Origin of the sequence: Pseudomonas sp. PB101 (assembly GCF_009764265.1) — a bacterium.
Taxonomy (GTDB): Bacteria; Pseudomonadota; Gammaproteobacteria; order Pseudomonadales; family Pseudomonadaceae; genus Aquipseudomonas.
Genome location: NZ_RWIR01000035.1, coordinates 57672 through 114302, shown reverse-complemented (window position 1 = coordinate 114302; position 56631 = coordinate 57672). Strand labels below are relative to the sequence as shown.

The following is a 56631-nucleotide window of genomic DNA, read 5'->3' as shown; positions in this document are numbered from 1 at the left end:
TGATGCCCAGGGCAATCACGTTAGCCAAGGCCTGGGCCGGGTAGGGGCGGCCGTTGGGCACTTCATCGGTGGCGACCACATGGTCGGCGACATAGCCATTGTGCCGCGCCAGCTCGACCACTTTTTCCATGACCACCGCCGGGTAACCGGAGCAGGAGCCGATCTTCAGGCCCTTGTCGCGCAAGGCGTCGATGGTGTTCAGCGCGCCCGGAATCAGCGCCGAGTGCAGGGCGATTTTCTCGATCTGCAGGGGCATGAAGCGCTCGTAGAGGGCGGTGACATCGTCGTCGGTCGGCAGTCGATCGAACACTGCCCGATAGCGTTCGGCGATCTGCGGTTGGTTGCACAGGGTGCGGATGTGATCCCACTTGCCCATGCCCATCGGGCCCCGCGCTTCTTCCAGCGAAACGGCGACGCCGAACTCGGCAAACGCCTCGACGAAAATCTGCGTGGGGGCGAAGGAACCGAAGTCGACGACGGTGCCGGCCCAGTCCAGGACCACGGCTTGCAGTTGGGTCGGTTGTTGGTAGTTCATGGTGGTGCTCCATTTTTTGTTGTGGGCAGGCCGTCCCTCCTGTCGCCAGGAAGTAGGCCCATGGATTGCTAAAGCTAAAGGTCAGGCGAAATCAGGTGGCCGGAATCGGGCTCGAGTCAAACAGCTCCGCGATCATCGGCCGGTTGCGGCGAATACCCAGGCAGCACAGGTGGTAGTCGATGGAAAACGGGTGATTGACGAAGGTGATCGGTTTGGTGCCTGGGGTTTCGGCGTATTCGACCGCCGAGACGAAACCGATGCCGATGCCCTTGGCGATGGCATGGACGATGGCTTCGCGGCTGTTCAACTGCATGACGCAGTTCAGGGCCACGCCGAGCTGTTTGCAGCGTTCCTCCACCAGTTGGCGGGTGCGCGAGCTTTTCTCGCGCATGACCCATTTTTCTTCGCTGATCTGTTCGACGTGCACTTCTTTTTGGCTGGCCCAGGGATGGTCATCCCGAACCACGGCGATGATCGGGTAGCGCCGGTACAGCTGGGTGTCGAAGCGTTGGTCGAACTCGGAGAGAGCGAGGATCGCCACGTCGATGTCGAAATTGAACAGGCGATCCAGGGTCTCTTTTTCCGGTGAAAACGAAGTTTCCAGTTCGATGTCCGGGTGGCGCTGCATCAGTTCGTAGGTCAGGTTCATCGCAATCGGCGGCGACACTGCGCCCAGGCGCAGCATGCCGGTCTTGCGTTGCTTGAAACTCTGCAGCAGTTGCACGGCTTCATCCTCCTGGCCGAACAGGCCTTGGGTGATCGAATACAGTTGGTGGCCCGCCGCGCTCATTTCGATGAAGCGGCCACGGCGGTGGAACAGCTCCACGGAAAACTTCTTCTCCAGCGCATTGACCTGCTCACTGACAGTGGGCTGGCCGACGCTCAGGTACTCGGCGGCGAGGGTGAAGCTGCCGGTCTTGGCCACCGCATGAAATGAACGTAGCCACTTGTGGTACTGGTACATAGGCGATCCTGTTCCTCAGCCGTTGTCTCGATTCAACCTGCCTGGCCGGGCGCTCAACGCCTGATGAACAACGCGACCACCGCACTGCACAGGCAGGCGCTGGTGACCACGATGAAGATCAGCGAGGTGTTGCCGGTACTGTCGAGCATACTGCCGATCAGCGGTTCCGCCAGGCCGGCGAACAGGTAGGACGAGAAGTTCATCACGCCAGTCGCCGTGCCCGCACGCTTGGCACCCACCAGGTCCGGGCACAACGCCCAGAAGCTGGAAGCCGGGCCGTAGACGAAGAAGCCGCAGAGAAACAGGGCAATCAGGCCGGTCGCGCTGTGGGGGGCAAGGGTCCACATCCACAAACTGGTCGCCGCGCCGAGGAACATGTAGAGCATGATCGCCAGGTAGCGTTTGGAGCCGAACAGCTTGTCGGAGATCCAGCCGTTGCTCAGGGCGCCGATGGCCATGCCGACGGGAAGGGCCACGGTGATCCATTTCGGATCGATCATGCTGTCGCCGCTTTTCCAGTTGGCTCCCAGGAAGTGCACCGGCACCCAGACGATCAAACCGTAGCGGGCGGCGTTCTGGAAACCCAGGGACACGGCGGCGATGATCAGGCGGAAGTTTTTCAGGACCGCTTTGTAGCGCTGGGCGGAGGTTTCGACTTCGCCATGGGCCACTTCATGGCTTTTGTCCTCGGCGTTGGCCACGCCGGTATCGGCAAGCGGTTCGAAACCCAGGTCTTGCGGACGTTCGCGGGCCACCAGGTAAAAGATGATGCCGCCCGCCAGCATGAGCAGCACGGGCAGGCGGAAGATCCAGCGCCATTCCAGATGCATCACCTCAAGCACCACGATCGAGGTCACGTAAGAAAGGACCGAGGCGCAACCGGCGGCGAACACGTATAAGCCATACACCTTGCCACGCTCGCCGGCACTCCACCAATTGGAGATCAGCCGACTGCCCGGCGCCCACCCCAAAGCCTGAAAGTAGCCGTTGATGCCCCAGGGCAGGATGAGCGCGGCAAAATTACTGGCGAAGCTGGTCACCCAGTTGGCGGCGCAGGACAGCACGGCACCGGCGGTCATGATGCGGCGGCCACCAAACTTGTCGGCAAGGTTACCGTTGATGGCTTGGCCGATGGCATAAGCCCAAAGCATGGCGGCTGATGCCCACCCAAGGTGTTCCTTGGTAAAGCCGAACTCGGCCTGGATACCCGGGATGGCGAAACCGAACGTTTGTCGCCCGGTATAGAAAAACAGATAGCAAAACATGGCTGCCAGCAGCATGCGCCACTGGGCGACACGAAACGATGCGGTGTGTACGGCGAGACCTGGCATGGTTTGGGCACGATTCATGATCTTTTCCTTATTCTTGTTCGTTCCCTGCGAGTTGCATCGCAGGGTGCACTCTTTTTCAGGTGCTGCAGGAAATCGTCGCGGCTCGTTACGCCGCTGGCAGTGTAGTGTCTTGGGGGCTGGGGAGCCCTAGGCCGCTCGTGCGCCGATGAAGTTCTTGCCGCGTGCGCCTTGCAGGGCGAAATCGATCATGGTTTGGGCCTCTTCGGCCGACACGCCGTAGTCGGCGAACTCGGTTTTCACATCCAGGCTGTGCAGGAAGGCGCGCAAGCGGGCCTGGGCCTTGTCCAGGTCAGGTCCGAAAACCCGCTGCAGGGTCTTGTCGCGTGTCTCGTCGTGGCCCCAGGCAAGGCCCAACACCAGTGGCAGGGTGAAGGAGCAGGCAATGCCGTGGGGCAAGCCGTAGTGCAAGGTCATCTCGTAGGAAATGGAATGGGCCAGTGCGGTCTTGGTGTTGGAGAACGCCATGCCGGCCTTGAGTGCGGCCAGGGCCATCCGTGAACGCAGTTCCTGGCTGGACAGGTCTCGGCGCAGCAACGGCAGGCATTCGAGGATGTCTTCGATGGCAGAGATGGCGAAGGTGTCGGAAAGCGGATTGGCGTTGATGTTCCAGATCGACTCCAGCGCGTGGGACAGGGCGTCCAGCCCGGTGGACACGGTGACGCCGGCCGGCACCGTGAGCATCAGTTGCGGATCGATGATCGCCACTTTTGGCCAGGTGCATTCCAGGTGCAGGGAATACTTCTTGTGGTTGCTCGCGTCCCAGATCGTCGCCCAAGGCGTGACTTCACTGCCGGTGCCCGCCGTGGTCGGCGCCGCGATCAACTGTTTGCTGCGTGCCGGAACAAAGGGTTTGCCGCTTGCCAGCAATGCCAGCAGCTCATCGAAGTGCCCCGACTCGGTACCGACAATCAGCGCCTTGGCGGTGTCGATGGCACTGCCGCCACCGACGGCAATCACCGTATGGCAATCGCCGGCCTCCTGCCAGAAGCGTTCATAGGTCGCGCGAAGTTGCGCCACATCGGGGTTGGGCTGGACATCCTCGATCACGTAGACCAGCCGTTCGCCCAGCAGTGCTTGAAGGCGATCCACCAGCCCCAGGCCACGGGCTTCGGGAAAGGTCACTAGGGCAACGTTCTGGTGTTCGGTGATGGCGGCAAGTTCTTGCAGGCTGCCCCAGCCGAAACGGGTATCAACCGGGTTGTGAAATCGGGCGGTCATGGCGGGTCCTTGGTTTTTGTTGTTGGAAGTGACGCCATGCTCGCGGTACCCGGACTCCTGCACAAATCGATAATTCGCAGGTTTGAATCGGCTGGGCCGATAACGGCCTCACAATGCAAAACACCGGCACGGGGCCGGTGTTCTGTTCAGCTAATAGTTTGGGCACCGCACGTCCCGTGGGAGCGAGCAAGCTCGCTCCCACAGGGTTTGTGTGTTGAGAGCTTCAGACAAACAGGCGCAACAGGATCGTCGCCAGAATCACCGTCGAAGCTCCGCCGATCCGCGTGGAAATCTGCGCGAACGGCATCAGCGACATGCGGTTCGACGCCGAGAGGATCGCCACGTCGCCGGTGCCGCCCAGGCCGCTGTGGCAGCAGGTGACGATGGCCGATTCGATGGGGTACATCTTCATCAGGTTGCCGATGAAGAAACCGGCCACGGTCATCGACACCACCACCGAGACGCAGACCAGCACATAGCCGACCGAGAACACTTTGACCACGCTGTCCAGTGGCACGTAGAGCATGCCCAGGCCGATCATCACCGGCCAGATGAAGGCGGCGGACACCAGTTTGTAGAAGGTGTTGGCGCCTTTCTCGAGTTTTTCCGGCAGCACCCGGGCGTACTTGAACAGCACCGCCGCGAGAATCATCATCACCGGGCCGGGAATGCCCACGACTTTTTCCAGCAGGCCGCCGAGGACGAAAAACGCGCAGATCAGCAGCACGCCGGCGCCCATGACGCGGAAGTCGACAAGGGAGCCGGTGTCTTCCTTGACCTTGAATTTATCGTTCTCGTCCCTGGCGCGGATCAGCGCACCTTCGCCATTGATGCTCGGGCGTTTCAGCGCCAGGCGAGCGAGAAAGCCGGCGCAGATGATCGCCACGATATTGCCGACCACCGCCGCCGGTGCCAGTTGCGCCACGTAGATATCCGGCGTGCCGCCGAGGATCGCCGAGTAAGCCAGCGACAGGGGCAGGATGCCTTCGCCGATCCCGCCGCCAATGATCGGCACGATGATGAAGAAGAACGTGTGGTGGAAGCTGTAGCCGACCAGTTTGCCGACGATCAATCCGCTGGCGACGGCCGCCAGGGTGCCGACCAGCAGGGGGATGAACATCCTGATCATGCCCTGGACCAGAATGAAGCGACTCATGCCCAGAATGCTGCCGACCACCAGGCTGGCGATGACGAAGTACAAGAAGTTGGCGTCCTTCATGAGCATTTTGGTCGCGTCGATCGTCGCCGGTCCGAAGAAGCCGTAGAACACCAGGATCGACGGCAGCATCAGGCACAGGATGGCGCCGCCACCGATTTCCTTGAGGATCGGCAGGCGCGAGCCCATCTGGCCGAAGAACACGCCCATGGTCATGATCACGGCGAGTCCGCCGATCATGTTCTTGGGCAGGAAGCCCAGGTGCGCGGAGAGAAAGACAATCAGGGCGATGCCAAGGAATACCGGCAGCGGGATGACGCCGATTTCGTAGGCGCACAGGTTGCGCAGGCGTTGCACGAAACCGCCGTCGGGGGCGTTAAGGGTTTGCTCATAGGGCTTGTTCATGTTGCGCTTTCCTCATGCTTGTTTTTATCGAGGATGCAGAAACCACGGCTCACCGGGGATGGATTGCCACTCGGTAGATCGATGGTATCCTTCGCAAATAACGCAATAAACAGCGAAAGTATGAGGCTTATGAACACGAATCGTGATCAGTTTCCCTTGCCGGAAGACCTCAAGGTTTTCCTCACCGTGGTGCGCAAAAACGGCTTCGCCAGTGCCGCCGAGGAGCTGGGGTATTCGCCGGCCTACATCAGCAAGCGCATTTCCGTGCTGGAAACCACGCTCTCGACGCGCCTGCTGCACCGCACGACAAGGCGCATCGCGCTGACCGACGACGGTGAGCGGGTACGGGTATGGGCGGAGAAACTGCTCGGCGACTTCGATGACTTCGTCAGCGAAATATCCGAGGCGCGGCAACAGCCGATGGGTTCGTTGCACATCTGCAGCAGCTTCGGCTTTGGCCGCAACCATGTGGCACCGGCGATCTGCGAGCTGTCGCAAACCTACCCCAAGCTCGAGCTGCGCCTGGACGTGTTCGATCGAGTGGTCGACATCGTCGGCGAGGGTTTCGACCTGGAAATTCGCGTGGGGGATGACCTGCCGGGCCAGCACCTGGGGCGCAAACTGGTGAGCAACCGGCGGGTGCTGTGTGCCACGCCCGAGTATCTGCAACGGCGCGGTGTACCGCAATCGCTGGCGGACTTGAAAGACCACGATTGCCTGGTGCTCAAGGAGCGCAACAACGCGTTCGGCGTGTGGAGCCTGACGAAGGGCGGGCAGGAAGAGTCGGTGCGTGTCAGCGGGCCGTTATCGTCCAACAACGGTGAGATCGTGTTGCAGTGGGCTTTGAGTGGCGGCGGGATTCTGTTGCGCTCGATGTGGGACGTGAAGCCGATGCTCGAGCAGGGGCGGCTGGTGCAAGTGCTGCATGAGTACACCCAGAGCGCCAACGTGTGGGCCGTGTACCCGACGCGGCTGAGCCAATCGGCCAAGCTGCGGGTTTGCGTGGAGTTTCTCGAAGAATACTTTCGTCACCTCTCGGTTGAATAAACCACCGACGCCTTGATCCTCTGTAGGAGCGAGCCTGCTCGCGATGGTCGTCAACGAAAACGCGTGCTAACTGGTTAAACGCGGCGCCCTTGAGTCCATCGCGAGCAGGCTCGCTCCTACAAAATCATTGACGCAACAGCCACAGCCAGAGGTTTTTCCGTCAGCCCAACCAGGGGTTATCCGCCAGGTGCCGGGTTTCGAACTGGCGAATCTGCTCGGCCCGTTGCAACGTCGTGCCAATCGCATCCAGCCCCAGCAGCAACGATTGCTTGCGCAGTTGATCGATCTCGAACGGGATTACGTTGCCGTCCGCCAGTTCAATGGTTTGCTCCGGCAGATTGACGCTGATTCGAGCCGTAGCCGGGTTGCTGGTCAACGCGGCAATCTGCTTGAGTTGGTCCTCGGTCAGCTGAATCGCCAACACGCCATTGCGCTGACAGTTATCGTAGAAAATGCCGGCGAAACTGGTGCCGATCAGTGCGCGGATGCCCACTTGCTTCAGGCCCCAGACCGCATGTTCGCGGCTCGAACCACAACCGAAATTCGGCCCCGTCAGCAGAAACGCGGCGTCGCTCCAGGCCGGTTGATTAAGGATGAACCCGGGGTTGGGCTCACCGGACGCCAGGAACCTCAGGTCAAAGAACAGCCCCTTGTCCAGGCCCTTGCGATCAATCCCTTTGAGGAACTGCTTGGGCATGATCACGTCGGTGTCGATGTTGGCGGCCAGAAGCGGGGCGGCACTGCCGCTGACGAGAGTGAAAGGTTGCATGGTTCAAGCCTCCAGCGCGAACGTGCGCACGTCGGTCAGGTGCCCGGTAATCGCCGCGGCGGCGACCATGGCCGGACTCATCAAGTGGGTGCGCGCGCCAGCGCCCTGGCGTCCTTCGAAGTTGCGATTGGTGCTTGAAGCGCAGCGATCGCCGGGGGCGAGCACATCGTCATTCATGGCCAGGCACATCGAGCAACCGGACTGGCGCCATTCAAAACCGGCATCGAGGAAGATCTGCGCCAGCCCTTCGTCTTCGGCCTGGTTTCGCACCAGCGTCGAGCCGGGCACGATCATCGCCCGCACGTGCGCCGCCACCCGTTTGCCGCGCACGACGCGGGCGACATCGCGCAGGTCTTCGATGCGTGCATTGGTGCAGGAACCGATGAAGGCATGGCTGATCTCCACATCGCGCAGAGGCATGCCCGGTTCCAGACCCATGTAGTTCAGGGCGCGTTGCATGCCCTGGCGCAGGATCAGGTCCGGCTGCGCGGCCGGGTCCGGTACCTGTCCGCCCACCGGTGCGGCCTGATCGGGGCTGGTGCCCCAGGTGACCATGGGTTCCAGGGTCCCGACATCCAGGCTGACTTCGCGATCGAACACCGCACCTTCATCGCTGTGCAGGCCGCGCCATTTCGCGACGGCCTGTTCCCACAGTTGGCCCTGAGGGGCCCGGGGCTTGAGTTGCAGATAGGCAAAGACCTTGTCATCGGGCGCCATGAACGCGCCCCGGGCGCCGGCTTCGACGGCCATGTTGCAGATAGTCATGCGCGCTTCGACGCTGAGGGCGTCGATAGCCTGGCCGGCGAACTCGATGGCGTAACCGGTGGCGCCGGAAGCGCCGATGTTTTCGATCAGGGCCATGATGATGTCCTTGGACGTCACACCGGCCCCGAGCACGCCATTGACCGTTACGCGCATGCTCTTCAGGCGCTTGTAGACCAGGGTTTGCGAGGCCAGCAGGTGTTCGATTTCCGAGGTGCCGATGCCGAAACCGAAGGCACCCAGGGCGCCGTAGGTGGTGGTGTGGCTGTCGCCGGCGGCCACGACCATGCCGGGCAGGATAAAGCCTTGCTCGGGGGCCACGACGTGCTCGATGCCCTGGCGCTTGTCCAGCACGTCGAACAGCTCGATGCCGAAGTCGCGGCAGTTTTCTTCGAAGTAGGACACCTGGAGGGCGCCCCCGGCATCCGGCATGGCGGCAATGCGCGTCGGTGCCGTCGGGTTGACGTGGTCGACGACCGCCAGCGTCGCCCCCGGACGCCACGCCTTGCGGCCCGCTTCGCGCAGGCCGCTGAAGGCTTGCGGGCTGGTGTATTCGTTGGCGACCTGGCGGTCGATGTACAGCAGCACATGGCCCTGATCGTCGAGGGCGCAGACCGTGTGACTGTCGATGTGTTTCTGGTAGAGCGTTCTAGGGCTGTGCATGGAGTGGGCTCTTGTTGTCATGCGAGATCACGGAAACATGCTCACAGCATATTCGTCGCGAATCCTGCATCAAGGTCCATTGGGTAAAGGCATTGCTCACGTTTTGTGTGTAATTGCTCAGCCAATGCTGAACACGATCGAGGCCGTCGACCCCACACTGAGTCGTGCCACTTTTTTACACACTTGTGAATTTACTACCCGATTTTCTGAGCAAAAACAGTGCATTTTGCAGATGAAGTATTATTGGATACCAAATTGGCGCCAATATTGATTGGGTTTTTGTGAAATTGGCCTGTTCCTTGCTCCATGTCTTGCTCAAACAATCAGAGGGCGTGGCATGAGCGGTCAATTTCCTTGTATCGAACTGAGTGGCGGGCCATTTGCCCGGGGTGTGCAATACGGCAAAGCATGCCCACAGATCATTGCCCGCAGCATTGAAATCTACGGTCAGCAGTTGTTGGACATGGGTTACGACTGGTCCGGCATCAAGCGCCTGGTCAATCAGTTCATCCCCAACATCGAAGCGTTCGAGCCGCAGTACCTGGAAGAGATGCGCGGTATCGCCGAAGGCTCGGGCCATGATTTCGAGGCCATCGTGCTGATCAACGCGCGCACCGAGATCATTCATCTGGGGCGGCGTTCGATGCAGGACAAACCGGAATTGGACGGCTGCACCGGCGCGATCATCCTGCCGGGGGCCACGGCGAACAACGAAGTGCTGCACGGCCAGAACTGGGACTGGCGCATGGAATGCGCGGAGACGGGCGTGGTCCTGCACATCCGTCGTGACGACGGTCCGGACCTGTTGACGTTTACCGAGGCGGGCGGCCTGGCGCGTGCGGGCATGAACTCCATCGGCACCGCGATTACCGGCAACAACCTGGAATCGGATCGCGATTACCAGGCCCTGGGCGTGCCGTTGCCGTTGATTCGTCGCAAGGCGCTGGAGGCCAACCACTTCGCGCTGTCGATGAAAGCGGTGGCTGTTACACCGAAGTCGGGCTCGAACAACATGATGCTCAGCCACGCGAGCGGGTTTGGCATCAATTACGAATGTGCGCCGGATGAAGTCTTCCCGTTGTACGAAGTCAACGACCTCATTGTGCATGCCAACCATTGGCGCAGCCCGGTGGCGCAGGTCAAGCTGAAGAACACCGGCATCGGTGGCGCACCGGAAAGTTTCTATCGCGATATCCGCGTCGAACAATGCCTCAAGCCGTTTCATGGCAACCTGACGCTGGAACATCTCAAAAACGCGTTCTTCGACGACTTCGGCAAGCCGTTCGCCGTGTGCCGGCCACCCCGTCCAAGTTCGGGGGGCGAGGACAACCTGTCCGCCACGGTGGCAATGATCCTGATGCGACCGGCCAGCGGCTTCATGGAAATTGCCTCGTTGCCCGCGATCAATCGCACCTTTGGGCAGTACCGCCTTGAGATGGAGTCCGACTACGCACGCTATGCAACCTGGTAAGCAGCGAACTGTTGCCCGTTTGTGATCTGCCCGATCCCGGGCTGCGTATCAACATCGAGGAACCCACATGTTTCGTTTGATCGTTCAGCGTCTGGCCATGGCGGTCCCGACGCTATTGCTGATCTCAATTGCGGTCTTCGCAATGATCCGGCTGATACCCGGCGACCCGGCGCTGTTGATGCTGGGTGATATGGCCGATCCAGCCAGCCTGATCAAATTGCGTCAGTCACTGGGGCTGGACCAGCCGTTGATCGCGCAGTACCTGATCTGGCTCAAGGCATTGTTCCAGGGCGATCTGGGCGTTTCGATCACCAGCCATGAAGCGGTTTTGCCGCTGGTGCTCGAGCGATTCAGTGTCAGTGTGACCATCGTCCTCACAGCGGTGGCCCTGGCGGCCCTGATTGCCGTGCCCCTGGGCATGCTCGCCGCGTGGAAGCAGGACACGCTGGTGGATCTGGGACTGGTCACCACCGCGACGCTGTTGCTGTCGATCCCCGGCTTCTGGATGGGCCTGTTGCTGCTGTATGTGTTCGGCCTGGAGCTGGGCTGGTTGCCGGTGGTGGGGTACGTGCCGTTCTCCGCGGATTTCGGCAAGGCACTGGCCTACATCATCCTGCCGGTGACCACGCTGGTGTTGCATGAAAGCGGCGTGATTATCCGCATGCAGCGCGCCAGTTCGATCGAGGTGCTGCGCCTGGACTACATCGCCCATGCACGGGCCAAGGGTTTGTCCGAGCGTGCCGTGCTGTGGCGCCATACCTTGCGCAATGCCTTTGCACCGACCTGGACACTGATCGGCCTGATCCTCGGCAACCTGCTGGGCGGGATCGCCGTCATCGAAACGGTGTTCACCATCCCGGGTATAGGCCGCCTGATGGTCGATTCGATCTACGCCCGTGACTACCCCGTCCTGCAGGGCTGCCTGTTGCTCATCACGTTCGTCTACGTGCTGGTCAACCTGCTTGTCGACTTGATGTATCCGCTATTCGATCCCCGGGTGAAAGCATGAAGACCTTAAGCGAAATGGCTGCGCCTCCCGTGACTGAGCCTTTGGCCCGCGCTCCAAAGCGTCCACTCTCGTTCAACGCGCTGATCGGCGGCGGCCTGGTGTTGCTGCTGGTGATACTCGCGGTGGCGGGCATCGTCTGGACGCCCTACGACCCGTTGCGCCTGGATTTGGCCAACCGCTTCCTGGCGCCATCCTGGTCGCACATCCTGGGCACCGACGAGTTCGGTCGCGATGTGTTCAGCCGGATCATCATCGGTGCGCGCACCAGTCTGTGGATCAGTCTGTTGACCGTGTTGCTGGCCATCAGCATCGGCACCTTGTTCGGCCTGCTCGCCGGTTACCTGCGAGGCTGGACCGATCGCCTGTTGATGATGGTCAACGACGCGCTGCTGGCGTTCCCGGGCATGCTGCTGGCGCTGGGGCTGCTGGCGATTGTCGGGGCCAGTCAGTACGGCATCGTCCTGGCGCTGGGCCTGGCGTACATCCCCACGGTCGTGCGAGTGGTGCGCAGTACCGTGTTGTCGCTGCGCGAGCGGGAGTTCATCGAAGCTTCGCGGGTGATCGGCAACGGTGAGCTCTACACCATGTGGCGGCACATTGCGCCGAACTGCGTCGCACCCCTGATCGTGCTGGCCACGAGCATGTTCGGCTGGGCGATCCTGTCGGAAAGCGCCCTGAGCTTTCTCGGCCTGGGCGTTCCACCGCCGGCCGCCACCTGGGGAAACATGCTGGCTTCCAGCCGTCCGCATCTGGTCACCGCGCCGTGGCTGGGTTTCTTCCCCGGCCTGATGATTTCAATCGCCCTGATCGGCATCAATCTTTTCGGTGACGCCTTGCGTGATCGCCTTGACCCCCGGATGAGTCGCTAATGGATACCGTCAAGCCTATGCTTCGCGTCAGTAATCTTTGCATCCAGGTGGCCAGCGATGGACCGCTGGCGGTCGACCACCTGAGTTTCGACATGGCCCCGGGCGAGATCGTCGCGCTGGTGGGCGAGTCCGGCAGCGGCAAGACCATGGCTGCGCGAGCGGTCATCGGCTTGTTGCCGCCGCCGATGCGCGTCGCCTCCGGTCGTATCGAGTTCGGCGGCAACGATCTTTGCGCCTTGTCGACGGATCAATTGCGCAATGTGCGTGGTTCGAAGATCGGCATGGTGTTCCAGGAGCCGATGGTTTCGCTCAACCCGACCCTGACCATCGGCGAGCAAATGGCTGAAGGGTTGCGCCTGCATACCGATCAGGATGAAAAAACCATCCTCGCCCGGTCGCTGGAGATGTTGCGACGCATCGGCATCGATGACCCCGAGCGTTGCCTGAAAGCCTTTCCCCACGAGTTCTCCGGCGGCATGCGGCAACGCATCATGCTCGCGTCGGTCATGTTGTTGCGCCCGGCGCTGTTGATTGCCGACGAGCCGACCACGGCCCTCGACACCCTGGCCCAGGCGGATGTGATCGAGCTGATGCTCGACCTGACGCGAGAGGAGGGCACGGCGATCCTGTTCATCAGCCATGACTTGTCACTGGTGGTGCGCCATGCCCACAAGGTCGTAGTGATGCGCAGCGGCAAGGCCATCGAAAGCGGCCCGACCGAGCAGATCCTGCTGGGTCCGAAGGCCGAGTACACGCGGCAACTGCTTGAGGCGCTGCCGACCCGGGGCAACCTTGACAGCGCACCCGTGGCCGCGCCGCTGGTCGATATCCGCAATGTCACCATCGAGCATCCGGGCCGCCAGGGTTTCCTGCTGCGCGGCAAGCCCAAGCGCGCGGTGGACGGGGTCAGCCTGCAAATCTCTGCCGGTGAAACGTTGGCGCTGGTCGGCGGCAGCGGCTCGGGTAAGACCACCCTGGGGCGTTCGGTGGTCGGTCTGGTGACGCCTGTTGCCGGCGAGATTTTCTTCGATGGCGTCGACATCCTCAAAAGCGCCAACCGTGAGCACCGCTTGCAATGCCAGATGATCTTCCAGGACCCGGTTTCCTCCCTTGATCCGCGCGCGAGGATCTCGGAAATTCTTGCCGAGCCGTTGCGCCATGTGCCGGGGCTCAGTCGCGAGGAGCGCGCCGAACGGGTACGCACCATCCTGCACGATGTGGGGCTGGCGCCGATCTTTGCCGAGCGCTTCCCGCACCAGCTCTCCGGTGGTCAGCGTCAGCGGGTGGCGATTGGTCGGGCGCTGATTCGGCATCCCAAACTGGTCATCGCCGACGAGCCGATTTCCGCCCTCGACATGACCATCCAGAAGCAAATTCTCGAACTGTTCGAGCGGCTGCAAAAGCAGTACGGCTTTGCCTGCCTGTTCATTTCCCACGACCTGGCGGCGGTGGAGCGCATTGCCCACCGCGTGGCGGTCATGCAGCAAGGCCGGCTGGTGGAGGTCGGCACCACCGCGCAAGTGTTCGATCACCCGCAACACGCCTTTACCCACCGCCTGCTGGCGGCGGCCAACCCGTTGGTGCGCCAGGCCGATGGCAGTTATCAGCTGCGCGGCAGCGTGGCCGTATGAAGCACATCAAGGCCGTCATAGCGGTGACGGCAAGCCCCCGTTTCAGTTCACTCAAGGACTCGTATATGAATCGTTTTCTGCTAAACGCCCTGACCCTGAGCATGATGACCGTGCTCGGCTGCGGTGCCGCCCAGGCGCAGACGCTGCGCCTGGCGATGAACTCCGATATTCGCAGCCTCGACCCCGGGGTCAATCGTGACGACCGTTCCGACGCGGTGGTGCTGCACATGGTCGAAGGGTTGGTCGCGTATGGGGAGAAGGGCGAAGTCAAACCCCTGTTGGCGAGCAAGGTCGATGTGTCCGCCGATGGCCTGACCTACACCTTCACCTTGCGCCAGGGCGTGAAGTTCCATAACGGCGAGCCACTGACGGCCGCCGACGTGCTGTGGAGCTGGAACCGCGACATGGACCCCAAGACCCAGTGGCGTTGCCTGCCGGAATTCGACGGCAGCGGCCTGACCAAGGTGAGCAAAGTCAGTGCACCGGATGCGCAGACGGTGGTAATGGAACTGGAAAAGCCCAGCGGCATGTTCCTGGCCACACTGGCGCGTACCGACTGCGGCGGCACGGGCGTGCTGAACAAGGCCTCGGTCAATGCCCAGGGTGAATTCGTCTCGCCGGTCGGCACTGGCCCCTATCAGTTGGGCGAGTGGAAGCGCGGGCAGTACGTCACGCTGAGCAAATTCGCCGGCTACCAACCGTTGTCCGGGCCGCGCGACGGCTACACCGGCGGCAAGAACGCCCTGGCCGATGAAGTGCGGTTCGTGATCATTCCCGATCAGGCGACGGTCAAGGCGGCGCTGTTTTCCGGGGACCTGGACATGGCCGAGGTGACGGAAACCGATCTGCCGGAAATCAAGGCACACGACAAGCTCAAGGTGTCGACCGCCCCCAGCGCGACCATGAATGTGCTGATGTTCCAGACCCGCGATCCGTTGCTCAAGGACAAGCGCATGCGCCAGGCCATCGCGGCGGCCATCGATGTCAAGCAACTGGTGGCGACCACCAGCAATGGTTTCGGGGTGCCCAACAACTCCATCATCAGCGTCGCCTCCAACTACTACGGCCCCAGCGAACAGAAGGGTTTCACCTACGACCCGCAGAAGGCCGCAACGCTGTTGCAAGAGGCGGGTTATCGCGGCCAGCCGCTGACGATCATCGCCAACCGGCGTTCGATGGTGCCCAGCTATGACCTGGCAATCATCGCCCAGGCCATGCTCCAGGCCGTGGGGATAAACGCCCAGGTCGAAGTGATGGAGTGGGGCACTCAGCTCGAGCGCTACCAGAGCGGGCGTTATCAGTCGATGTCCTTCACCTATTCGGCGCGCTTCGATCCGGCCCTGAGTTTCGAGCAGGCGACCGGCAACAAGGACAAGGAATCGCGCAAGGTCTGGGAAGACCCGGTGGCGATCGAGATGTTGGGGCAGGCCTTGAAGGAAGGGGACGTCGCCAAGCGTCAGTCGATCTTCGACCAGTTGCATGAACGCTTCATTGACCAGGTGCCGATGATCGTCATGTACAACGGCCTGGACATCGTCGCACTGAACGAGAAAGTCGAGGGTTATGACGCCTGGATCGGGCAGAAGCCGCGCCTGTGGGGCGTCAGCGTCAAGCCCTGATCTTCACGGTTGCAGTGGGGTTTGACGAATGTGTGCCGCGATCAGTTGCTTGAGGCGGTCGCGGTCACCGTTACGCAGGGCATCAAGGATCTGGAAGTGTTCGCGGCCCGACTGCTCGGCACGCAGGTGCGTGCGCCAGGTGCCGCCTGGAGACGATGGCGGGCGGCTGCGAATCTCCTCGATGAACTCGATCATGACCCGGTTGGTGCACATGTCGTAGATGCCGCGGTGAAACTCCAGGTTGGCGATGTAGCACTCCTGCATCGTGCCTTCGTTCACCAGGCGGGCGAAGCGTTGGGCGATGAGGTCCAGCGCCTGCAAGCGCTCTTCGGTGACGACCATCTGGTCGACTGCGGCGCACTCGAGGGCGATGCGCACTTCGCGGGTATCGGAGACCTGGGTCAGGTCAGGGGTGTGGACGTAGTAACCCCGATTGGGGATGTGTTCGACCATGTTTTTCTGGACCAGTTGGTCCAGCGCCCGGCGGATGTCCAGCCGTGTTGCGCCATAACGCTGTTCAAGGTCGATCTGTTTGAGCCAGCTACCGGTCGGAAGCACGCCGGCATTGATGTCGTTTGAAATCAGCAGCACCAGTTGGCTGCGATCAGTGGTTTTTTTGTTCAAGGGTGACTTCCACAAATCTTGGTCGTGGGTGTGTGGGTCGTCGGCTGTGCACGACCCTTACCCGCTGTAGTTATCAATAATGGCACAGTTATCAACGAGGTTTCACAATGTTGAGCAACCAACAAGACACTCCAGAAGCGCGGCATCGCCAGATGTACTATCGCGGCAGCACTACCATCTTTTCCTGCCGCAAGGATCCGCGTTTTTCCTATTGCCTGTATGTTCCGCAAACCTTTGACCAGGCGCCTGAAGGGCATCGCCTGCTGGTCGCCGTGCATGGTACCGGACGGACGATGGTCGAGTATCGGGACGCGTTTGCCGAGTTCGGCCGCTTCAATCGCTACATCATCCTCGCGCCACTGTTTCCGGTCGGTCCATTGGGTGACGGCAACCCGCACGGTTTCAAGTACCTGAAGGAAGGCGACATCCGTTACGACGAAGTCCTGCTGGCCATGGTCGATGAAGTGAGCGCCGCGTTGAACACGTCGTTCGAACGTTTTTCCTTGTTCGGCTATTCCGGCGGAGGCCATTTTGCCAACCGCTTTTACTACCTGCACCCCGAGCGCCTGCGTTCGGTTTCCATTGGCGCACCGGGCTCTGTGACCCTGATCGACGAGAGCCGCGACTGGTGGGTGGGCACCGGCGGGATCGAGGCTATTTTCGGTAAAAGCCTGAACCTTGCAGCACTGCGTGAAGTGGATGTGCAATTGCTCGTGGGCGCTGCCGACCTGGAGACCTGGGAGATCCATTACGCCCCGGGTTCCGTGCAATACAAGGAAGGCATCAACGATGCCGGGCGCACCCGGGTCGAGCGCAATGCAACGCTGGCACGCAACCTGGCGGCCCATGACATTCGAGTCCAGCAGGACATCGTTCCCAACACCGCGCATGCCGGCGTATCGGTGGTGCCTTACGTGCAGGATTTCCTGCTGCAACTGGGCGCATGAGCAAAGCGCCGTTGGATGTCGCTCGACGGCGCTTTGCTAAAGAAACTACCTGGCTTCCTGCGGCAATTACCATCAGCGATGGTGATTGCCTCAATATTCTGCGTCCGGGGGCTGCCTTAGGCTGTGGGCTTTTGGCAAACCGGTGGGCGAAGTCGCTATGCGTTTATTTGAACTGATCACTTTCACTGTGCGCGTGCGCACGGTTGCGCAAGCGCTGACTCAGATCGAGGCGGCGCTGGACGACCCGAACGTCGGCGGCACATTGATGGGCTGCTGGGCCTCGGAGATCGGCCAGTTGAACCAGATCGCCGTGCTGCGCGGCTATGCGGACGAAAGCCTGCGCCAAGCCGAGCGCGAGCGTTTTCTGCTGGGGGGCAGTGCGTTTGGCATCAACGAATTCATCACCGACCTGCGCATCGAAAACTACACACTGTTTCCCTTCCTCGAACCCTTGAGCGCCGGCCAGCATGGTCCGTTCTATGAGTTACGCGTCTACGACCTGATCAGCAGCGGCTTGCAGCCGACCCTCGACGGCTGGAGCAAAGCCATCGAGGCGCGAACCGCCGAGCAGTATTCGCCGGTGTACGCAGCGTTCTACGCCACCGACGGTGCGTTGCCGCGCTATTTGCATATCTGGCCGTGGGCCAGCCTTGAACAGCGCTTGCAGGTGCGCACCCAGGCGGTCGCCGACGGCGTCTGGCCGCCGGAAAACTCCGGCCCGCAACTGCGCGACATGCGCTCGACGATCTATTTGCCGGCGAAGTTTTCGCCGTTGCGGTGATTGGGGTGTCGCTCGGCGGCTGTTTTGTGCTTCGGGCTTTTTTGGGGCCGCTACGCGGCCCAACGGGACGGTGCGGCGATCCGACAAGCCCTCTCGCCACAGTTGGTCTGCGTCTGTTGTGCATGCGTTGTTTCTTGCCCTGATGGCTAGCCCGTAGGGCGCGTGTTTAACGGGCGTCAGGGTTACTTCATGAAAGCTACAAGATCTTGCGTCGTTGCCTACGGTTACGCCAGAATCCGCCGGCTTGTGCGCCTTGGAGCCCATCGGTAACTTGATTCGCGCCACTGCCCATCAGTGGTCGGGTTTAGTCGCCCGTGGTAACTCAGTTGTGCGTGCATCTGTCATGCAGGTCTTTCATTGCCTGTACTTGATGGTGGCTGTACGCAGGGCGCCCTCGGGCGCGCCGGATTGCTGAGTTTCCCGGTCGACTAACCTGCGTACAGCTGCCTCCCCTTTCGTTTAGTCGCAAGAGGGGTGGCACCCAATAGGAAACTCAGCATATGTTCAAGGTAACCCCCAATCCGCCGGACGCCGATCCGACATCTCACTTCCCCTCGGCTGCCGACATCAAAGCCACGCCGCGTACGCCCAGCCACCTGTTTACCGTTGACCCCGAAGCCACGACTGAAACCCTGATGGTGTATCTGGTGGAGACGCTGGCGTCCGTCGATGTGATGGTGCATCAACTGGTGGATCATCTGGACGGTGGGGCGCGCAATGCCCTGCTGGGGATCTCCAACAGTGTGATGCTGGCGGAGATCACGGCGAACCGGGTGTTGGATCGGATTGACCCGCCTGAGTAGGTCCATGCTGACGCGGTGGTCCTTTTGGGGCCGCTGCGCGGCCCAGCGGGACGGTGCGGCGATCCGACAAGCTCCCTCGCCACGTGCCTGTGCCTGTTCAGTGCAACGCCTGTTCGTCCAGGTACTCGTTCAGGCATTCGATGAACGCCTGATGCTGCGTGTGCACCGCGACCGTGGTGGTCAGCGCCAGCAAGACCTTCTGATCGAGGTGCGGTAGCGTCCCGACCAGAAGGTTTTCGGTGGGTTCGTTCAGAAACGATCCAGCCTGTACGGCGCAGTCGCCGGCAGGCTGTGGGATTGGGCGCCGATCAAGGGCGAGGCCATTTGCGCAATCATTTCCGCCGTGACCGCTGCCTGGGTCAACCCCAGATGTTGATGACCGAAAGCGAGCAGGACCTTGCCGTCGCACACCCGGTCGATGACCGGCAGGGAATCGGGCAGGGAGGGGCGAAAGCCCATCCACGGCGTGGCTGCTTCGGCACTCAGGTCGCGCTTGAACAGGCCTTTGCTCAGGCGGTGCAATTGCCAGGCGCGCTCCATGGTCGGCGGGCATTCGAGACCTGCGAATTCAACGGTGCCGGCCAGCCGCAGGCCGTCGGTCATCGGCGTCATGATGAACTTGCGCTCCAGCGAGGTGACGGCAAACGGCAAGCGCCCATGTTCGTGAGGCAGCATCAGGTGATAGCCGCGCTCGGTGTCCAGCGGCACCTTCTTGCCGGTCAGCGCGGCGGTGAGCTTCGCTGAATGGGCGCCACAGGCAATCAATACCTGGCGGCTGTTGAAACGGCCTTGATCGGTGATCAACGACACGCCGCTTTCATTCAACTGTCCGCCCTCGACCCGCTGCTTGAGGAACTGCACGCCGCTGTTTTTGGCCGCGTGAACCAGTTCGCCGACCACCTGGAAAGGGTCAAGGAAATGCCCGGTGCGCGGGAAAAACAAGCCGCCGCGGATCTGCTCGCTGAGCTGCGGCGCCGCATCGCGCACGGCCCTGGCCTGCCAGAAATCCACCGGCACTTGCTGCTGACGCATGCGCGACTGTAGCGCTTCGATCGCCTGCTGCGAGTCGGGACGCTCGAACACCAGCAGCGAGCCGTCTTCTTTCATCAGTTCGGGACGGTCGATGGTCTGCAGCAAGCGGTGCCAGGCACCCAGGCTGCTTTCATTGAGCGCGCGGATGCCGGCCACGGTGCGCTGGAACGGCGCCGGGCGCAGGTTGAGCAGCAGGCGTGCGAACCAGGGCAAGGCCCGGGGCATGTATTTCCAGTCCAGGCGCAGCGGGCCCATCGGGTCCATGAGCATGGCGGGCAGGCGCTTGAGGATGGACAGGTCGGCGATCGGGAACACCTGTTCGGTGGCCAGGTGCCCGGCGTTGCCGAACGAGGCGCCACGACCGGGCTCCTGCTGGTCGATGACCACCACCCGCCGGCCCTGACGCGCCAGGCGCAGGGCGCAGGCGACGCCGATGATGCCGGCGCCGATCACGGCAACGTCTGCCTCGATGTGCGAGGGGTTTAAAGGAGAATGGTTGGTCATGGCCTAGGCTTCTCTCTGGCCGTCGAGCAGGCGACGCAACTGCAACGGATTACCGTGCTTGAGCGCGGCCGGCAACAAGGCATCGGGGAAGTCCTGGTAGCAGACCGGGCGCAGGAAACGCAGGATGGCGGCGGTGCCGACCGAGGTGCTGCGCGCATCGGACGTCGCCGGGAACGGGCCGCCATGGACCATGGCGTCGCACACCTCGACACCGGTCGGCCAGCCATTGACCAACAGGCGCCCGGCCTTGCGTTCAAGAGTCGGCAGCAAGGCGCGGGCGCTCTCCACATCGCCGTCGTCCAGATGCAGGGTGGCGGTCAGTTGACCTTCCAGGTGTTCGAGGACCTGACGGATTTGCCCGTCGTCGGCACATTGCACGATCAGCGAAGCAGCGCCGAACATTTCTGCCTGCAACGCCGGGTCGGCGAGAAAGTCGCTGGCCTGGGTGACGAACAGGTGGGCCTGGCACTGGTTCGGGGTTTCCCCACGTACGCCCGTTGCAACGGTTTGCGCGTGTTCGGCCAGCGAACCGACGCCGGACTCGTAGGCGTTGAAAATGCCGGGGGTGAGCATGGTCTGCGCCGGGCTGCGCTGTAGCAGTTGCGCAGCCGCCTGGATGAAGCGATCAAGGTCCGGGCCTTGGCGGGCAATCACCAGACCCGGGTTGGTGCAGAACTGGCCGGCACCCTGGGTGAGGGAGGCGACGAAGCCTTGCGCCAGCGATTCGGCGCGTGATTGCAGGGCTGCCGGGAACAGCAACACCGGGTTGATCGAACTCATTTCCGCGTACACCGGGATCGGCTCGGGCCGCGCCTGGGCCGCCTTGCACAGGGCCATGCCGCCGCTGCGCGAGCCGGTGAAACCCACCGCCTTGATGCGCGGGTCGGTGACCAGGGCGATGCCCACTTCGCGGCCGGAGCCGTACAACAGCGAGAACACGCCTTCGTGCAGCCCGCACAGTTTGACCGCGCGGGCCACGGCTCGGCCCACCAGTTCACTGGTGCCCGGGTGCGCGCCATGGGCCTTGACGATCACCGGGCAACCGGCGGCCAGTGCCGAGGCGGTGTCCCCGCCGGCGACGGAGAAGGCCAGGGGGAAGTTGCTCGCGCCGAACACCGCCACCGGGCCGAGCGGCACCTGACGCTGGCGCAGGTCCGGGCGGGGCAGGGGTTGACGCTCGGGCAACGCGTTGTCGACTCGCACATCGAGCCATTCGCCTGCGCGCACGGTGCGGGCAAAGGTGCGCAGTTGCTGGCAAGTGCGGCCGCGCTCACCCTGGATGCGCGGGCGTGGCAGACCGGACTCGGCCACGGCGCGGTCGATCAATTCATCGCCGAGGGCTTCGATTTCGCTGGCGATGGTTTCGAGGAATTCGGCGCGTGCGTCCAGGGACGTCGCGCGGTAGCTGTCCAGTGCATTCCACGCCAGGGCGCAGGCCTGCTCGACGTGTTCACCGCTGCCACCGTGGTAGGCCGGTTCAAGGGGTAGATCCGTGGCGGGATCGATGCCGCGGATCGCTTCGCGGTTGCCGGAGATGGCCTGCTGGCCGATCAGCATGTTGCCTGTCAGAGTCATGGTCGTTCCTGAAAAAAAGAGAGCGGGGCGTTGGCGAAAATAAAAGCGGCGCGCATTGGCACGCCGCTGTACGTCAGGCGAAGTTCTGCTCGGCCGACCACTGCTCGTACCACTGACGGAACAGCGCGTACTGGTTCTCGGCGTAACGACGCTGGGCATCGCTGAGCACGTCGGTCTCGTTGAAGTGCAGGCTGTATTCCTTGTCGCCATTGAGCACCATCAGGTGCTTGTAATAGAGCACCAGGTCGCAGCCCTCATCGAAGGACGACAGCACTGCCAGTGCCGATTCCAGCTCCCGTGCCTGGCGACGTGCCTTGGCATCGCCCTTGGCCGCTTGTTTGCTCAGGGCCACCAGGCGCAACACTTCGCGCGGCAGGGCGTTGCCGATGCCGGTGATGGAGCCGGTGGCGTTGCAGTTGACGAAACCATGCACCACCTGGGTGTCGACACCGACCATCAGGGTCACGTCATCGTCCCTGGAGGTGATGTGTTCGGCGGCGTAGCGCATGTCGGCGGCACCGCCGAACTCCTTGAAGCCGATCAGGTTCGGGTACTCGCGACGCAGTTCGAAGAACAGGTCGGCGCGGGTGGCGAAGCCGTAGTAAGGGCTGTTGTAGATCACTGCCGGCAGGCCTGGAGCCGCTTCGAGAATCGCCGCGAAGTGGGCTTTTTGCGCGGTGGCCGAGGCGCCACGGGACAGCACGCGAGGGATGACCATCAAGCCCTGGGCGCCCACTTTGGCTGCGTGTGCCGCATGGGAAACAGCTTCGCGGCTGTTGACCGCACCGGTGCCGACGATGGTCGGCACACCGGCGGCCACCAGGCGCGCCACGCCTTCCTGGCGCTCGGCTTCGGTCAGCAGCGGCCAGTCACCCATGGAACCGCAATACACCACTGCGCTCATGCCGATGTCGATCAGCTCGCGACCCTTGGCCACCAGTGCGTCGAAGTCGGGCTTGCGCTCGGCGGTGCACGGGGTCATCAGGGCAGGGATGCAGCCAGTGAAAATGTTGTCGCTCATTTTGTTGATACTCCTTGAAGCGTTGATGCAGATCGGGTGAAGGAAGAAACGTGGCGGCTCAAATGCCCCACGCAAAGGGATCTTGTTCGTCGATCAGCAAGGTGCTGTCGGCGGTCATGTAGGCGCGGCCGGTGATGAAAGGGATGATGCGTTCGCCCTCCCATTCGTAGCTGCCGATGAACTGGCTGGCGGTGATGCTGGCCTGGACCCAGCGTTCACCGGCGGCCAGTTTGCCGTCGGCCGCCAGGCACGCGAGTTTGGCGCTGGTGCCGGTGCCGCAGGGCGAGCGGTCGTAGGCCTTGCCGGGGCACATGACGAAGTTGCGGCTGTCGGCGTGGTCGTCGTCGGCGAACAGTTCGATGTGGTCGATCAGCGCGCCGTCTTCACCGTGGATGCCCTGGTCCTCGAGGGCCTTGAGCATTGCCCAGGTGTATTCGGTGAGAAAGTCGACGTTGTCCATCTGCAAGGCCTGGCCGTGCTCGGATACCAGGAAGAACCAGTTGCCACCCCAGGCGATGTCGCCGTACACGCGGCCATGCCCCGGCACTTCGACCGGCACCTGTCGGCGGTAGCGGTAGGCGGGCACGTTGCGCAGGGTGACGTTGCCGTCTTCATGCAACGTAGCGCTGACAGGGCCGACCGGCGTATCAATCTTGTGCTCGCCGGGCTGGATATGCCCCAGGTGCTGCAGCGAGTTGACCAGGCCGATGGTGCCGTGGCCGCACATGCCGAGGTAGCCGGCGTTGTTGAAGAAGATCACGCCGCAAGTGGCATCCGGCGACACCGGTTCGCAATACAGCGCACCCACCAGCACATCGTTGCCACGGGGCTCCAGCAGGCAGGCGCGACGCCATTGGTCATGCTGCTCGCGGAAGGTATCGCGCTTCTCGGCCATGGTCCGGCCAGCCAGCTGGGGCAGGCCCGACATCACCAGGCGAGTCGGCTCGCCGCCGGTGTGGGAATCAATGACATGTACTTTTTTCATAAACACATCCATTAGAGGAACACGCAGGTTTTGCCGGCCTGAATTTCAGCGAGCGGGTTGGGCAGACACACCGATCGGACGCTGGGCGCGGTAGGCGGGATCGGCTTCTTCTTCACCGTCCTCGGCGTCCAGGCGAACCAGATGCGCCGGCACGCCGGTGGCCGCGCCCCAGTAGTAGATGCCCATGGCGCAGGCCGCCACGACCAGGGTGTCGAATGGATGGGTGAGCACACCCATGCCGCCGAAACTGCCGAGCCAGGACAGCACGATGGTCACGGCGTAGAAACCGATCAGCCATGCCGAGGAGCGCACTTGCTGGGCCAGGCTCAGGTGTTGGGTCGGCACGAAGCGACCACACAGCAGGTACACCACGAACATCAGGATCTGCAGGCCGAGCAGCCAGGACACGGTGTTCCAGCCGGACCAGTAGACGATCAGCGCGGCGATGATGAACGACACTGGCCCGAGCACGCCCATGTGCTTGACTCGGAACGGGCGCGGCATGTCCGGCGCATTGCGGCGCAGGGCGGCCACCGACACCGGGGCGACGGCGTAGCTCAATACCAGCGCGGCGGAGACCACGTTGATCAGCGCTTCCCACGAAGGGAAGGGCAGGGTCCAGAACACCGACAGGGCAAAGGTCAGCCACAGCGCCGGGCGCGGGATGCCGGACTTTTCGTCGATGCGCGTGAAGACCTTGAAGAAGGTACCGGTCTGCGCCCAGCCGTAGATCACCCGCGGGGTGGCGTTCATGTAGATGTTGCCGCAGCCGCTGGGGGAGATCACCGCGTCGGCCACCACCAGGTAGGCCAGCCAACCCACACCCAGGGCCAGGGCGATGTCGCGGTATGGCAGGGCCAGTTCCTTGGCGACGCCGGCCCAACCGTTGGCGAGCATTTCGGTGGGCACGCCGCCGAGGAACGCCACTTGCAGCAACACATAGATCGCGGTGGACAGCAGCACGGAGAGGATCAGTGCAATCGGGATGGTGCGTTGCGGATTCTTCACTTCGCTGGCCACCGAGATGATCGGTGTCAGCCCCAGGTAGGCGAAGATAATGCCGCCGGCGGACACCGCCATCTCGACACCGGACAGTCCGAACGGCATGAAGCCCTGGGCCTGGAAGTTCTCCGGCTTGAAGAAGGTGAACAGCACACCGATCACCAGCAACGGCACGATGAACTTGAACATGCTGATCAGGTTGTTGGCCTTGGCGAACGTCTTCACGCTGTAGTAGTTGAGCATGAAGAACAGGCACAGCAGGCCGAACTGGAGCAGCCAGCCAAGCGCCGTCGGGTTGCTGGAACCGGCCTGGGTCAATGCGGGAAACCACGCAGCGGCGTACTGGCGCGCGGCGACCACCTCGATGGCCACCAGGCTGGAAAACGCGATCAGCGTGATGAAGCCCATCAGGTAACCCAGCAGCGGGCCGTGGGAGTAGACCGGGTAGCGAATCACCCCGCCGGCACGCGGCAGTGCGGCGCCGAGTTCGCAGTACACGATGCCCAGCAGCAACACCGCAAAACCGCCCAGCAGCCAGGAAAAAATTCCCGCCGGCCCGGCGATGGCGGAGACGTGACTGGCTGCGAACAACCAGCCGGAGCCGAAGATGGCCCCCAGTCCGATAAACGTGAGGTCTATCAACGAAAGTTGTTTTTTGAACTTGCCTTGGCCTGACATTACATCGCCTTCTTGTGAGTTTTTGGATAGGCAGGTGTGCACTTCAAATCGCCTCTTTTCGGTTTTGCCGAGGAGGGCGGTGGGCATAGATTGAACCTGGCGGCGTGCTCGCGATTGATGTTTTGCTTGGGTGTCGATGACGAAATCAGCACAATGGCAGCTGTCTGATTTTTGCGAGGGGTCGGTTGATGACTGAGGATGCATTTGCGCTGTTGTGCCAGGGCGACGACTCGAACCGCCCCGAATCCATCGAACAACTGCTGGCCGGCATTGCGCTGTTGCTGCCCATGCTCGATGTGATTCCCAATGCCGCGATCTTCATCAAGGATGTGCAGGCGCGGTATGTCATGGCCAACCGCACGCTGGTGCAACGCTGCGGTTTGAAACACCTGAAACCGCTGCTGGGCAAGACCAGCGCCGAGGTGTTTCCCGAGCAATTGGGGCCTGGCTACACCGAACAGGACCGGCGCGTGCTGGAGCAGGGCTTTGTGCTGGAGGACCAGCTGGAGTTGCATCTGTACGGCAGCCGCGAGCCGGGCTGGTGCCTGACCCACAAGCGCCCGCTGTACAACCGCCGCAATGAAATCATCGGCCTGGCGGGCATCTCGGTCGACCTGCAATCAGCCAGCGACACGCACCCGGCGTACCAGCGCCTGGCAGCGGTGGACGAACACATTCGCGCGCATTTCAACCGGCGCGTCACCCTCGGTGAGCTGACGCGCATCGCCGGGATTTCCGTGGCGCAACTGGAACGCTACTGCAAGCGTGTGTTCCACCTGACGCCCCGGCAGATGATCCAGAAGGTTCGCCTGGAACACGCGCACCGGTTGCTGCTTACCGAGATGCCGATCACCGAGGTCGCCCTGCAGTGCGGCTATACCGACCACAGTGCGTTCACCCGGCAGTTCAAGGCCTTGACCGGTTTCACTCCGCGCCAGTACCGCCAGGCCACCGGCCACGCGCAACCGTCCGGCCTGGATTAGCGACGCGCCGGCAATGGCCCTGTAAACTGGCCGCGCAAAAGGCGCTGGCCTTTCCACTTCTTCAAGCAAGAGATCCCCCATGGCAAACCACGACCTGACCTTCACGCCCGACCTCGATGCCGATTCGATTTCTTCCGACGTCATCGGTTTCGCCGGTGTGCTGGTCTCCACCCAGATCCCCACCCGCGCCGACGGCAGCCTGGAACTGGGCGACATCACTTTGCAAAGCGAATGCACCCTGCAAGCGCTGAAGGTTGCGCTGGAACGTGCCGGCAGCTCCATGGACCGCGTGATGCACCTGACCATCTACCTCACCGACATGGCCGACCGCGCCGCGTTCAACGAAGTCTACAAACGCTACTTCGCCAAGCCATGGCCGGTACGCGCAGCCGTCGGGGTTGCCGCGTTGGCGGTAGAAGGCATGCGCGTGGAAGTCACCGCCATGGCGGCCAAGGCCTGAATCAACACCACAAAACCCCTTGTAGGAGCGAGCCTGCTCGCGATGGACGTCAACGATGACGCGGGCATCCTGTATGCACGCGTCGCCCTTGTGTTCATCGCGAGCAGGCTCGCTCCCACAGTTGAATGGTGTTGTGCACACTTTCCGAGTACGCCATAAAACCCCCTTGTAGGAGCGAGCTTGCTCGCGATGGACGTCAACGATGACGCGGGCATTCTGTATGCACGCGTCGCCCTTGTGTTCATCGCGAGCAGGCTCGCTCCCACAGTTGAATTCCGACATACCCCTCCCATGTGGGAGCGAGCTTGCTCGCGATGGCGGCGTGTCAGTCGACATCAATTTTGACTGTTCTACCGCCATCGCGGGCAAGCCCGCTCCCACAGTTGAATGGTGTTGTGCACACTTTCCGAGTGCGCCATAAACCCCGCTTGTAGGAGCGAGCTTGCTCGCGATGCACGTCAACGATGACGCGGGCATTCTGTATGCACGCGTCGCCCTTGTGTTCATCGCGAGCAGGCTCGCTCCTACGGGGATGGAGGCCGGCCAGGTCCGCTTGATGCGCCACCCGGCAGCATACGGGTGCCGGTCGGGCGATTCGCCGCTACAATGCACGCCTCGACCGTGACAAGCCTGACTAAAAAAACTATGTCTTTGCCCAAACATCACCTGGAATTGCTCAGCCCTGCCCGCGATGTGAGCATCGCCCGCGAGGCCATCCTGCATGGCGCCGATGCCGTGTACATCGGTGGCCCGAGCTTCGGCGCCCGCCACAACGCCTGCAACGAGGTGAGCGAGATCGCCGAACTGGTGGAATTCGCCCGTCGTTATCACGCGCGGATCTTCACCACCATCAACACGATCCTGCACGACAACGAACTGGAGCCGGCGCGCAAGCTGATCCACCAGTTGTACGACGCCGGCGTCGATGCGCTGATCGTCCAGGACCTGGGTGTGATGGAGCTGGACATTCCGCCGATCGAACTGCACGCCAGCACCCAGACGGACATCCGTACGCTGGAACGGGCGAAGTTCCTCGATCAGGCCGGTTTCTCGCAACTGGTGCTGGCCCGCGAGCTGAATCTCCAGGAGATCCGCGCCATCGCCGACGAAACCGACGCGGCCGTCGAGTTCTTTATCCATGGCGCGTTGTGCGTGGCGTTTTCCGGCCAGTGCAACATTTCCCACGCGCAGACCGGGCGCAGCGCCAACCGTGGCGATTGCTCCCAGGCCTGTCGCCTGCCGTACACCCTCAAGGACGAAAAGGGTGGCGTGATCGCTTACGAAAAGCACCTGCTGTCGATGAAGGACAACAACCAGAGCGCCAACATCCGCGCGCTGGTCGAGGCCGGCGTGCGCTCGTTCAAGATCGAAGGCCGCTACAAGGACATGGGCTATGTGAAAAACATCACCGCCTACTACCGCCAGCGCCTCGACGCCGTGCTCGAAGACCGCCCGGACCTGGCCCGTGCTTCCAGTGGCCGCACCGCGCACTTCTTCCTGCCCGACCCGGAAAAGACCTTCCACCGTGGCAGCACCGATTACTTCGTCACTGACCGCAAGATCGATATCGGCGCCTTTGACTCGCCGACCTTCACCGGTCTACCGGTAGGTGTGGTCGAGAAAGTCGCCAAGCGTGACATGCAGGTCGTGACGCACGAGCCGCTGTCCAACGGCGACGGTCTCAACGTGCTGGTCAAGCGTGAAGTGGTGGGTTTCCGCGCCAACATCGCCGAACCGAAAGGCGAGTTCGAGGAAGACGGCGAGAAGCGCTATCGCTATCGCGTCGAGCCCAATGAGATGCCGGAGGGGATGTACAAGCTGCGCCCCAACCATCCGCTGAATCGCAATCTGGATCACAACTGGCAACAGGCGCTGCAAAAGACCTCTGCCGAGCGTCGCATCGCCCTGAGCTGGGTCGCGCGCCTGCGTGAAGAACAGCTGGAACTGACCGCGACCAGCGAGGAAGGCATCAGCGCCAGCGTCACGCTGGCCGGCCCGTTCGGCGCGGCCAACAAGCCGGAGCAGGCGCTGGAACAATTGCAGGATCTGCTCGGACAACTCGGCACTACGCAGTACCACGCCATCGATATCAGGCTGGACGCGCCGCAGGCGTACTTCATCCCGAACTCGCAGCTCAAGGCCTTGCGTCGTGAAGTGATTGAAGCCTTGACCGAAGCGCGGGTCGCCGCGCACCCGCGTGGCAGCCGCAAGGCCGAAACCACACCGCCGCCGGTGTACCCGGACTCGCACCTGTCGTTCCTGGCCAACGTCTACAACCAGAAGGCCCGCGACTTCTATCACCGCCATGGCGTCAAGCTGATCGATGCGGCCTACGAGGCCCACGAGGAGGCGGGTGAAGTGCCGGTGATGATCACCAAGCACTGCCTGCGTTTCTCCTTCAACCTGTGCCCGAAACAGGCCAAGGGCGTGACCGGCGTGCGCACCAAGGTCGCGCCGATGCAGTTGATTCACGGCGATGAAGTGCTGACGTTGAAGTTCGACTGCAAGCCTTGCGAGATGCACATCATCGGCAAGATGAAGGGCCACATCCTCAACCTGCCGCAACCGGGCAGCGTGGTCGGTCACATCAGCCCCGAAGACCTGCTCAAGACCATCCCGCGCGCACCGCACTGAGTGACCGGTGAGCGCGCCGCAACGGCGTGCTCACCTGTTGTTCAAAATCCCGTGTAATTGAAATAAACGACTGCCACGGCAACGGCGAGGCCAAACGCTGCCAGGGCTTTTGTCTGTGCGCTCGGCTGGAATTCACTCGACGCTTGTTCAGGGAGTGGCGGGTACGCGGAGTCGTCCTGGCGGCGCTGCAGCATGGCCCGATAGCTGTAGCGCAAGCCGATCAGCAGGGAAATGGCCAGAAGGCCGAGGATCGCCCAGCGTACCGTGGCCGGTTTTCCGCTGGCGGCCTGGCTGTCCTCGTGCTCACAGGCCGGGCTGTTGAACTCCAGGACAGAAATCGGCTGGTAGACCGTCGAGGGCTTCGTTGCATCACTGTGCAGCTCCGCCATCTGGTCCAGGTCCAGTGCCTGATACTTCCAGAGAGTCTTCGATCCTTCCCGGCAATAAGTGAACGCAACAGGATTCGAGGCACCGATGATGCACGCGTCGTTGATGCCGGCTTTTTTCAGGGTCTCCGTCGCAGACCGTGTGAAATCCAGTTCGAGGACAGGAATCACGCCGTTGGCAGACACCGCGAACGACACCAGCAGGCTCGCCATGGCGCAGAAGATGGATATTTTCAAAGCGGGGGCGTCCTCGTTTGTCGTTATTTTTATTTGTTATAAACGCGGAGTCGGGGTGCAATCTGTTCTTGCTGGAGTCTAGACGCTGGCGAAAAATCCGGAGGGGTGAACGACACTAGCCACAGGTGTCGGCGACGGCTTTTTCAGCGCGTTTGAATTCCTGTTTGATGTCGGTGGGAATGCGTTGCTTCTTGAGTTCCTGGCCGAGGAAGGGTTGATCGCCCCGGGACTGGACCTCTGCGTCTTCGGCGGTTATCTGCGCTTCGACGGCAGCGGAGTGTTTATCGATGACGGCGTTGACCTCGGCTTCATCCTTGGCCGTATCAAGTGCCAGGACCAACTGGCCGGCCTCGGCTTTCTCGGCTTCGGCATAGGCTTCTACCGTCAACCCGGAGGCCAGGGCGCGCGCCTGGGTTTCCAGCCCGTTGAGATGCTCCCGGGCGGCCCTGCAGACCGCTTCCTGTCGCTGGCTCTCGATGTGTTCCCAGGTGTTGAGCCCATAAATCGCGGCCCCGACCACCACCAGGGTTGCAACGGTGCTCATCAATTTGCCTTTCACATTTGCTGCCCTCAAATGGCAAAGGAAGGGTGCTACGCAAACGATTCCCGATTCGATCCGTTCAAGGAAAAGCGTAGCAGACGCGGTCGGGCAGAATGTGCGTCGAGTACTCCCCCGAGATTCGGCTCAACACTAAGCGTCTGTTTTAAAAAACAAATTGTTTTATCAGGGGCTTCCCAGACGAGGCAAAAGTTGGTAAATTCCCGCCCACTCTTGCACAGGCCCTCACAGAGCCCGTCACGCAAGCAGGCAACAGCTCTTGTTGCCGCTCAAGAAAGCGAGTGCCAGGCACTCATCGCAACAGATACAGGGGCGTCGCCAAGCGGTAAGGCAGCAGGTTTTGATCCTGCCATGCGTTGGTTCGAATCCAGCCGCCCCTGCCATTTTCTTCCCGCGCAATCAGATAACACTCGACGAATGGTTATTATTCGTCGGTTCGGCGCGTTTCATGAAAACTTCCCGGCTGCGGCCATCCGTCACTGAGCCAGAGCTGCGCTGTAGTTGCTTCTACATAGCGCCTACACTGATGATGCACGCCGTTTCCTAACTTTAAAGTCAAGAAAAGGACGCCTCAAATGAAAGTCAGTGCACGCAACGTATTCAAAGGCAAAGTCAGCCAGGTCCAGCCAGGCGCAGTCAACGCCGAAGTGGTGCTGACCCTGGCGGGTGGCGAACAACTGGTTGCCGTGGTCACCATGGAAAGCATCAAGAGTCTGGGCATCGCTGTCGGCAAAGAAGCCGTTGCGCTGATCAAGGCGCCCTGGGTGATGTTGATGACCGAGTCGAGTGACATTCGCCTGTCGGCGCGCAACTGCCTGGAGGGCAAGGTACTGAGCGTTACCGATGGTGCGGTCAATGCTGAAGTGGTCATCGAGCTGGCCGGCGGCTCGAAGGTCTATTCGATCGTGACCCGCGATGCGGTGGCGGAACTGGGTCTGGCAGCCGGCGTCAGCGCCACGGCAGTGATCAAGGCTTCCCACATCATCCTGGGCGTTCCGGCCTGATTGCACGCAGGCATTATTTGCTGATCCCCGTGATCCATTGCTTGATGGATCACGGGGATTTTTTTTGTCGGCCGATCACCGTCACCGAAACCGTGGCGCAATAGCCTCGGCAAACGGATACATGGAAAAATACGGTCTCGCCTCGTCGATCACCCGATTGACCGAGGGTCGTTGGACCAACCTGTCGAAGTAAGCGCACAGGTGGCGATGCTCATCGGCAAAGGGGACGAGGGTGCTGGCGTAGAACAGCGCCGGGGCGGCGGCGCAGTCGGCCATGCTGAACGCCGGGCCGGCCACCCAGGTTTTTCCCGTCAGTTGGTGTTCAAGCATGCCGTACGCGGTTGTCAGCGCGGCGCGTTCGCGGGTCAGATCGCCGTTTGCGGCATTTATTCGGTCGGCGACGATCTTCTGCATCGGCACCTGCACGTGAAGGTCGAAAAAACGATCCCACAGCTTGACTTCCAGGGCGGCTTCCCAAGCCTCGGGTATCAAGTTCGCCTGCCGATCCAGGTACTCGATGATCACGCTCGATTCCGGCACAGCCTTGTTCCGCGCGTGGTCGCGAATGACCGGGAACTTGCCGAGCGGCCACAACGCTTGAAGCTCGGCCCGATCGGCAGCGTTGCCCAGGTCGATGATCCGTTTTTCAAACTTGATGTCCAGTTCATAAAACGCGATCAACGCTTTGTGGCAGAACGACGAGAGCGGATGGAAATAAAGAGTCAGTGACATCCTTCAATTCCTCGGTGAGATGCTTCGTTGGTTTCAGGCAAAAAAAACAGGGGACTGGCCCTTGTTCACGATAACGCGAGTGAACCGGATAAGCGCGGCGCACTTGAGGCCATCGCCGGCAAGCCGGCTCCTACAGATATTGCGGGGTCTATTGTAGGAGCTGGCTTGCCAGCGATGGTCGTCAACGATAACGCGTGTATCCAGGATAAACGCGGCGCACTTGAGTCCATCGCCGGCAGGCCGGCTCCTACAAGGATTGCGTTGCAGGATTCGTTTCAACGACGCCAGAAGAAACGGGTCAGCAGCGCATCGATGCTGAGCTTGCCGGCACCCGACAACAACAACGGCGTGAGCGCCACAAGGTAGATCAAAGGCAGTTTGAAGTTGCCGTAACCCTTGTTGCTGATGGCATAGCCTTGGGCAAGTTCACTCAGGCTGTGCCAGTCGGCGGGCCAATGCACGGCAGCGGTTGCGACCAGGGTCACCACCATCAGGCTCAACGCCGAAAAACGTGTGCCCAGGCCCACCAGCAAGGTCATGGCGAAGATCAGTTCGGCCCACATCGACAGTTCCCAGTTCAGCGCCGCCGGAATGTGGTCGAACGGAAACGGGAAGCGCTCCTGGATGTCGGCAAACCAGTTCTGGCCGTTTAATTTTTCCAGGCCGGACTCGAAAAATTCCCAGGCGAGGAACGCTCTCAGCGCCAGGGGGGCAACCCAGTCGCCGGCACGGTCGAGGTTCAGGTGCAGGCCTTTGACGGCCGAAGAAATGGAGATGTTCATGGACGTTGATCTCTTTCAGGTCGGGGAGGCGGGGCAACGGCATGTCCCGTGAGTTGAACGCTTTGATCGGCCGGGCCAATCGACAGGCGTATTTCATCAACGGGGTGTATCTGCGGTGTGTCGTCGGGGTGGGGTTTTGCGTGTGGGGTGTGTCGGTGGCGGGGTTGTACACATTGAGATACGTAACCGGTACCCTCGCCACAGCTCGCTCCCACAGGGAAATTGCTATACATTTTCCGGCCGCCCATTGCATGGTGTAACCGCTTCATGTCTCTTGCGCTCGAACGTCTAGTCGCTGGCACGCCCATCCCTTTCGCCGGTAATCGTGTCACTGTCGTCAGCCCCGAACTGGCGCAACGCTTCCAGCCCGGTGACCATCTGCTGGTGGAGCAGGTCAGCGGCGAATTGCTGTTGATCCCCGTGGCGGACCAGCAAGCGGCCAACGTTGCGATCGAGCGCGCCCAGGCGGCGTTTACCGCAATGTCGGCGGTTTCCGATCAAGCCATCAGCGCCTTCTTCGACCTGTTTGCCCAGCGCCTGGAAACCCCGCAATGCTGGGCGCTGATCGAGGCCGCCAACCTGGCCGACATCGAGCGGGCCAAGGCGCGCGGTCGATCGACCACCCGCTTGCTGGCCGACGAGCGCATGCGTCGCGACATGATCGCCGGCCTGCGCGCCTGGCGTGATGCAGCGGCCAGCCGTGGCAAGGTGATCAGTTGCGTCGAGCACGATGGCTGGAAAGTCGAGCAAGTGGTCTCGCCGTTGGGCATCGTCGCGTTCGTTTTCGAAGGCCGGCCAAATGTGTTTGCCGATGCGGCCGGGGTGTTGCGCACCGGCAACACCGCCGTGCTGCGCATTGGCAGCGATGCGTTGGGCACGGCCCAGGCGATCGTCACCCATGCGTTGAACCCTGCACTGAGCGACGCCGGTTTGCCGGCCGGTGCGGTGTCGCTGGTGGAAAGTGTCAACCACGCCGCCGGTTGGGCGATGTTCGCGGATCGACGCCTGTCACTGGCGGTGGCCCGTGGTTCGGGTCGCGCCGTCAGCCAGTTGGGCAGCATCGCCCAGCAGGCCGGCACGGCGGTCAGCCTGCACGGCACCGGTGGCGCCTGGCTGATCGCCAACGCCGATGCCGACGCCGGGCGCTTTGCCGCCGTGGTGCGCAACTCCCTGGACCGCAAAGTCTGCAACACCCTGAACGTCTGCCTGATCCACCGCGATCGCGCCGCTGAGCTGGTGCCGCTGTTCCTCGATGCACTCAAGCAGGCCGGCACCGCACGGGGGCAGGGCTGCAAGCTGCACATCGTCGAAGGCAGCGAGTCGCACCTGCCGCAAGACTGGCTGACGGCAACGGTCGAGGTGTACCGCGCCGAAGGTAATCAGACCGAGGCGCAGGCCGAGCCGTTGCCGGAAGATCAATTGGGCCGCGAGTGGGAGTGGGAAGAAACCCCGGAAGTCAGCCTGAAGATCGTCGACGACCTGGACAGCGCCATTGCCTTGTTCAATCGCTACAGCCCGCAATTCACCGTGTCGTTGATCAGTGAAAGTGCCGAGGCCCAGGAGCGTTTCTACAACGCGGTCAACGCGCCTTTTGTCGGCAATGGCATCACCCGTTGGGTCGACGGCCAGTACGCGCTGAACAAGCCGGAACTGGGGCTTTCGAACTGGGAGAGCGGGCGCCTGTTTGCGCGCAGTGCGATTCTTTCGGGGGATGGTGTGTTCACCATTCGTAGCCGCATGACCCAGGTCGATCTGGGCGTCAAACGCTGAGAGAGCCGAAGCTGTGACCGCTGCAAGGGCGGTCACTTTTTTGATCAAGCGGTGGTTCTGATCAGGCGGCTTTGATTGCCCTGGCCGATACGGCACAGGTGTGCGGGTGCTCGACCAGCGACACGAAGCTGCGGCTGTCGGCATCCAGCGCGTCGATCGAACCGGTCTCGATGTCGTACACCCAGCCATGCAGGTTCAGCAGGCCTTTTTCCTGGGCCAGGCGCACGCTCGGGTGCGTCTGGATGTTGGCCAGTTGGGCGATGACATTCTCGCGAACCATCGAACTGACCTTGGCCGCCTCACTGGCGTGTGGCCGCGCCTCGTTGATCACTTTTGCCGACTCGGCATGTTGCAGCCAGCCGCTGACGGCGGGCAGGTGGTCCATGCAGGTGCACTTGGCCACCGCCGTCATGGCACCACAGTCCGAATGACCGCAGATCACGATGTCGGTGACACCGAGCACCGCGACGGCGTATTCGACCGTGGCCGACACGCCACCCGGGTGCGGGCTGTAGGACGGCACGATGTTGCCGGCGTTACGGATCACGAACAGTTCACCGGGCTCTTGTTGGGTCAGCAGTTCCGGCACGACACGGCTGTCGGAGCAGGTGATGAACAGCGTGCCCGGGTGTTGGGTGGTGGCCAGGTGCTTGAACAGGTCGGTGCGTTGCGGAAAGGCTTCTTTCTGGAACTTCAGAAAACCGTCGATGAGTGCTTTCATGATCGCTTCCTCTTGGATGAGCAGGGTTCGGCCCGCACCGGTCGTGCGGGCCGCTATCAACTTAGAAAGGACGCAGGGGCAGGAACTTGCCGTCGAGGGTGATGACCGCGCGGGAACCGCCTTCCGGATCTTCGACTTTCTTCATGTCGAGCTTGAAGTTGATCGCGCTGATGATGCCGTCGCCGAACTGCTCATGGACCAGGGCCTTGAGGGTGGTGCCGTAGATCTGGATCATTTCGTGGAAGCGGTAGATGGTCGGGTCGGTCGGCACACCCGAGAGGCTGCCGCGCAGCGGAATGATCTGCAGTCGGGCCACGGCGTCGGCGTCCAGCTCCAGTTTGTCGCCGACTACCTGGGCGGCAGCTTCCGGCAGTGGGTGCTGACCGAGCAGGGCGGCGGTGACGTAGGCCAGGCTCAGGCCGGTACCGTCGGCCAGGTCCTGCCACGACAGGTTTTTGCGCGCCTTGGCATCCAGGACAGAAGTGGTCAGGGCCAGGCTTGGGTCGTTGTAGGCATGGGATTGTTGCATGGTGATTCTCCTATCGGGAGGGGTGTTGCTTGGGTGTGGGGCCATCTTCTGCCGATCCATCCATAGCGTCCAAGACCGATATACAATGCAATCCATAAGTACAGCCTATAGATGGAGAGTCCCATGTTGCTTCGACATTTGCGTTACCTGCTAGCGGTGGCCGACCAGGGTGGATTCACCCGCGCCGCCGAAGTGCTGCACGTGTCCCAGCCGACCTTGTCGCAGCAGATCCGGCAGCTGGAAGAGTCCCTCGGTGTGAGCCTGTTCGACCGTACTTCGCGCACGGTCAAACCCACCGATGCCGGTGAGGCTTACATTGCCTGTGCGCGGCGGGTATTGGTGGAGCTGGAGGCGGGCAAGCGTGCGTTGCATGATGTGAAGGATTTGTCCCGCGGCACCCTGCGCCTGGCCATGACACCGACCTTCATGGCCTATCTGGTAGGGCCGCTGGTGCGCGACTACGTGGCGCGCTACCCGAACATCCACTTGGAGATTTTCGAGTTGTCGATGGACGAGATCGAGGCTGGGCTGGCGGATGACTCGCTGGATATCGCGATTGCGTTTGATCAGGTGCGGAGTGCTGACATCGAATCGATCCCGGCGTTTACCGAGACCCTGGGGTTGATGGTCGGGCGGGATCATCCGCTCTACGAACATCAGGGCGCGCTGTCCGCCGAAGAGGTGGGCCGGCTTGAGTTTGCCCTGCTGACCCCGGACTACTTCACTCGCACGTGCATTGATGAGTACTTCACTCAGGTGCAGATCACGCCCAATGTGCTGATTGAAGTGAACTCGGTCAACACGCTGCTGGAAGTCATCCGACACTGCGCCATCGCCACCATCCTGCCGGAACCCATCGCCACCCAGGATCGGGCATTACGCAGGCTTAGCATGCAGGGCACAGCGCCTGAGCGCGGGGCGGCATTGCTGCGGCGCAAGAACAACTACCACAGTGCGGCGGCGCTGGCGTTTGTGCAGTTGGTGTCAGGCACCGATTTTTCCTGAACACCACAAACCCGCTGTAGGAGCCGGCTTGCTGGCGATGGACTCCAGTGCGCCGCGGTTACCCGGTACCCAAGCGTTATCGTTATCGACCATCGCTGGCAAGCCAGCTCCTACAGGAGACTACGTGTATCAATTGGCAGAGTGTTATCTGACACACCGTATTCGCGAGCAAGCCCGCTCCCACATTTGATCTTTGTATGGGCATAAAAAAGCCTGCTCCTTATTGGGAGCAGGCTTTGTGTATCAATAGTAATCAGTAGAGCCGGTCAATCACCCGAACTTCGTTCTGGCCCTGCATCGAGGCCCAGGCCTGTTTCAGGGTTTGCAGAACATTACCGATGAAGTCCTTGTCGGCTGCGGCTTTCTTGCCGACATAGCCCTGGCCGCGACGGTACATCTTCAGTCGGGCCAGCAGGTTCTGGTTGTTCTGGTCGAACTCTGCTTCATGGGCATGCGGCGACAGGCAGTCGATATGAACCTGGCCACACTTGCTGATCCAGAGAATATGGTTGTCGTGGCTGTCTTTTTTTGCAGCGAACATACGAGCCAGTTCATCGATAGTTGGTTGATTGTTCAGATTCATCATAATGCCCCTTGACCAATTGGTGATCTTTCAAAGTTGATTCGCTAATACAGGTAGCCCATCGGTTAGTTGATCCCTGGCACCGAAACCAGGACGTCAGCGTTCGACCGCCTTATCGGGCGGGGTCCTGCGTCTGTTGCATGTAGTCGTGTTGAATAACTGCTACGCAATAGCGTCACAACGAAGAGAAGCGGCGAAAACCTTAAGGCCACTGCCGACGTTTTCAGGGTCGGCCACAAGCATCATGAGGATTGCTCGCCAAGTCTTCTCGCCCTTGTACTGGACGTTCAGGCCAGGTCAGCTTCTTCAATCTGCCTTGTGGGCAGCGTGTATCCGGGAAAAACAGCTCGGCGGTCAGACGAGCTTGCTCAAACGTGTTGCCTGTACTCCCGATCGGGGAGACGTCTGCATCATGCAAGGGCAAATCGGAGGCGTCAACGGTTTTGTAGTGAATATTTTCAGTCACTACATATTGTCGGACAAAGCTGTTCGGAATTAGCGAGGGGAGTCGGGGGCGCGTCGGTCAGGGCAACAAAGACGGACACTCAAAGCGGTAAAAAGTGCAGGGATGGCCGTCAACTACCTGCTGATGCAAGGTGAGCCCGTCAACGCCAAGCCCCGGCATTACGGCGGTCCAGAACAGGCGTGCCGGCCTGTTCGTGTCGATATGGAAAATCTGCCATTGACCGGGGAACCGGCTCAAGAGGGTGGATACGACAAATCGCGCGACACCCCGGCCACGGAAACCTCGGCTGACAAACAGATAGCCGATGTTGTAGTCGGCGCCGGGTAGATGGACCTGGTTATCCACGGTGACGAAGCCGGCCAGTTCCCCGTCGACCTTGATCAGGAAGGGGCGGGTGGCCGGGTGTCGCCAGTAGTCGGGCATGGGCAGGATGTTGAAGAGTCCGTATTCGCCCAGCTTCAATGGCAACCATTCGCTGAAGTCGTAGGTGTAGAACTGCATCAGGTTCTCGATGGTATCCAGTTCATCGCGTTGGGCGGCGTGCAGTTCAATCGAAGACATACGGGTTGGCTCCAGTTACGCCGGGGCAGGGACACCAATTCATTATGGTTGGCGACAAGTAATTTGTGGCGAGGGAGCTCGCCACAGGGTTCGGTGTCAGGTTTGAGGGTTGCTTGCCGGTTTTGCCTTGCGCCTGGTGCCGCTTGCTGGTTTGCGCGCAGTGCCTTTGCGCTTTTTCTTCCATGGGGCTGCGGCGGAGCCGGTGGGTGGCGGGCCGCTGATGGTCAAACTCAGCCCGGCGCAGCGACTGACTTGCTTGCTCATCCACGCCGCCTGTTTGGTGACGAATTCTTCCAGGCTCATTTCCCCGCTTTGCACCATGTCCAGGGCCTGTTCCCAGATCGCCGTGGTGCCCGGATCGGCGATGGCTCGCGGTACGGCATCGATCAGGCTGAACGCGGCCGGTGTGGCGGCCAGGGCCTTGCCGTGCTTGACCAGATAACCACGGTCGAGGAGGCCCTGGATGATCGAGGCGCGGGTCGCTTCGGTGCCGATGCCGGTGGTGTCCTTGAGCTTTTGCTTGAGCAGCGGGTCTTCCACCAGTTTGGCGACGTTCTTCATAGCCTTGATCAGATCGCCTTCGGTGAACGGCTTCGGCGGTTGTGTCCAGAGGTCCTTGAGTTGCACGCCGGCCACTGCGCAATCGATGCCTTCGGCGAGGTTGGGCAGGGTCTGCGGCGCCGGGGCTTCGCGTCCCTTGGCCGGCGCCAGGGCTTCGGGCAGGGCGCGTTTCCAGCCCGGTTCGATGATCTGCTTGCCGACCGCGCGCAGCGCCTGGCCCGCGCAGTCGAAGTCGGCCTGGGTGCGGTCGTATTCGTGGTTGGGCAGGAACTGCGCCAGGTAGCGCGCACGGATCAGCGTGTAGACCGCGCGCTGCTTGCCCGCCAGCTTGTCGAGATTCTTCGCCGCAGCGGTGGGGATGATGCCGTGGTGAGCGCTGACCCTGGCATCGTTCCAGGCTCGTGAGCGGCGTTGCGGATCCAGGTGATCGTGCAAGGCGTTCAACGCCGGATCGGCCTGGCGCAACGCCGCCAGGATGGCCGGCGCCTCGCTGTGTTGGCTGAGGGGCAAGTAGCCGCAATCACTGCGCGGATAGGTGATGACTTTGTAGGTTTCGTACAGCGCCTGGGCAATGTCGAGGGTTTCCTGGGCGCCGAGGCCGAGCTTCTTCGAGCAGACCTCCTGCAGGGTGCCCAGGTCGAACGGCAGCGGGGCCACTTCGCGCATCCGTTCGGTGCGCAGCTTGATCACCCGCGCACTGGCCGCACCGCGCATGGCCTCAGCTGCTTGTTGTGCCAGCGCCTGATTCAGGCAGCGGTCCTGATCATCACAAACGTCGGACGCGGCGCGCCATTGCGCGGTGAACGCGGTGTCGTTGTGCAGCAGTTGCACGTCGATGGCCCAATAGGCGACGGGCACAAAGTCGGCGATGCTGCGATCGCGATCCACCACCAGGCGTAAGGTCGGCGTTTGCACTCGGCCCACCGGCAACACACCCTGATAGCCAGACTGGCGCCCGAGCAAGGTAAACAGTCGGCTCATGTTCATGCCGATCAGCCAGTCGGCCCGGGAGCGCCCCAGGGCCGAGTGATAGAGGCTGAAGGTTTCGTTGCCCGGTTTGAGGGCCGCGAGGGCCTTGCGGATGGATGCATCGTCCAGCGCCGACAGCCAGAGGCGGCGGATCGGCCCGCGATAACGGCAATGCTCCACCAGTTCCCGGGCGATCATCTCGCCCTCGCGGTCGGCGTCCGTGGCAATGATCAATTCGGACGCTTCACCGAGCAGGCGCTTGACCGCCTTGTACTGGCTGGCGGTGCGCGGCTTGACGGTCATCTTCCACTTTTCGGGGATGATCGGCAGGTCGGCCAGCACCCAGCGCTTGTAGCGCGCGTCGTAGGCATCCGGCGGTGCGGTCTCCAGCAGGTGGCCGATGCACCAGGTCACCGTGACGTCCGTTCCCAGCCAGCAGCCATCGCCCCGGCGCCGGGCGCCGAGGACTGCCGCAATGTCTTTGGCCTGGGAAGGTTTTTCACAGAGGTACAGCCGCATAACCACCATCGTCGATCTAATGTGCCAGAGGTGCACAGAATGGCGGTTGATGGGCGATGGAGCAATCTTTATCTGTATGGATGTACAGCTTGGTGTGTCGCTCCCGTTCGGCTGTGAAGCCGTCGCGAGGGTAAAACTTGGGTTATACCTGATGAATCGTGGTTTCAGGTTTTGGGGCTGCTGTGCGGCCCATCGCGGGCAAGCCACGCTCCCACACCACCACCAACACCATCATCATCGATTTGCAGGTCCATCACCGTCATGAGGAAGGTTTTCCATGAAAAGCTCCGGTCCTAGCCCTGTCATCACCATCGCCGAGCAGCCTGGTTGTCTGTTGGTGAGGTTCCACGGCATTCAGGTCGCCGCTTCGGCTCGCGCGCTGGTGTTGCTGGAGGCCAATTACCCGCCGGTGTACTACGTGCCGCGAGAGGACATCGACGAGAAGTATTACGCACGCACCGACCACACCAGTTATTGCCCGTACAAGGGCGATGCCAGTTATTTCAGTTTGCAGGTGCCGGGGCATGAGGCTGCCAATGCGGTGTGGAGTTATGAGAACCCCAAGATATCGGTAGAGCAGATACGCGAATACGTGGCGTTCTATCCGGATCAGGTGAAGTTCGAGTTGCTTGACGCCGAAGTCTGATCAACGCGACGAGGGAGCGAGCTCCCTCGTCGGCAGGCACGACCTCAGTTCTTGTCGAGATCGACGTTGCGTGTCTCACGCAGGCAAATCATCCCCACCACCAGGCTCACCCCGGTGATCACCACCGGATACCACAGCCCGTAGAAGATGTCCCCGGTGTACACCACCAACGCGAACGACACGGTTGGCAGGAAGCCGCCGAACCAGCCGTTGCCGATGTGGTAGGGCAGGGACATCGAGGTGTAGCGGATGCGGGTCGGGAACAGTTCGACCATCAACGCCGCCAGCGGGCCGTAGCACATCGCCGAGATGATGATCAGCGCGACGATCAGCGCGACGATCATCGGTTTGTTGATCTGCTGCATGTCCGCCTGTTGCGGGTAGCCGGCGAGGGTCACCGCGCCGCGCAGGGCGGCTTCGTCGAAACCGTCGATCTTCACGTCACCGACGCTCACCTGCACGCCACTGCCGACCGGGGCTGCTGCGCTTTGGTACGGCAGGCCCTGCTTGACCAGGAAGGTCTTGACCTTGTCGCACGGGCTGTCGAATTTCGCCTTGCCCACCGGGTCGAACTGGAAGGTGCAGGTGGCCGGGTCGGCCATCACGGTGATCGGTGCCTGGCGGCTGGCCTGGTCGATCGCCGGGTTGGCGTAGTGGGCCAGGGTCTTGAAGATCGGGAAGTACAATGCGGTGGCCAGCAACAGGCCGAGCATCAGCACCGGTTTGCGCCCGACCTTGTCCGACAGCCAGCCGAAGAAAATGAAGAAGGGTGCGCCAATGGTCACGCTGACGATCAGCAAGCCGTTGGCCACCGCCGGGTCCATTTTCAGGAACTGGGTGAGGAAGAACAGCACATAGAATTGCGCCGCGTAGAAGGTCACCGCTTGCCCGGCATTGATGCTGAACAGGGCGATCAACACCACCTTGAGGTTTTCCCATTTGCCGAAGGAGTCGCGAATCGGCTGCTTGCACAGCTTGCCTTCTTCCTTCATTTTCACGAAGGCCGGCGACTCGTGCAGGCTCATGCGAATCCAGGTCGAGATGCCCAGCAGCACGATGGAAAACAGGAACGGAATGCGCCAGCCCCAGACTTCGAACTGATCGCCGGTGAAGTAGCGGCAGCCCAGCACGACCAGCAGCGACAGCAACAGGCCCAGGGTCGCGGTGGACTGAATCCAGCTGGTGTGGAAGCCGCGCTTGCCGATCGGTGCGTGCTCGGCCACGTAGGTCGCGGCGCCGCCGTATTCACCGCCCAGGGCCAGGCCCTGGAGCATGCGCAGCACCACCAGGATGATCGGCGCGGCGATGCCGATGCTCGCGTAGGTCGGCAGCAGCCCGACACAGAACGTCGCCACGCCCATGAGGATGATGGTGGCGAGGAAGGTGTACTTGCGTCCGATCATGTCCCCCAACCGGCCGAATAGCAGCGCGCCGAACGGGCGGACGATGAAGCCGGCGGCGAAGGCCATCAGGGCGAAGATGAACGCCGTGGTGTCGTTGACCCCGGCGAAGAACTGTTTGCTGATCACCGCCGCGAGGGCGCCATAGAGGAAAAAGTCGTACCACTCGAAGACCGTCCCCAGGGACGAGGCGAAGATGACTTTCTGGGTTTCCTGACTGGTGCCCGCGCTGCGCACGGCTTCCAGGGGCTGAACGTGTTCTGACATACCGGTATCCCTCACAGTGATTGTTTTTGTTGTTCCACTGTCGGCGCCGGCCTTGTGGGCGGGTGCCGCTACATCGATGCATCGGGTGTATTCGTTTGTGTAGGAGCCGGCTTGCTGGCGATGACGTTGTCTGGCGCGAAATCAATGTTGACTGATTCGCCGCAATCGCCAGCAAGCCGGCTCCTACATTTGTCCGTGTTCAGATGTTTGCTGCCAGCTCCATGGGTTGAGTGAGTTTCCTTGCGTCTGGGTTGAGAATCATCTGCGCCGCCTTCTCGGCAATCATCAGCGTCGGCGAGCAGGTGTTGCCCGAGGTGATGCGCGGCATGATCGAGGCGTCGGCGATGCGCAGGCCGGGGACGCCGTGGACCTTGAGTTGCGCATCGACCACGGCGTCGGCGTCGTTGCCCATGCGGCAGGTGCCCACCGGATGGAAAATCGTCGTGCCGATGCGCGCGGCGGCTTCGTGCAGTTGTTCTTCACTTTGCAGGCTGGCGCCGGGCAGGTATTCCACCGGGTTGAAGGCACGCAAGGCCGGTGCGGCAACGATGCGCCGGGTCAGGCGGATGGCGTCGGCGGCGACCCGCAGGTCTTCGGGGTGGCTGAGGTAGTTGGGCTGGATCAGCGGTGCTTCCTGCGGATCGGCCGAGCGGATATCCACCCGGCCACGGCTTTGCGGGCGCAAATCACAGACCGATGCGGTGAATGCCGGGAAGGCATGCAGCGGTTCGCCAAAGCGCTCCAGCGACAGCGGCTGCACGTGATATTCAAGGTTGGCCGAGGTCTGTTCCGGCCCCGAGCGGGCAAAGGCGCCCAACTGGCTTGGCGCCATGGACAGCGGCCCGCTGCGGTCGTACAGGTAGCGCAGGCCCATGCCCATCTTGCCCCACAGGCTGCCGGCAATCTGGTTCAGGGTGCGGGCGTTTTCCAGCTTGTAGATCAGTCGCAGTTGCAGGTGATCCTGCAAATTGCCGCCGACACCGGGCAGCTCATGGGCGACGCCGATGCCCAGCCGTTCCAGCAGCGGGCGCGGGCCGATGCCGGAACGTTGCAGGATGCCCGGCGAACCCACCGAGCCGGCGCAGAGGATGATTTCCTTGCGGGCCTTGAAGGTTTTCGCCTGGCCTTGCCAGCGGGCGCTGACCGCCGCTGCGCGGCCATTGTCCAGCAGCACGCGGTCGACTTCGACCCCGGTCAGTACAGTGAGGTTGGGACGCTGGCGCACCGGTTTGAGAAAGGCCTTGGCCGCATTCCAGCGGATACCGGACTTCTGATTGACCTGGAAATAGCCGCAACCTTCGTTGTCGCCCTGGTTGAAGTCATCGATGCCGGCGATGCCGCTTTGTTCGGCGGCGCTGCGGAAGGCGTCGAGAATCGGCCATGACAGGCGCTGGCGTTCCACTCGCCATTCGCCCGCGGCGCCGTGAAATTCGGCGGCGCCGGCAAAGTGATTTTCACTCTGTTTAAACAGTGGCAACACGTCTTGCCAGCTCCAGCCAGGATTGCCGTCGGCGGCCCAGCTATCGTAGTCGCCGGCCTGGCCGCGCATGTAGATCATGCCGTTGATCGAGGAGCAGCCGCCCAGCACCTTGCCGCGCGGGTAGCTCAGGGCGCGGCCTTGCAACCCCGGTTGCGCTTCGGTCTTGAAACACCAGTCGGTGCGCGGGTTGCCGATGCAGTACAGGTAACCAACGGGGATGTGGATCCAGGCATAGTTGTCGCGGCCGCCGGCTTCGAGCAGCAATACGCGCTGTTGCGGGTTGGCCGACAGTCGATTGGCCAGCAGACACCCGGCCGGCCCGGCCCCGACCACGATGTAATCGTATTCATCAAGGGAAGCCTGCATCCCTGACCTCGTTTGTTGTTCTTGTTGTCTGTCATCCTAGTTGTTAGCTTTCGTCAAAAGAATGTTAGTTTTTGCGCAGCCGCTGTGCGTTTTTAAACAGCATCCCGAACAGCAAAGAACAAGGACGCTTCATGTTCGACTGGAATGACCTGCGGTTTTTTCTCGAATTGCAGCGCAGCGGGCGATTGCTCACGGCAGCCCGTCGCCTGAACACCACCCATGCCACCGTGGCACGGCACATCGAGGCCATCGAAAAGAGTCTCGGCACGGCGTTGTTCGTCCAGCATGCCCAGGGCTATGAGATGACCCCGGCGGGCGAGGCGTTGCTTAAACACGCCGAGGCCATGGAGAACGTGGCGCTGCTCGCCCAGGAGGAAATCACTCAGTCCACCGCGCCGCTGGGCAAGATCCGCGTCGGGGTGACGGAGGGGCTGGGCATCATGTTCCTCGCCAGTCGCATGAACGGCTTGTTCGAGCGTTATCCGGGGCTGGAAGTGGAACTGGTGGCGGTGCCGCGTTTTGTCAGCATCCTCAACCGCGAGGCGGAAATCAGCATCCACCTGGAGCGTCCGGCCGCCGACATGCTGGTCACGCGCAAACTCACTGACTATCGCCTGGCGCTGTACGCCAGCCAGGACTACCTCGACCGTTCGCCACCGCTGCACAGCCGTGAAGACCTGGGGCGCCACGCCTGGATCGGTTACGTCGATGACCTGCTGTTCAGCCAGGAACTGATGTTCCTCAACAGTTTCTGCCGCAACCCGCGGGTGGTGTTTCACAGCACCAGCGTGATCGCCCAGCAACAGGCCGCGCGCTCAGGCCTGGGGATCGCGGTGCTGCCGTGCTACATGGCCAGCGCCGATCCCGGTCTGGTGCCGTTGCTGCCGGACGAAAGCATCCAGCGCAGTTACTGGATCAGTACTCGTCGGGAGCTGCACAAGTCGGTGCGGCTGCGGGTGTTGTGGGATTATGTGGTGGAGTTGTGTGAGCGGGAGCAGGGGTTGTTGTTGGGCGGTGCCTGAGTTGGCGCCATCGCTGGCAAGCCAGCTCCCACAGGGATCTGCTGTGTTACACAGTTAGTGTGAACAACACAAAAACCTGTGGGAGCGGGCTTGCCCGCGATGGCGGCGGCACATCCAATATCCATCTCAAGTTTTAAACAAGAATCTCGAACGCCGTACTGGCCAGCCGTTCACCATTGACCATGACATGCACCGCATGGCGCCCCGCATAATGCCGGCGGGTGGTGAGTTCCTTGATGTGCTGGCCACGGCTGACGGCTTCGAGCGCATTGCCGGGCAATGTCAGCGCCTTGAGCTTGAACACCTTCGCCGAGGTGCTGCCGTTGGCCTTGACGTAGTCGATGGCGTAATCGATGACCAGGCGCTGACTGGTTTCAACGGTCGATCGGACGGCAAACGACAGGGTGATCTTTTCGCCCAGGCCAATCACCGGCGGTTCGACTTTCACATCGACGATCTCCACTTCAGGCTTGCCGCCCGCGCCGATGATCGCCAGCGCCCGCTGGTTGCCCTGTTTGATCAGGCTGCGCAAGGCGTGTCTGGCGATCCATGCGCTGTGCCGGTCGTCCAGCGCCCAGCCTTCGATCAGGTCCAGCACCCAGTCGGGGTGATCCTTGGTGATGTCGTTGAGGTGATTGGCCACGGACTTGCGCACGTAGAGACTGGTGTCGGCCTTGAGGTTGTCGAGGATTTTCGCCGCGAGTGTCGGATCGGCCTGAACCGGTTCCAGCCGGAATGACCAGGGCAGGCGTGGCCGACAGCCTTCACTGGCCAGGCGCCGTACGTGTTCGTTGTCATCCAGCGACCAGTCATGCATCAGCCGCAGCGAACGCTCGAGGTCGCTGCGCAGGAAATGGCGGATCGCGAATTCCGAGGAGCCGAAGGTAGTGAAGTACTTCAGCGCGTCCATCGATACGTCGAACGCATGGGCGCCATAGGTGGCGACATAGTGCGGCAGGCACATGCTGACAAAACCGCTGTTCAGACGCGGGGCGAGGGCGCGCAGCACCTGCAGCGACGCCTCGTAGTCCAGCGGCAACACCGCGTGGAGGCACTCGCTGACCCGGGCCATGCGCTGCATCACGCTGAGGTCCGCCAGGCCGGATTGGGCCAGCTTGAGGAATTTTTTGCCCTCAAAATCGGGATACACCGCCGTCATCTCTGTGGCGATGTGCTTGAGGCGCTCGGCGTTGAAGATTTCCTTGAGGGCGGGGGCAGGTTGGTCAGTCATGGTGGTTCCTTGGTAGTTGTTGATCCATCACACCGCGTTATCGTTCATCGCTGGCAAGCCAGCTCCCACAGGGTTGCGATGAATTTGTAGGAGCCGGCTTGCCGGCGATGGGGCCCTCGAATTCACCTCATTTTGTCCCCGCTTGCTCCTGCAGTTGATCCGACTCGAATAACCTGGCCAATTCAACCCGCGCTTCCTGCGCCGTCTGCATCACCTTCACCGCATCGTCATACACCGCATGCTGGGCCTCCAGCACCTCTTCGTCGTGTTGCTTGAAGCGTTTGATCCGCGCATCCGCCTGGGCCTGGGTCAGCCCCAACCCGATCAGGGTTTGCCGGCTCATTTCCAGGCTCGAATAAAAGGTTTCGCGCACGGCATGGGCGCCGACGTCCATCAGCCGGTGCACGTGCTGGCGGTTGCGGGCGCGGGCGATGATCTTCATATGCGGGTAGAGCTTGCGCACCAGTTCGGCGGTCTTGATGTTGGTGTCCGGGTCGTCGGTGGCGATCACGAAATACTCGGCTTCGCCGACCTTGGCCGCGTTGAGGATTTCCGGGCGCATCGGGTCGCCGTAGAACACCGGTACGCCACCGAAACTGCGCGACAGTTCGATGGTTTCCACCGAGGTGTCGAGGGCCACGAACCTGATGTTCTGCGCGCGCAGGATCCGCGCGACGATCTGGCCCATGCGGCCCATGCCCGCAATCACCACCCGTGGCGCGTCGGCGTCGATTTCGCGGAATTTTTCCGGCACTTCCACCGGCTGCACTTTCGGGCTGACCAGGCGTGCGCACACCAACAGCAACAGCGGCGTCACCGCCATGGACAGCGTGATGGTCAGCACCAGCAGGTCATACAGTTGTGCCGCGAACAGCCCGTGATCGCGACCGATCTTGAACACCACGAAGGCAAACTCGCCACCGGCCGCCAACACGATGCCCAGACGGACCGCACTGACCTTCTTCAAGCCACCGGCCAGTCGACCGACAATGAACAGCAGCGGCAGTTTGATCGCGATCAGCAGCAGGGTCAGGGCCAGCACCGCGACCGGCATGCTCAGCAACAGGCTCAGGTTCGCGCCCATGCCGACGCTGATGAAAAACAGCCCCAGCAACAGGCCCTTGAAGGGCTCGATCTGGGCTTCCAGTTCATGGCGATACTCGGAGTCCGCCAGCAGCAGGCCGGCGAGGAAGGCGCCCAGGGCCATGGAAATCCCCGCCAGTTCCATCAGCCAGGCCGTGCCGATCACCACCAGCAACGCGGTGGCGGTGGAGACTTCCGGCAACGCGGTCTTGGTCACCACGCGAAACACCGGTCGCAGCAGATAACGCCCGCCGATCACCACCACGGCGATGCTGACCAGCACTTGCAGGCCATGATTGAGGTCTTCGCTGGCGCTGGTGCTGTGATCGCCGCCAGCCAGCAACGGCACCATGGCGATCAACGGGATCGCGGCGATGTCCTGAAACAGCAGGATGGCGAACGCCAGCCGCCCGTGCGGGCTGGTCAGTTCCTTGCGTTCGGCCAGGCTTTGCAGGCCGAACGCCGTGGACGACAGCGCCAGGCCGAGGCCGAGGACGATCGCGGTGTTCAGTGGCTGGGCAAAGCCCCACAGCGCCACCACGCCGATCACCGAACCGGTCAGCAGCACTTGCGCCAGGCCTACGCCGAACACCGATTTACGCATCACCCACAAGCGTCGCGGCGACAGTTCCAGGCCGATGATGAACAGCAGCAACACCACACCGAGTTCGGAAATGTTGGCGACGCTTTGCGGGTTGTCGATCAGCCCCAGCACCGACGGGCCGATGATCACGCCGGCGAACAGGTAACCCAGCACCGCCCCCAGTTGCAGGCGCTTGGCCAAGGGGACGATGAGTACGGCCGCCAGCAGAAACACGACAGCGGCTTGTAGCAGGTTGCCTTCATGGGGCATGGGCGAAACTCCAGGACTCGGGACAGCGGGGTGACAAGAATAAAGGGAATCGGGCTCCGATCAGAAGTATTTGAGCCAGCCGATATCCCGACGACGCGCCTTCAATGCCGCGAACCAGCGCACCGGTAAGTAAAGCGCTGCAGTCAAGAGCACTGCCGTCAGCCACACCGCCCAAATGCCGTCGAAACCGAAGTAGTCGCCCTGGTTCAGACCGAACCACCCCACGCTGATCAGATACAGCATTTTCAACACATAAAGATGGAGCAAGTAGAAGAACATCGGTGCCGCACCCAATACCGCCAGGGTGCTTATCCATTTGCGTTGCCGAGCCCGCTCAAAGCCAAGAAGCAGCAACAGCCCTGCACCCAGCGTCAGAGCCAGGAACAGCAGGGAGGGGGGGTATTTTGTGATGTTGAAGAAACTCATGAAGGTTTGTGTGGTGCTTTCATAAACCCTCCAATGTGCCTCGCCATAACCGTTGATCAGGCGCAGGGCGATGAAACCGAGCAATGCGCCGACCCCGGCGAGCAACAGGTAGCGCTGACGCCCGGCGGTCGAGGCCGGGCGTGCGAACCAGGGGCCGATGCAGTAACCCAGGGCGATGACACCTATCCACGGCAGCACCGGGTAGGAAGTGCGCAGGCGCAAGCTGTCGGAGAATTCGATCCAGCCGCGATCATGCAAAATGGCCCAGGGCAGGTGCATCGCCGATCCGCTCGGGAAGTGCAGAGAGTCGAGCAGGTTGTGTCCGGCAATGATGGCCAGACCCAGGACACACAGGATGGGTCGAGGCAGCCAGACCAGTGCTGCGAGGGCAATCATGCTGATACCAATCGCCCAGATCACCTGCAGGTAAATCACATTGGGCGGGAACTGGAACGTCCAGGCGAAATTCACCAAGGTGAACTCCAGCAGAACCAGGAACAAGCCACGCTTGAACAGGAACATCGACACTTCGTTCTTGCCCTGGTGTTTTTCGCCGTACAGGAAAGCTGAGAGTCCGGTGAGAAGAACGAACACCGGCGCACATAAATGGGCGAGCGTCCGGCTGAAAAACAATGTCGGCTCCGTGCTGTCGATGACCATCGGGTCGGCGACCTGGCGGTGCAGAAAGAACGTTTCGCGCACGTGATCCAGCAACATGAAAATCATCACCAACCCCCTTAGGGCATCGATGGACATCAGGCGTTGGCTCAGGGTTGTGATGGGCGGGATTTGAATAGGGTTTGTCATCGAAAGTCGCAGGCAGGAAGTGGATAGCTGTGCCGGTAAACGACCGACAGATCATGTTTAGATATTATATAACGTTTCAATATCGGGCAGAAGGCGTCGCCCTGTTCAATAGGTCTTTGCATCAATTGGTTACATTTATACAATAAGCTGATCAATCCGCTTTGCTGCCGAGTAACCCATGGCGATCAACTTCGACCTCAATGACCTGCAAGCCTTCCGTGCCGTGGTCGAGCAGGGCAGCTTTCGCAAGGCCGCCGATGCGGTGCGCATTTCCCAGCCGGCCTTGAGCCGGCGCATTGAAAAACTCGAAGACGCCCTTGGCGTGCGGCTGTTCGAACGCACCACGCGCAAGGTCAGCCTGACTCAGGCCGGACGCGGTTTCATGCCCAGCGTCGAGCGCCTGCTGGACGATCTGGACGTGGCGTTGCTGGGCATCAGCGAAGTCGCTTCGACCCGGCTCGGCCACGTTACGGTCGCCTGCGTGCCGTCGGCGGCGTATTACTTCATGCCGCGGGTGATCGCGCACTATCACCGCCAGTTTCCGCGAATCAAGGTCAAGGTGCTCGATTCCAGTGCCCACGAAGTTTTGAGCGCGGTGGTCAATGGCGAGGCGGATTTCGGCCTGAGCTTCATGGGCACGCTGGAAGCCGAAGTGGATTTCGAGCCGCTGGTGCAGGAAGGGTATGTCGTGGCGTGCCGGCGTGATCATCCGCTGGCGGGGCGCAGCAGCGTGACCTGGGACGAGTTCTATCAGCAGGATTACATCTCGCTGGATAAAACCTCCGGCAACCGGTTTCTGCTGGATCAGGCACTGACCGGCGTGGTGCCGCAGCGGCCGAGCATCTGCGAAACCCGGCATGTGACGACCATGATCGGTCTGGTCGAGGCCGGATTGGGCGTGGCGGCGGTGCCGCTGATGGCGATGCCGGCGGCGGATCATCCGATCCTGACGCGGGTGCCGTTGACCGATCCGCAAGTGATGCGCAGCGTCGGTCTGATCAAGCGCCGGGGTCGAACCCTGACCCCGGCGGCACTTGAACTGGAACGGCTGGTGATAGAGATGAAAGTCGTGCAGCCGGCGGTCAGCGGCTGACCGAGTCCAGCCCGGTCGCCTTCACATCCGGTTGCGCCTGGGCCGAGGCCATGTATTCAAGCAAGGCCCTGGCTTCGGCCGGGTGCCGGGCACCGACCGGGATACCGGCGGCAAACCGGGTGACCGACTGCACTGGCTCCGGAATCTTCGCCACGAAACTCACCCCCGGCACCGGCAACAATTCGCTGACTTGCTGGAAGCCCAGTTGATAGTCGCCAGTGGCGACCACCGAGCCCACGGGGATCTTCGGCACCATGGTCGACTTGGGCTTGAGTTGCGCTTCGATACCCAGGCGCTTGAACAACTGCTGCTCGATGTACACGCCGCTGGCGCTGTCGGAGTAGGCGACCGATTTCGCCTCGAGCAGGGTCTTTTTCAGGCCCTCGACATTGCTGATGTCCGGCTTCGGGGCACCTTCACGCACCACCAGGCCAATGCGTGAATCGGCCAGCTCGACACGGGACGCCGGGTCGACCTTGCCTTGTTTGATCAGATCGTCCAGGGCGTAGCCGACCATGATCACAACGTCCGCTTGCTCACCGCGGGCCAGGCGATTGGGAATCGCCTCCGGGGCCTTGCCCATGGACGGGCCGAGCGCGGTGTCGAGGGTGTTGCCGGTGGCGGCGGCGAACTTCGGGCCGAGGACTTTGTAGGCCGCCGTGAAACCGCCGGAAGTCATCACACGGATCTCTTCGGCCTGGACAATGCCGCTCAAGCCCAGGCTCGCCAGCAATGCGAGGGCGGCTAGATTGAAAGGTTTTTTCATGGTCATGTTCTCGATAGAAGGCAGGTTCACGACGCCACCGGCTGCAGATGATTCGAGGCGCGGCGATAGAGCATCAACGTCGCGCACAGCGCGCACAGTGCTGCAAAGCTCATCCAGTAACCTGGCGCCGCCTTGTCACCGGTGTACTGGATCAGCAAGGTCGAGATCGCCGGGGTGAACCCGCCGAACACCGCGGTAGCCAGGCTGTACGCCAGCGAGAACCCGGCGACTCGCACCTCCACGGGCATGATTTCCGTCAGCGCCGGGATCATCGCGCCGTTGTACAGGCCGTAGATGAACGACAGCCACAGCAGTACCAGCAGCATGTGCATGAAGCTCGGCGCATTGACCAGATAGGTCAGCACCGGATAGGTGGTGGCAATGGCCAGCAAGGCCATGGCGATCAACACCGGGCGTCGCCCGATACGGTCCGAGAGCGCGCCGCCAATCGGCAGCCAGATGAAGTTCGAAACGCCGACCAGCAAGGTCACCAGCAGCGCATCGGAGGTGCTCAGGTGCAGCACGGTTTTACCGAAGGTCGGCGCGTACACCGTGATCAGGTAGAACGCGGTGGTGGTCAGCGCGACCATCATCATGCCGGCGAACACGGTCAGCCAGTTTTGCCCCAGGGTGCGGAACACTTCGCCCATGCTCGGGCGGTGTTTACGGGTGGCGAATTCTTCGGTTTCTTCCAGGTTGCGGCGCAACAGGAAGATGAAGGGCACGATCATGCAGCCGACGAAAAACGGAATCCGCCAGCCCCAGTCGGCAATCACACTCGGTGCCATCCACTGGTTCAAGGCGTACCCCAGCGCAGCGGCGACGATGATCGCCACTTGCTGGCTGCCCGACTGCCAACTGGTGAAGAATCCCTTGCGGCCGGGCGTGGCGATTTCGGCGAGGTACACCGACACACCACCCAGTTCCGCACCGGCGGAAAAGCCCTGCAGCAACCGCCCGATCAGCACCAGGGCCGGGGCGAACAAGCCGATGGTCTCGTAACCGGGCACCAGCACGATCAGGATGGTGCCGCTGGCCATGATCGACAGGGTGACGATCAAGCCTTTGCGCCGGCCCACGTCATCGATATAGGCGCCCAGCACCACGGCACCCAACGGACGCATCAGAAAACCTGCGCCGAACACGGCGAAGGTCATCATCAGCGAGGCGAATTCGCTGCTGGCCGGAAAAAACACGGCAGCGATCTGCGTGGCATAGAAGCCAAAAAGGAAGAAGTCGAACTGTTCGAGGAAGTTGCCCGAGGTGACCCGGAAGATTGCGCTGGCCCGGGAGCGACCGGCAGTCGCGGGCCGTTGGGTTGATGCTGTCATTGACCTGTACTCCACCGCTTTTATGACGTGCTCCGGCTGGACGCGGCGCACGGTTCTTATTGAGGCGGATAGTGGGGCAGGAGCATCGATATGTTAATTGCATTGTTGGCATGCATTGATGTGCGAAGTGGATCAATGCATCTGTGGGCGCACGCTATGGATTATGTGCCCGCACCACGCTTTCGGTGCCCAGCCGATACTGATTGTTGCCGCTGCGCTTGGCCTCATACATCGCCAGGTCGGCGATGTGCAGCAGGCGGTCGATGCTCGGCGCGTGATCGGGGAACACCGCGACGCCCAGGCTGGTGCCGATGTGGCGCTGGTCGTTGCCGATGGTGACGGGCGGGGAGAGTTCGACGAAGATCTTCTGGCAAATGGTGCGCGCTTCGTCTTGCAGGTTTTTGCCCTGGGGCAAGCCCTGGAGGATGACCACGAATTCGTCGCCGCCGATCCTCGCGACGGTGTCGGTGCCGCGCAGAATGCGCTTGAGCCGCGTGGCAGTCGTGACCAGTACGCGATCGCCGGCCGCATGACCATAGCGGTCATTGATGGCCTTGAAGCCGTTGAGGTCGACAAACACCAGCGCCACCCGCGTGGTACTGATGCGCGCCTGCTCCAGCGCTTCGGACAGGCGCTCTTCGAGCACCAGGCGATTGGGCAGGCCGGTCAGCGGGTCGAAATGGGCCAGGTGCTTGAGGTAGTTGGCGGAGGCCTTTTCTTCGGTGATGTCGCGTACCACGCCCATCATCTTGATCGTTTCGTCGTGATCGTTCTTGACCACGTTACCGGTTTCGCGCAGCCAGCGGATCGTGCCGTCGGGCCAGACCACGCGGTATTCCTCGTCGTGGTTTTCGCCGGTTTCCAGGCAACGCAGTTCACCGGCCCGAACCCGGAGCCGGTCATCCGGATGCACGCAGGAGCAGAACAGCGCGTAGGAGGGCGTCACTTCGCCGATCTTGAATCCGAACATGCCGAAGATCGCGTCTGACCAAAACAGGCGGTCGGTGTCGACATCCCAATCCCAGGTGCCGATGCGCGCAAAATACTGGCTGCGCTTGAAGCGCTCGGCGTCGCCATCCTGGTGGATGTTCCGGCCTTCGGACAGGCTGCCGATGATCACCCGGTACTGCGCCAGTTGCTTTTGCAGCGAGCGCTCGCGCCAGACCAGCGCGACGATCAGGGTAAGCGTCATTGCACCAAGGATGACGCTGGTCCAGAGCAGGATCATTCGGGAGTGGTCATCAGAGCGTTGAACCGTACGGGTAATGGTTGATTATGTTAGTTCAGCAAACAGTTTTAAACGTCGTGCGCGGAGGCGGCAAGGGTTGCCAACCGACGGCAAATCTGGGAAAACGGCGCCCATCAGGCCCTTGACGGCGAGTGAGCATACGAGTGAATTCAATGAATGACGAGCTTCAGGTAATCGATCTTCAACCCGGTGACGGAAAAGCCGCGGTAAAAGGCGCGCTGATCACCACCCAGTACCGTGGCTGGCTGGAGGACGGGACCGAATTCGATTCTTCCTGGAGCCGTGGCAAACCCTTCCAGTGCGTGATCGGCACCGGGCGGGTCATCAAGGGCTGGGACCAGGGCATCATGGGCATGCAGGTCGGTGGCAAGCGCAAGTTGCTGGTGCCGGCGCACCTGGCCTATGGCGAACGCAGCATGGGCAAGATCACGCCGAACTCGAACCTGATCTTCGAAATCGAGTTGCTGGAAGTACTGACGCGCGATGATTGACCGCGTTTGTCAGGGAGAATGCATGTTGCGCAACGATGAATACGCCACGGCCATCGAACTGCTGGACGAGTCCTATCGGCACTGGACCGGCGAACACCTGCCAGCGCCGCAGTCGCTGACCGCACTGGAGCGACTGCACTGGTTGCACGCCCACGCGCCCTACAGTCTGCTGGCCCACGGCACTGAAGACGATCCTGTGTTTTTCTACGCCAATGAACAGGCGCTGGCCTGCTTCAAGTACCCGCGCCCGGAGTTTCTGGGCATGCCGTCACGCTTCAGCGCCTCGCCACTGGATCGCGCGGTGCGCCAGACCCTGCTGGAGCAGGTCACGGCCCATGGCATTGCTCATGGCTACAGTGGCTATCGGGTGGATCGGCTAGGGAATGCCTTCATGATTCATGAAGGCAAGGTGTGGACGCTCATCGATCATCACGGTGAGCGGGTGGGGCAGGCGGCGTTGTTCTGGCCGGATGCTGCACGGGTTGGGCAGTTGGGCTGATCGTCGATCACGCGGCTGGCCAATCCGAGAACAGCGCAATTCGTCCATTGGCGGACGGGCGGTAACGCCAGGTCAGGCGATCCAGTGCCGGCTGCATCGCCAGAATTTGCCGGACGGTAGCGCCAGCAATGCTCAGCGCCAGTGTTTGCCCCGGACATTGATGGCGCCCCGCACCAAAAGTGAAGCTGCGCCGGTTCGGGCGTTCGAGCAGGAATGCGTCGGGGTTGTCGTTGAGCTGCGGGTCGCGATTGGCCGAGGCCAGCAGCACCAGGATCACATCACCGGCATGCAGAGCGACGCCGTCAATCTCGCAGGGGGCGGCGACGAAGCGGCGGGTATTCTGTACCGGCGGGTCGAAGCGCTGCACTTCCGCCACCAGGTCTTCGATGTGGGTTGAATCACTGCGCAACGACGGGTGTTGAATCAGTGCCAGCACCGAGTTGCCGATCAGCCCGGCCGTGGCCTCGAAGGTTTGGGAGAACAGGCCGATCAGGTTGGCGATCAACGATGGCGTTGCGTCGGCGGCGAAGCGCTGGCGGATGCCTGCAAGCAGATGGCTGTGGTTGTGCGGATCGTCGAGCAATTCGATGAAGTAACCGCTCAACTGTTCGGCGGCGGCATGGGCAGCAGCCAGTTGTGCGGGGCTGCTCAGGGGCGACAGGCAGTCCACGAAATCCGCCGTCAGTTCGCTGATGGCGCGACCCTGGGCCGGGGTGAAGCCCAGCAACGCCGCCACCA

The 56631-nt window shown here is 61.7% G+C and carries 51 protein-coding genes and 1 tRNA gene (2 of these 52 running past the window's edge); 21 read left to right on the top strand and 31 right to left on the bottom strand.

Translation table 11 applies throughout. The annotated features are described in order from the left end of the window. The 5 genes from phnX to EI969_RS11255 form a co-directional block, all read right to left on the bottom strand. Positions 1-535, bottom strand: partial view of a phosphonoacetaldehyde hydrolase gene (gene phnX, locus EI969_RS11275; RefSeq protein WP_007980567.1) — the 5' portion only. 293 nt of this gene lie to the left of the window's left edge; 535 of the gene's 828 nt are visible here — the first part of the coding sequence; the start codon lies at positions 533-535; its stop codon lies off the left edge, out of view. Positions 536-626: 91 nt separating this feature from the next. Beyond that, positions 627-1499, bottom strand: a complete 873-nt coding sequence (locus EI969_RS11270; protein WP_160387866.1) for a LysR substrate-binding domain-containing protein — start codon at positions 1497-1499, stop codon at positions 627-629. 53 nt (positions 1500-1552) lie between these two features. Continuing rightward, positions 1553-2848 (bottom strand): MFS transporter, encoded by a 1296-nt coding sequence (locus EI969_RS11265; protein WP_160387865.1) that lies wholly within the window; start codon positions 2846-2848, stop codon positions 1553-1555. 129 nt (positions 2849-2977) lie between these two features. Further along, on the bottom strand, positions 2978-4069 hold the full coding sequence (psrA, locus tag EI969_RS11260; RefSeq protein ID WP_160387864.1) for an iron-containing alcohol dehydrogenase PsrA: 1092 nt from the start codon (positions 4067-4069) through the stop codon (positions 2978-2980). Between the two features lie 223 nt (positions 4070-4292). Next, positions 4293-5630, bottom strand: a complete 1338-nt coding sequence (locus EI969_RS11255; RefSeq protein ID WP_160387863.1) for a 2-hydroxycarboxylate transporter family protein — start codon at positions 5628-5630, stop codon at positions 4293-4295. A gap of 129 nt (positions 5631-5759) precedes the next feature. Between EI969_RS11255 and EI969_RS11250 the strand changes: the two genes are divergently transcribed. Further along, positions 5760-6677 carry a LysR substrate-binding domain-containing protein gene (locus EI969_RS11250; RefSeq protein ID WP_160387862.1) on the top strand — a complete coding sequence of 306 codons (918 nt, stop codon included), beginning with the start codon at positions 5760-5762 and terminating at the stop codon, positions 6675-6677. Between the two features lie 160 nt (positions 6678-6837). Here EI969_RS11250 and leuD read toward each other — a convergent pair whose 3' ends face one another. Together leuD and leuC are read right to left on the bottom strand one after the other, a co-directional pair. Then, the gene (leuD, locus tag EI969_RS11245) at positions 6838-7446 is read right to left on the bottom strand and encodes a 3-isopropylmalate dehydratase small subunit (RefSeq protein ID WP_160387861.1); all 609 of its coding nucleotides are present in this window, start codon (positions 7444-7446) and stop codon (positions 6838-6840) included. A gap of 3 nt (positions 7447-7449) precedes the next feature. Then, positions 7450-8871, bottom strand: coding sequence for a 3-isopropylmalate dehydratase large subunit (leuC, locus tag EI969_RS11240; RefSeq protein WP_160387860.1), 1422 nt, complete (start codon positions 8869-8871; stop codon positions 7450-7452). A gap of 337 nt (positions 8872-9208) precedes the next feature. On the opposite strand from leuC, the gene EI969_RS11235 reads away from it, so the two are divergent. The 5 genes from EI969_RS11235 (at position 9209) to EI969_RS11215 (ending at position 15470) form a co-directional block, all read left to right on the top strand. Then, a complete protein-coding gene (locus tag EI969_RS11235) occupies positions 9209-10342 on the top strand; it encodes a C45 family peptidase (RefSeq protein WP_160387859.1) in 1134 nt (377 codons plus the stop codon). 67 nt (positions 10343-10409) lie between these two features. Next, a complete protein-coding gene (locus EI969_RS11230; protein ID WP_103393754.1) occupies positions 10410-11351 on the top strand; it encodes an ABC transporter permease in 942 nt (313 codons plus the stop codon). Between the two features lie 14 nt (positions 11352-11365). After that, positions 11366-12220 (top strand): ABC transporter permease, encoded by an 855-nt coding sequence (locus EI969_RS11225; RefSeq protein WP_256678298.1) that lies wholly within the window; start codon positions 11366-11368, stop codon positions 12218-12220. Next, positions 12220-13851: an ABC transporter ATP-binding protein gene (locus EI969_RS11220; protein ID WP_160387857.1), complete on the top strand. Its 1632-nt coding sequence runs from the start codon at positions 12220-12222 to the stop codon at positions 13849-13851. The genes EI969_RS11225 and EI969_RS11220 overlap by 1 nt, the downstream gene beginning before the upstream one ends. A gap of 65 nt (positions 13852-13916) precedes the next feature. Further along, positions 13917-15470, top strand: coding sequence for an ABC transporter substrate-binding protein (locus EI969_RS11215; protein WP_160387856.1), 1554 nt, complete (start codon positions 13917-13919; stop codon positions 15468-15470). A 3-nt stretch (positions 15471-15473) separates the two neighbouring features. Here EI969_RS11215 and EI969_RS11210 read toward each other — a convergent pair whose 3' ends face one another. Then, positions 15474-16094, bottom strand: coding sequence for a GntR family transcriptional regulator (locus EI969_RS11210; RefSeq protein WP_178120629.1), 621 nt, complete (start codon positions 16092-16094; stop codon positions 15474-15476). Between the two features lie 107 nt (positions 16095-16201). On the opposite strand from EI969_RS11210, the gene EI969_RS11205 reads away from it, so the two are divergent. From EI969_RS11205 to EI969_RS11195, 3 genes are all read left to right on the top strand, one after another. Continuing rightward, positions 16202-17041, top strand: coding sequence for an alpha/beta fold hydrolase (locus EI969_RS11205; protein WP_160387855.1), 840 nt, complete (start codon positions 16202-16204; stop codon positions 17039-17041). A 157-nt stretch (positions 17042-17198) separates the two neighbouring features. Continuing rightward, complete coding sequence (locus EI969_RS11200) at positions 17199-17822, top strand: NIPSNAP family protein (RefSeq protein ID WP_160387854.1); 624 nt, start codon at positions 17199-17201, stop codon at positions 17820-17822. A gap of 500 nt (positions 17823-18322) precedes the next feature. Then, on the top strand, positions 18323-18625 hold the full coding sequence (locus EI969_RS11195; protein ID WP_160387853.1) for a DUF6124 family protein: 303 nt from the start codon (positions 18323-18325) through the stop codon (positions 18623-18625). Between the two features lie 249 nt (positions 18626-18874). Here the strand turns inward: EI969_RS11195 and EI969_RS11190 are convergent, their stop codons facing one another. The 5 genes from EI969_RS11190 to EI969_RS11170 all read right to left on the bottom strand — a co-directional run bounded on the left by EI969_RS11190 (position 18875) and on the right by EI969_RS11170 (position 25422). Continuing rightward, a complete protein-coding gene (locus EI969_RS11190) occupies positions 18875-20161 on the bottom strand; it encodes an FAD-binding oxidoreductase (protein ID WP_160387852.1) in 1287 nt (428 codons plus the stop codon). Positions 20162-20164: 3 nt separating this feature from the next. Next, entirely contained in the window at positions 20165-21736 is a 1572-nt protein-coding gene (locus EI969_RS11185; protein ID WP_160387851.1) for an aldehyde dehydrogenase (NADP(+)), read from the bottom strand. Positions 21737-21809: 73 nt separating this feature from the next. Then, a complete protein-coding gene (locus EI969_RS11180) occupies positions 21810-22757 on the bottom strand; it encodes a dihydrodipicolinate synthase family protein (RefSeq protein ID WP_160387850.1) in 948 nt (315 codons plus the stop codon). Positions 22758-22815: 58 nt separating this feature from the next. Next, the gene (locus EI969_RS11175) at positions 22816-23742 is read right to left on the bottom strand and encodes a 4-hydroxyproline epimerase (RefSeq protein ID WP_160387849.1); all 927 of its coding nucleotides are present in this window, start codon (positions 23740-23742) and stop codon (positions 22816-22818) included. A gap of 45 nt (positions 23743-23787) precedes the next feature. Further along, positions 23788-25422 (bottom strand): APC family permease, encoded by a 1635-nt coding sequence (locus EI969_RS11170; protein ID WP_160387848.1) that lies wholly within the window; start codon positions 25420-25422, stop codon positions 23788-23790. 188 nt (positions 25423-25610) lie between these two features. Between EI969_RS11170 and EI969_RS11165 the strand changes: the two genes are divergently transcribed. The 3 genes from EI969_RS11165 to EI969_RS11155 all read left to right on the top strand — a co-directional run bounded on the left by EI969_RS11165 (position 25611) and on the right by EI969_RS11155 (position 29499). Then, positions 25611-26405 (top strand): AraC family transcriptional regulator, encoded by a 795-nt coding sequence (locus EI969_RS11165; protein ID WP_160387847.1) that lies wholly within the window; start codon positions 25611-25613, stop codon positions 26403-26405. 79 nt (positions 26406-26484) lie between these two features. Next, on the top strand, positions 26485-26865 hold the full coding sequence (locus tag EI969_RS11160; protein WP_150717662.1) for a RidA family protein: 381 nt from the start codon (positions 26485-26487) through the stop codon (positions 26863-26865). Between the two features lie 645 nt (positions 26866-27510). After that, a complete protein-coding gene (locus tag EI969_RS11155; protein ID WP_160387846.1) occupies positions 27511-29499 on the top strand; it encodes a U32 family peptidase in 1989 nt (662 codons plus the stop codon). Between the two features lie 41 nt (positions 29500-29540). Here the strand turns inward: EI969_RS11155 and EI969_RS11150 are convergent, their stop codons facing one another. Next, a complete protein-coding gene (locus EI969_RS11150; RefSeq protein ID WP_256678295.1) occupies positions 29541-30122 on the bottom strand; it encodes a hypothetical protein in 582 nt (193 codons plus the stop codon). Positions 30123-30237: 115 nt separating this feature from the next. Next, the gene (locus EI969_RS11145; protein WP_160387845.1) at positions 30238-30666 is read right to left on the bottom strand and encodes a hypothetical protein; all 429 of its coding nucleotides are present in this window, start codon (positions 30664-30666) and stop codon (positions 30238-30240) included. 323 nt (positions 30667-30989) lie between these two features. Here EI969_RS11145 and EI969_RS11140 point away from each other — a divergent pair. Continuing rightward, positions 30990-31064 (top strand) — tRNA-Gln (locus tag EI969_RS11140). Between the two features lie 192 nt (positions 31065-31256). Then, positions 31257-31685, top strand: coding sequence for a molybdopterin-binding protein (locus EI969_RS11135; RefSeq protein WP_160387844.1), 429 nt, complete (start codon positions 31257-31259; stop codon positions 31683-31685). Between the two features lie 81 nt (positions 31686-31766). Here the strand turns inward: EI969_RS11135 and EI969_RS11130 are convergent, their stop codons facing one another. Together EI969_RS11130 and EI969_RS11125 are read right to left on the bottom strand one after the other, a co-directional pair. Then, on the bottom strand, positions 31767-32417 hold the full coding sequence (locus EI969_RS11130) for a glutathione S-transferase family protein (protein ID WP_160387843.1): 651 nt from the start codon (positions 32415-32417) through the stop codon (positions 31767-31769). A gap of 275 nt (positions 32418-32692) precedes the next feature. After that, entirely contained in the window at positions 32693-33199 is a 507-nt protein-coding gene (locus tag EI969_RS11125; RefSeq protein ID WP_160387842.1) for a DoxX family protein, read from the bottom strand. 267 nt (positions 33200-33466) lie between these two features. Between EI969_RS11125 and EI969_RS11120 the strand changes: the two genes are divergently transcribed. Further along, positions 33467-34969, top strand: a complete 1503-nt coding sequence (locus EI969_RS11120) for an aldehyde dehydrogenase family protein (RefSeq protein WP_160387841.1) — start codon at positions 33467-33469, stop codon at positions 34967-34969. Positions 34970-35030: 61 nt separating this feature from the next. Here the strand turns inward: EI969_RS11120 and EI969_RS11115 are convergent, their stop codons facing one another. Together EI969_RS11115 and cynS are read right to left on the bottom strand one after the other, a co-directional pair. Then, the gene (locus tag EI969_RS11115; RefSeq protein ID WP_160387840.1) at positions 35031-35690 is read right to left on the bottom strand and encodes a carbonic anhydrase; all 660 of its coding nucleotides are present in this window, start codon (positions 35688-35690) and stop codon (positions 35031-35033) included. Positions 35691-35751: 61 nt separating this feature from the next. Then, positions 35752-36219: a cyanase gene (gene cynS, locus EI969_RS11110; RefSeq protein WP_160387839.1), complete on the bottom strand. Its 468-nt coding sequence runs from the start codon at positions 36217-36219 to the stop codon at positions 35752-35754. Positions 36220-36342: 123 nt separating this feature from the next. Here cynS and cynR point away from each other — a divergent pair, with 123 nt between their 5' ends. Continuing rightward, positions 36343-37224 carry a transcriptional regulator CynR gene (gene cynR / locus EI969_RS11105; protein WP_160387838.1) on the top strand — a complete coding sequence of 294 codons (882 nt, stop codon included), beginning with the start codon at positions 36343-36345 and terminating at the stop codon, positions 37222-37224. A gap of 253 nt (positions 37225-37477) precedes the next feature. Here the strand turns inward: cynR and EI969_RS11100 are convergent, their stop codons facing one another. From EI969_RS11100 to EI969_RS11090, 3 genes are all read right to left on the bottom strand, one after another. Then, positions 37478-37807, bottom strand: a complete 330-nt coding sequence (locus tag EI969_RS11100; RefSeq protein WP_110662543.1) for a hypothetical protein — start codon at positions 37805-37807, stop codon at positions 37478-37480. 523 nt (positions 37808-38330) lie between these two features. After that, entirely contained in the window at positions 38331-38834 is a 504-nt protein-coding gene (locus tag EI969_RS11095; RefSeq protein WP_160387837.1) for a GNAT family N-acetyltransferase, read from the bottom strand. Positions 38835-38930: 96 nt separating this feature from the next. Beyond that, the gene (locus tag EI969_RS11090) at positions 38931-40883 is read right to left on the bottom strand and encodes a DNA topoisomerase III (RefSeq protein WP_256678294.1); all 1953 of its coding nucleotides are present in this window, start codon (positions 40881-40883) and stop codon (positions 38931-38933) included. A gap of 277 nt (positions 40884-41160) precedes the next feature. Here EI969_RS11090 and EI969_RS11085 point away from each other — a divergent pair, with 277 nt between their 5' ends. Further along, positions 41161-41529: a DUF427 domain-containing protein gene (locus EI969_RS11085; RefSeq protein WP_160387835.1), complete on the top strand. Its 369-nt coding sequence runs from the start codon at positions 41161-41163 to the stop codon at positions 41527-41529. A gap of 44 nt (positions 41530-41573) precedes the next feature. Here EI969_RS11085 and EI969_RS11080 read toward each other — a convergent pair whose 3' ends face one another. Beyond that, positions 41574-43196 (bottom strand): MFS transporter, encoded by a 1623-nt coding sequence (locus tag EI969_RS11080; RefSeq protein WP_160387834.1) that lies wholly within the window; start codon positions 43194-43196, stop codon positions 41574-41576. Between the two features lie 199 nt (positions 43197-43395). Beyond that, the gene (locus tag EI969_RS11075) at positions 43396-45042 is read right to left on the bottom strand and encodes a GMC family oxidoreductase (RefSeq protein WP_160387833.1); all 1647 of its coding nucleotides are present in this window, start codon (positions 45040-45042) and stop codon (positions 43396-43398) included. 131 nt (positions 45043-45173) lie between these two features. On the opposite strand from EI969_RS11075, the gene EI969_RS11070 reads away from it, so the two are divergent. Next, positions 45174-46064: a LysR family transcriptional regulator gene (locus EI969_RS11070; protein WP_160387832.1), complete on the top strand. Its 891-nt coding sequence runs from the start codon at positions 45174-45176 to the stop codon at positions 46062-46064. A gap of 133 nt (positions 46065-46197) precedes the next feature. Here the strand turns inward: EI969_RS11070 and EI969_RS11065 are convergent, their stop codons facing one another. The 3 genes from EI969_RS11065 to EI969_RS11055 form a co-directional block, all read right to left on the bottom strand. Then, positions 46198-47295, bottom strand: a complete 1098-nt coding sequence (locus EI969_RS11065) for a DNA alkylation repair protein (protein ID WP_160387831.1) — start codon at positions 47293-47295, stop codon at positions 46198-46200. Positions 47296-47422: 127 nt separating this feature from the next. Beyond that, positions 47423-49231, bottom strand: a complete 1809-nt coding sequence (locus EI969_RS11060; RefSeq protein ID WP_160387830.1) for a monovalent cation:proton antiporter-2 (CPA2) family protein — start codon at positions 49229-49231, stop codon at positions 47423-47425. A 60-nt stretch (positions 49232-49291) separates the two neighbouring features. Continuing rightward, on the bottom strand, positions 49292-50464 hold the full coding sequence (locus EI969_RS11055) for a DUF1624 domain-containing protein (RefSeq protein ID WP_160387829.1): 1173 nt from the start codon (positions 50462-50464) through the stop codon (positions 49292-49294). A gap of 178 nt (positions 50465-50642) precedes the next feature. Here EI969_RS11055 and EI969_RS11050 point away from each other — a divergent pair, with 178 nt between their 5' ends. Beyond that, positions 50643-51557 carry a LysR family transcriptional regulator gene (locus EI969_RS11050; protein WP_160387828.1) on the top strand — a complete coding sequence of 305 codons (915 nt, stop codon included), beginning with the start codon at positions 50643-50645 and terminating at the stop codon, positions 51555-51557. Here EI969_RS11050 and EI969_RS11045 read toward each other — a convergent pair. The 3 genes from EI969_RS11045 to EI969_RS11035 all read right to left on the bottom strand — a co-directional run bounded on the left by EI969_RS11045 (position 51547) and on the right by EI969_RS11035 (position 54882). After that, positions 51547-52323: a substrate-binding domain-containing protein gene (locus tag EI969_RS11045; RefSeq protein ID WP_160387920.1), complete on the bottom strand. Its 777-nt coding sequence runs from the start codon at positions 52321-52323 to the stop codon at positions 51547-51549. The genes EI969_RS11050 and EI969_RS11045 overlap by 11 nt on opposite strands. A 26-nt stretch (positions 52324-52349) precedes the next feature. Next, a complete protein-coding gene (locus EI969_RS11040) occupies positions 52350-53654 on the bottom strand; it encodes an MFS transporter (RefSeq protein ID WP_160387827.1) in 1305 nt (434 codons plus the stop codon). A 154-nt stretch (positions 53655-53808) separates the two neighbouring features. Continuing rightward, positions 53809-54882: a sensor domain-containing diguanylate cyclase gene (locus EI969_RS11035; protein ID WP_160387826.1), complete on the bottom strand. Its 1074-nt coding sequence runs from the start codon at positions 54880-54882 to the stop codon at positions 53809-53811. Positions 54883-55055: 173 nt separating this feature from the next. On the opposite strand from EI969_RS11035, the gene EI969_RS11030 reads away from it, so the two are divergent. Then, the gene (locus EI969_RS11030) at positions 55056-55394 is read left to right on the top strand and encodes an FKBP-type peptidyl-prolyl cis-trans isomerase (protein WP_160387825.1); all 339 of its coding nucleotides are present in this window, start codon (positions 55056-55058) and stop codon (positions 55392-55394) included. Between the two features lie 22 nt (positions 55395-55416). Beyond that, entirely contained in the window at positions 55417-55893 is a 477-nt protein-coding gene (locus tag EI969_RS11025; protein ID WP_178120628.1) for an MEKHLA domain-containing protein, read from the top strand. Between the two features lie 7 nt (positions 55894-55900). On the opposite strand, the gene EI969_RS11020 is transcribed toward EI969_RS11025, so the two are convergent. Continuing rightward, positions 55901-56631, bottom strand: the 3' portion of a protein-coding gene (locus EI969_RS11020; protein ID WP_160387824.1) for a cytochrome P450. It continues 391 nt past the right edge of the window; 731 of the gene's 1122 nt are visible here — the last part of the coding sequence; the start codon falls outside the window, past its right edge; the stop codon is at positions 55901-55903.

Excerpts from the sequence above, each read along its gene's own strand:
- EI969_RS11250 (WP_160387862.1), top strand. The coding sequence starts at position 5,760 with ATGAACACGAATCGTGATCAGTTTCCCTTGCCGGAAGACCTCAAGGTT.
- EI969_RS11115 (WP_160387840.1), bottom strand. The coding sequence starts at position 35,690 with ATGAAAGCACTCATCGACGGTTTTCTGAAGTTCCAGAAAGAAGCCTTT.
- EI969_RS11215 (WP_160387856.1), top strand. The coding sequence starts at position 13,917 with ATGAATCGTTTTCTGCTAAACGCCCTGACCCTGAGCATGATGACCGTG.
- cynR (WP_160387838.1), top strand. The coding sequence starts at position 36,343 with ATGTTGCTTCGACATTTGCGTTACCTGCTAGCGGTGGCCGACCAGGGT.
- EI969_RS11090 (WP_256678294.1), bottom strand. The coding sequence starts at position 40,883 with ATGCGGCTGTACCTCTGTGAAAAACCTTCCCAGGCCAAAGACATTGCG.
- EI969_RS11045 (WP_160387920.1), bottom strand. The coding sequence starts at position 52,323 with ATGAAAAAACCTTTCAATCTAGCCGCCCTCGCATTGCTGGCGAGCCTG.
- EI969_RS11095 (WP_160387837.1), bottom strand. The coding sequence starts at position 38,834 with ATGTCTTCGATTGAACTGCACGCCGCCCAACGCGATGAACTGGATACC.
- EI969_RS11125 (WP_160387842.1), bottom strand. The coding sequence starts at position 33,199 with ATGAACATCTCCATTTCTTCGGCCGTCAAAGGCCTGCACCTGAACCTC.
- EI969_RS11130 (WP_160387843.1), bottom strand. The coding sequence starts at position 32,417 with ATGTCACTGACTCTTTATTTCCATCCGCTCTCGTCGTTCTGCCACAAA.
- EI969_RS11175 (WP_160387849.1), bottom strand. The coding sequence starts at position 23,742 with ATGAAAAAAGTACATGTCATTGATTCCCACACCGGCGGCGAGCCGACT.
- leuD (WP_160387861.1), bottom strand. The coding sequence starts at position 7,446 with ATGCAACCTTTCACTCTCGTCAGCGGCAGTGCCGCCCCGCTTCTGGCC.
- EI969_RS11235 (WP_160387859.1), top strand. The coding sequence starts at position 9,209 with ATGAGCGGTCAATTTCCTTGTATCGAACTGAGTGGCGGGCCATTTGCC.
- EI969_RS11155 (WP_160387846.1), top strand. The coding sequence starts at position 27,511 with ATGTCTTTGCCCAAACATCACCTGGAATTGCTCAGCCCTGCCCGCGAT.
- EI969_RS11145 (WP_160387845.1), bottom strand. The coding sequence starts at position 30,666 with ATGAGCACCGTTGCAACCCTGGTGGTGGTCGGGGCCGCGATTTATGGG.
- EI969_RS11205 (WP_160387855.1), top strand. The coding sequence starts at position 16,202 with ATGTTGAGCAACCAACAAGACACTCCAGAAGCGCGGCATCGCCAGATG.
- EI969_RS11080 (WP_160387834.1), bottom strand. The coding sequence starts at position 43,196 with ATGTCAGAACACGTTCAGCCCCTGGAAGCCGTGCGCAGCGCGGGCACC.
- EI969_RS11165 (WP_160387847.1), top strand. The coding sequence starts at position 25,611 with ATGACTGAGGATGCATTTGCGCTGTTGTGCCAGGGCGACGACTCGAAC.
- EI969_RS11225 (WP_256678298.1), top strand. The coding sequence starts at position 11,366 with ATGGCTGCGCCTCCCGTGACTGAGCCTTTGGCCCGCGCTCCAAAGCGT.
- EI969_RS11060 (WP_160387830.1), bottom strand. The coding sequence starts at position 49,231 with ATGCCCCATGAAGGCAACCTGCTACAAGCCGCTGTCGTGTTTCTGCTG.
- EI969_RS11055 (WP_160387829.1), bottom strand. The coding sequence starts at position 50,464 with ATGACAAACCCTATTCAAATCCCGCCCATCACAACCCTGAGCCAACGC.
- EI969_RS11065 (WP_160387831.1), bottom strand. The coding sequence starts at position 47,295 with ATGACTGACCAACCTGCCCCCGCCCTCAAGGAAATCTTCAACGCCGAG.
- EI969_RS11035 (WP_160387826.1), bottom strand. The coding sequence starts at position 54,882 with ATGATCCTGCTCTGGACCAGCGTCATCCTTGGTGCAATGACGCTTACC.
- EI969_RS11120 (WP_160387841.1), top strand. The coding sequence starts at position 33,467 with ATGTCTCTTGCGCTCGAACGTCTAGTCGCTGGCACGCCCATCCCTTTC.
- EI969_RS11170 (WP_160387848.1), bottom strand. The coding sequence starts at position 25,422 with ATGTCAGGCCAAGGCAAGTTCAAAAAACAACTTTCGTTGATAGACCTC.
- EI969_RS11270 (WP_160387866.1), bottom strand. The coding sequence starts at position 1,499 with ATGTACCAGTACCACAAGTGGCTACGTTCATTTCATGCGGTGGCCAAG.
- EI969_RS11160 (WP_150717662.1), top strand. The coding sequence starts at position 26,485 with ATGGCAAACCACGACCTGACCTTCACGCCCGACCTCGATGCCGATTCG.
- EI969_RS11220 (WP_160387857.1), top strand. The coding sequence starts at position 12,220 with ATGGATACCGTCAAGCCTATGCTTCGCGTCAGTAATCTTTGCATCCAG.
- EI969_RS11100 (WP_110662543.1), bottom strand. The coding sequence starts at position 37,807 with ATGAATCTGAACAATCAACCAACTATCGATGAACTGGCTCGTATGTTC.
- EI969_RS11265 (WP_160387865.1), bottom strand. The coding sequence starts at position 2,848 with ATGAATCGTGCCCAAACCATGCCAGGTCTCGCCGTACACACCGCATCG.
- EI969_RS11070 (WP_160387832.1), top strand. The coding sequence starts at position 45,174 with ATGTTCGACTGGAATGACCTGCGGTTTTTTCTCGAATTGCAGCGCAGC.
- EI969_RS11050 (WP_160387828.1), top strand. The coding sequence starts at position 50,643 with ATGGCGATCAACTTCGACCTCAATGACCTGCAAGCCTTCCGTGCCGTG.
- EI969_RS11200 (WP_160387854.1), top strand. The coding sequence starts at position 17,199 with ATGCGTTTATTTGAACTGATCACTTTCACTGTGCGCGTGCGCACGGTT.
- EI969_RS11030 (WP_160387825.1), top strand. The coding sequence starts at position 55,056 with ATGAATGACGAGCTTCAGGTAATCGATCTTCAACCCGGTGACGGAAAA.
- EI969_RS11190 (WP_160387852.1), bottom strand. The coding sequence starts at position 20,161 with ATGACCAACCATTCTCCTTTAAACCCCTCGCACATCGAGGCAGACGTT.
- EI969_RS11255 (WP_160387863.1), bottom strand. The coding sequence starts at position 5,630 with ATGAACAAGCCCTATGAGCAAACCCTTAACGCCCCCGACGGCGGTTTC.
- EI969_RS11195 (WP_160387853.1), top strand. The coding sequence starts at position 18,323 with ATGTTCAAGGTAACCCCCAATCCGCCGGACGCCGATCCGACATCTCAC.
- EI969_RS11185 (WP_160387851.1), bottom strand. The coding sequence starts at position 21,736 with ATGACTCTGACAGGCAACATGCTGATCGGCCAGCAGGCCATCTCCGGC.
- psrA (WP_160387864.1), bottom strand. The coding sequence starts at position 4,069 with ATGACCGCCCGATTTCACAACCCGGTTGATACCCGTTTCGGCTGGGGC.
- EI969_RS11085 (WP_160387835.1), top strand. The coding sequence starts at position 41,161 with ATGAAAAGCTCCGGTCCTAGCCCTGTCATCACCATCGCCGAGCAGCCT.
- EI969_RS11135 (WP_160387844.1), top strand. The coding sequence starts at position 31,257 with ATGAAAGTCAGTGCACGCAACGTATTCAAAGGCAAAGTCAGCCAGGTC.
- EI969_RS11075 (WP_160387833.1), bottom strand. The coding sequence starts at position 45,042 with ATGCAGGCTTCCCTTGATGAATACGATTACATCGTGGTCGGGGCCGGG.
- leuC (WP_160387860.1), bottom strand. The coding sequence starts at position 8,871 with ATGCACAGCCCTAGAACGCTCTACCAGAAACACATCGACAGTCACACG.
- EI969_RS11230 (WP_103393754.1), top strand. The coding sequence starts at position 10,410 with ATGTTTCGTTTGATCGTTCAGCGTCTGGCCATGGCGGTCCCGACGCTA.
- EI969_RS11025 (WP_178120628.1), top strand. The coding sequence starts at position 55,417 with ATGTTGCGCAACGATGAATACGCCACGGCCATCGAACTGCTGGACGAG.
- EI969_RS11040 (WP_160387827.1), bottom strand. The coding sequence starts at position 53,654 with ATGACAGCATCAACCCAACGGCCCGCGACTGCCGGTCGCTCCCGGGCC.
- EI969_RS11180 (WP_160387850.1), bottom strand. The coding sequence starts at position 22,757 with ATGAGCGACAACATTTTCACTGGCTGCATCCCTGCCCTGATGACCCCG.
- cynS (WP_160387839.1), bottom strand. The coding sequence starts at position 36,219 with ATGCAACAATCCCATGCCTACAACGACCCAAGCCTGGCCCTGACCACT.